General features: G+C 44.9%; 48 protein-coding genes (2 of these 48 cut by a window edge). 3 read left to right on the top strand and 45 right to left on the bottom strand.

Annotated elements, in window-relative coordinates; translation table 11 throughout:
* The 5 genes from L3D05_RS19275 to L3D05_RS19255 all read right to left on the bottom strand — a co-directional run.
* Positions 1–1,660, bottom strand: the 5' portion of a protein-coding gene (locus L3D05_RS19275; protein WP_239617950.1) for a copper amine oxidase N-terminal domain-containing protein. Its footprint begins 80 nt before the window's first position; the window shows 1,660 of its 1,740 coding nt (coding positions 1–1,660); the start codon lies at positions 1,658–1,660; its stop codon lies beyond the left edge, outside the window.
* Positions 1,661–1,831: 171 nt separating this feature from the next.
* Positions 1,832–2,995 carry an XAC2610-related protein gene (locus tag L3D05_RS19270; protein WP_239617949.1) on the bottom strand — a complete coding sequence of 388 codons (1,164 nt, stop codon included), beginning with the start codon at positions 2,993–2,995 and terminating at the stop codon, positions 1,832–1,834.
* On the bottom strand, positions 2,996–4,120 hold the full coding sequence (locus tag L3D05_RS19265; RefSeq protein WP_239617948.1) for a phage tail tip lysozyme: 1,125 nt from the start codon (positions 4,118–4,120) through the stop codon (positions 2,996–2,998). It abuts the gene before it with no gap.
* 165 nt (positions 4,121–4,285) lie between these two features.
* Entirely contained in the window at positions 4,286–4,855 is a 570-nt protein-coding gene (locus L3D05_RS19260; protein WP_239617947.1) for a YdeI/OmpD-associated family protein, read from the bottom strand.
* A 119-nt stretch (positions 4,856–4,974) separates the two neighbouring features.
* The gene (locus tag L3D05_RS19255; protein WP_239617946.1) at positions 4,975–5,439 is read right to left on the bottom strand and encodes a VOC family protein; all 465 of its coding nucleotides are present in this window, start codon (positions 5,437–5,439) and stop codon (positions 4,975–4,977) included.
* Positions 5,440–5,540: 101 nt separating this feature from the next.
* Here L3D05_RS19255 and L3D05_RS19250 point away from each other — a divergent pair, with 101 nt between their 5' ends.
* Positions 5,541–6,452 (top strand): helix-turn-helix transcriptional regulator, encoded by a 912-nt coding sequence (locus L3D05_RS19250; RefSeq protein WP_239617945.1) that lies wholly within the window; start codon positions 5,541–5,543, stop codon positions 6,450–6,452.
* Here the strand turns inward: L3D05_RS19250 and L3D05_RS19245 are convergent.
* The 4 genes from L3D05_RS19245 to L3D05_RS19230 all read right to left on the bottom strand — a co-directional run bounded on the left by L3D05_RS19245 (position 6,436) and on the right by L3D05_RS19230 (position 9,271).
* Positions 6,436–6,840: a VOC family protein gene (locus tag L3D05_RS19245; protein WP_239617944.1), complete on the bottom strand. Its 405-nt coding sequence runs from the start codon at positions 6,838–6,840 to the stop codon at positions 6,436–6,438. The genes L3D05_RS19250 and L3D05_RS19245 overlap by 17 nt on opposite strands.
* Positions 6,841–6,925: 85 nt before the next feature.
* The gene (locus tag L3D05_RS19240; protein WP_239617943.1) at positions 6,926–7,873 is read right to left on the bottom strand and encodes a helix-turn-helix transcriptional regulator; all 948 of its coding nucleotides are present in this window, start codon (positions 7,871–7,873) and stop codon (positions 6,926–6,928) included.
* A gap of 155 nt (positions 7,874–8,028) precedes the next feature.
* Positions 8,029–8,418 carry a DNA-3-methyladenine glycosylase family protein gene (locus tag L3D05_RS19235; RefSeq protein WP_239617962.1) on the bottom strand — a complete coding sequence of 130 codons (390 nt, stop codon included), beginning with the start codon at positions 8,416–8,418 and terminating at the stop codon, positions 8,029–8,031.
* A gap of 259 nt (positions 8,419–8,677) precedes the next feature.
* A complete protein-coding gene (locus L3D05_RS19230; RefSeq protein ID WP_239617942.1) occupies positions 8,678–9,271 on the bottom strand; it encodes a TetR/AcrR family transcriptional regulator in 594 nt (197 codons plus the stop codon).
* 249 nt (positions 9,272–9,520) lie between these two features.
* Here L3D05_RS19230 and L3D05_RS19225 point away from each other — a divergent pair, with 249 nt between their 5' ends.
* On the top strand, positions 9,521–9,994 hold the full coding sequence (locus L3D05_RS19225) for a DinB family protein (RefSeq protein WP_165921128.1): 474 nt from the start codon (positions 9,521–9,523) through the stop codon (positions 9,992–9,994).
* A 119-nt stretch (positions 9,995–10,113) separates the two neighbouring features.
* Here the strand turns inward: L3D05_RS19225 and L3D05_RS19220 are convergent, their stop codons facing one another.
* From L3D05_RS19220 to L3D05_RS19110, 23 genes are all read right to left on the bottom strand, one after another.
* Positions 10,114–16,431, bottom strand: coding sequence for an S-layer homology domain-containing protein (locus tag L3D05_RS19220; protein ID WP_239617941.1), 6,318 nt, complete (start codon positions 16,429–16,431; stop codon positions 10,114–10,116).
* 302 nt (positions 16,432–16,733) lie between these two features.
* Positions 16,734–17,573, bottom strand: a complete 840-nt coding sequence (locus L3D05_RS19215) for a methyl-accepting chemotaxis protein (RefSeq protein ID WP_239617940.1) — start codon at positions 17,571–17,573, stop codon at positions 16,734–16,736.
* Positions 17,574–17,815: 242 nt separating this feature from the next.
* Positions 17,816–21,304 carry a Kelch repeat-containing protein gene (locus L3D05_RS19210; RefSeq protein WP_239617939.1) on the bottom strand — a complete coding sequence of 1,163 codons (3,489 nt, stop codon included), beginning with the start codon at positions 21,302–21,304 and terminating at the stop codon, positions 17,816–17,818.
* Between the two features lie 131 nt (positions 21,305–21,435).
* Complete coding sequence (locus tag L3D05_RS19205; protein ID WP_239617938.1) at positions 21,436–22,530, bottom strand: response regulator; 1,095 nt, start codon at positions 22,528–22,530, stop codon at positions 21,436–21,438.
* Positions 22,531–22,533: 3 nt separating this feature from the next.
* Complete coding sequence (locus L3D05_RS19200) at positions 22,534–25,647, bottom strand: ATP-binding protein (protein ID WP_239617937.1); 3,114 nt, start codon at positions 25,645–25,647, stop codon at positions 22,534–22,536.
* 263 nt (positions 25,648–25,910) lie between these two features.
* A complete protein-coding gene (locus L3D05_RS19195; RefSeq protein WP_239617936.1) occupies positions 25,911–26,978 on the bottom strand; it encodes a sugar ABC transporter substrate-binding protein in 1,068 nt (355 codons plus the stop codon).
* 75 nt (positions 26,979–27,053) lie between these two features.
* Positions 27,054–28,562 (bottom strand): sugar ABC transporter ATP-binding protein, encoded by a 1,509-nt coding sequence (locus L3D05_RS19190; RefSeq protein ID WP_239617935.1) that lies wholly within the window; start codon positions 28,560–28,562, stop codon positions 27,054–27,056.
* Positions 28,563–28,577: 15 nt separating this feature from the next.
* Complete coding sequence (locus L3D05_RS19185; RefSeq protein ID WP_239617934.1) at positions 28,578–29,588, bottom strand: ABC transporter permease; 1,011 nt, start codon at positions 29,586–29,588, stop codon at positions 28,578–28,580.
* Positions 29,589–29,761: 173 nt separating this feature from the next.
* Positions 29,762–30,976: an ABC transporter substrate-binding protein gene (locus tag L3D05_RS19180; RefSeq protein ID WP_239617933.1), complete on the bottom strand. Its 1,215-nt coding sequence runs from the start codon at positions 30,974–30,976 to the stop codon at positions 29,762–29,764.
* A gap of 171 nt (positions 30,977–31,147) precedes the next feature.
* Positions 31,148–32,146, bottom strand: coding sequence for a substrate-binding domain-containing protein (locus L3D05_RS19175; protein ID WP_239617932.1), 999 nt, complete (start codon positions 32,144–32,146; stop codon positions 31,148–31,150).
* A 13-nt stretch (positions 32,147–32,159) separates the two neighbouring features.
* The gene (locus tag L3D05_RS19170; protein WP_239617931.1) at positions 32,160–33,914 is read right to left on the bottom strand and encodes a cache domain-containing sensor histidine kinase; all 1,755 of its coding nucleotides are present in this window, start codon (positions 33,912–33,914) and stop codon (positions 32,160–32,162) included.
* A 24-nt stretch (positions 33,915–33,938) separates the two neighbouring features.
* Entirely contained in the window at positions 33,939–35,549 is a 1,611-nt protein-coding gene (locus L3D05_RS19165) for a response regulator (protein ID WP_239617930.1), read from the bottom strand.
* A gap of 349 nt (positions 35,550–35,898) precedes the next feature.
* Complete coding sequence (locus L3D05_RS19160) at positions 35,899–36,294, bottom strand: hypothetical protein (RefSeq protein WP_239617929.1); 396 nt, start codon at positions 36,292–36,294, stop codon at positions 35,899–35,901.
* A 95-nt stretch (positions 36,295–36,389) separates the two neighbouring features.
* Positions 36,390–36,857: a DUF2691 family protein gene (locus L3D05_RS19155; RefSeq protein ID WP_239617928.1), complete on the bottom strand. Its 468-nt coding sequence runs from the start codon at positions 36,855–36,857 to the stop codon at positions 36,390–36,392.
* Between the two features lie 70 nt (positions 36,858–36,927).
* Positions 36,928–37,251, bottom strand: coding sequence for a hypothetical protein (locus tag L3D05_RS19150; RefSeq protein ID WP_239617927.1), 324 nt, complete (start codon positions 37,249–37,251; stop codon positions 36,928–36,930).
* 458 nt (positions 37,252–37,709) lie between these two features.
* Complete coding sequence (locus tag L3D05_RS19145; RefSeq protein WP_239617926.1) at positions 37,710–37,916, bottom strand: hypothetical protein; 207 nt, start codon at positions 37,914–37,916, stop codon at positions 37,710–37,712.
* 123 nt (positions 37,917–38,039) lie between these two features.
* Positions 38,040–38,480 carry a hypothetical protein gene (locus L3D05_RS19140; RefSeq protein ID WP_239617925.1) on the bottom strand — a complete coding sequence of 147 codons (441 nt, stop codon included), beginning with the start codon at positions 38,478–38,480 and terminating at the stop codon, positions 38,040–38,042.
* A gap of 856 nt (positions 38,481–39,336) precedes the next feature.
* On the bottom strand, positions 39,337–39,510 hold the full coding sequence (locus tag L3D05_RS19135) for a hypothetical protein (RefSeq protein ID WP_239617924.1): 174 nt from the start codon (positions 39,508–39,510) through the stop codon (positions 39,337–39,339).
* Positions 39,511–39,533: 23 nt separating this feature from the next.
* Positions 39,534–39,839, bottom strand: coding sequence for a hypothetical protein (locus L3D05_RS19130; RefSeq protein WP_239617923.1), 306 nt, complete (start codon positions 39,837–39,839; stop codon positions 39,534–39,536).
* A gap of 13 nt (positions 39,840–39,852) precedes the next feature.
* Positions 39,853–40,416, bottom strand: coding sequence for a hypothetical protein (locus tag L3D05_RS19125; RefSeq protein WP_239617922.1), 564 nt, complete (start codon positions 40,414–40,416; stop codon positions 39,853–39,855).
* Positions 40,417–40,448: 32 nt separating this feature from the next.
* The gene (locus L3D05_RS19120; protein WP_239617921.1) at positions 40,449–40,763 is read right to left on the bottom strand and encodes a hypothetical protein; all 315 of its coding nucleotides are present in this window, start codon (positions 40,761–40,763) and stop codon (positions 40,449–40,451) included.
* Positions 40,764–41,468: 705 nt separating this feature from the next.
* On the bottom strand, positions 41,469–41,942 hold the full coding sequence (locus L3D05_RS19115; protein ID WP_239617920.1) for a hypothetical protein: 474 nt from the start codon (positions 41,940–41,942) through the stop codon (positions 41,469–41,471).
* 18 nt (positions 41,943–41,960) lie between these two features.
* Entirely contained in the window at positions 41,961–42,686 is a 726-nt protein-coding gene (locus tag L3D05_RS19110; RefSeq protein WP_239617919.1) for a DUF1266 domain-containing protein, read from the bottom strand.
* 573 nt (positions 42,687–43,259) lie between these two features.
* On the opposite strand from L3D05_RS19110, the gene L3D05_RS19105 reads away from it, so the two are divergent.
* A complete protein-coding gene (locus L3D05_RS19105; RefSeq protein ID WP_239617918.1) occupies positions 43,260–44,090 on the top strand; it encodes a polysaccharide deacetylase family protein in 831 nt (276 codons plus the stop codon).
* Positions 44,091–44,401: 311 nt separating this feature from the next.
* Here L3D05_RS19105 and L3D05_RS19100 read toward each other — a convergent pair whose 3' ends face one another.
* From L3D05_RS19100 to L3D05_RS19040, 13 genes are all read right to left on the bottom strand, one after another.
* Positions 44,402–45,055, bottom strand: coding sequence for a lysozyme inhibitor LprI family protein (locus L3D05_RS19100; RefSeq protein ID WP_239617917.1), 654 nt, complete (start codon positions 45,053–45,055; stop codon positions 44,402–44,404).
* A 106-nt stretch (positions 45,056–45,161) separates the two neighbouring features.
* Positions 45,162–46,145, bottom strand: coding sequence for a tRNA dihydrouridine synthase (locus tag L3D05_RS19095; RefSeq protein WP_239617916.1), 984 nt, complete (start codon positions 46,143–46,145; stop codon positions 45,162–45,164).
* 150 nt (positions 46,146–46,295) lie between these two features.
* Positions 46,296–47,972, bottom strand: coding sequence for a M56 family metallopeptidase (locus L3D05_RS19090; RefSeq protein WP_239617915.1), 1,677 nt, complete (start codon positions 47,970–47,972; stop codon positions 46,296–46,298).
* Positions 47,973–47,981: 9 nt separating this feature from the next.
* A complete protein-coding gene (locus L3D05_RS19085) occupies positions 47,982–48,335 on the bottom strand; it encodes a BlaI/MecI/CopY family transcriptional regulator (RefSeq protein WP_239617914.1) in 354 nt (117 codons plus the stop codon).
* A 356-nt stretch (positions 48,336–48,691) separates the two neighbouring features.
* The gene (locus tag L3D05_RS19080; RefSeq protein WP_239617913.1) at positions 48,692–49,216 is read right to left on the bottom strand and encodes a VOC family protein; all 525 of its coding nucleotides are present in this window, start codon (positions 49,214–49,216) and stop codon (positions 48,692–48,694) included.
* A gap of 51 nt (positions 49,217–49,267) precedes the next feature.
* A complete protein-coding gene (locus L3D05_RS19075; protein ID WP_239617912.1) occupies positions 49,268–49,894 on the bottom strand; it encodes a type 1 glutamine amidotransferase family protein in 627 nt (208 codons plus the stop codon).
* Between the two features lie 113 nt (positions 49,895–50,007).
* Positions 50,008–50,970 (bottom strand): helix-turn-helix transcriptional regulator, encoded by a 963-nt coding sequence (locus L3D05_RS19070; protein ID WP_239617911.1) that lies wholly within the window; start codon positions 50,968–50,970, stop codon positions 50,008–50,010.
* Between the two features lie 282 nt (positions 50,971–51,252).
* Positions 51,253–52,719, bottom strand: coding sequence for a 23S rRNA (uracil(1939)-C(5))-methyltransferase RlmD (gene rlmD / locus L3D05_RS19065; protein WP_239617910.1), 1,467 nt, complete (start codon positions 52,717–52,719; stop codon positions 51,253–51,255).
* A complete protein-coding gene (locus L3D05_RS19060; RefSeq protein ID WP_439647963.1) occupies positions 52,716–53,654 on the bottom strand; it encodes a diacylglycerol kinase in 939 nt (312 codons plus the stop codon). The genes rlmD and L3D05_RS19060 overlap by 4 nt, the downstream gene beginning before the upstream one ends.
* A gap of 48 nt (positions 53,655–53,702) precedes the next feature.
* Positions 53,703–54,491, bottom strand: coding sequence for a sirohydrochlorin chelatase (locus L3D05_RS19055; RefSeq protein WP_239617908.1), 789 nt, complete (start codon positions 54,489–54,491; stop codon positions 53,703–53,705).
* 193 nt (positions 54,492–54,684) lie between these two features.
* A complete protein-coding gene (locus L3D05_RS19050) occupies positions 54,685–56,280 on the bottom strand; it encodes an ABC transporter substrate-binding protein (protein WP_239617907.1) in 1,596 nt (531 codons plus the stop codon).
* 103 nt (positions 56,281–56,383) lie between these two features.
* Positions 56,384–57,322: a carbohydrate ABC transporter permease gene (locus tag L3D05_RS19045; RefSeq protein ID WP_239617906.1), complete on the bottom strand. Its 939-nt coding sequence runs from the start codon at positions 57,320–57,322 to the stop codon at positions 56,384–56,386.
* A gap of 42 nt (positions 57,323–57,364) precedes the next feature.
* Positions 57,365–57,671 carry the final stretch of an ABC transporter permease gene (locus L3D05_RS19040; RefSeq protein ID WP_439647962.1) on the bottom strand. 692 nt of this gene lie beyond the right edge of the window, so only the last 307 of its 999 coding nucleotides appear in the window; its start codon lies beyond the right edge, outside the window — the gene reads right to left on this strand; its stop codon occupies positions 57,365–57,367.

Below are 57,671 nucleotides of genomic sequence, written 5' to 3'. Positions count from 1 at the left end.
TGACAGTGTCGCCTCGAACAAGCGGTGACATATTGCCCGGTGAGCGCACTCCCTCTAGATTTTTCGGATTTTTCAGCAGATTGCCTGTCCCATCGATTACCGCATAGTACAAATTCGTCTTACGATCAGCCGATTCGGTCCACAGCACTACGAATTTATTATCGTTGATTTTCACAAGATGAGTTTCCGTTATCCGCACTTTGGACTTTACCGAATTTTTCGTCAGCCAGACGACTTTCGCATTTGTATCTTCCTTCATAGCCTTCGGAACTACGCCTAGAAATAAATTACTAGCTTCGCTCTTGCCATACTGTTCAGTGAGCGAAACGCTGGAACCGACCAATAAATAGTTATCATTCGCTACTTCCAATCCGCCTAACTTCGCTCCCGTGTAATTGTCCCCAACTTTTCCAGGAAACTTCAATACCTCGATCTCATCTCGCATCTCGCCGTTCTGCTCGACTTGCAACACGATCGCTCGGGGATAAGCATCCCCGTGGTCCGCATAGACGATCCGATCTCCGTCAAAACGAACATAAGTAGCGAAAGAGTGGCTTACGTGATTGATCGGCCATTCTCCCCCCGAGTACAGCAGTTTCATATCCTTCATGTCAATCTGGAAGGTGATATTGGATTGATGGTGCACGCCATCTCCGGATAAATACCTTTCTCTTGCAGAATGAATGACTAGCTTGCCTTCATAACTGTCCATCGTTAAGTTACTTGCATGAAAGGGTTTCGTTACATGCACATCCTGAATGTCCAACTGAGCAACTTTTATCCACTTATTATCGTATTTGACGATCCGATATACCGGCTTACTGTTTGACTCTGCATTATTATTCTGTCCGTATATTACATAATAATATCCGTCTTCCCCAACATGAGCCCCTCCGAAATCCGCGAGCTCAGTGGGGGTGACTTTCTCACCCGTCTTAACAAAGCTTGACGAAAACTGCTGAATTCGCATTTCATCTCCGCTATCTTTCAACAAGCTTATAACCCCGTTATTTTCCAGTAGATACCGATTTGATACTCTAAAGAAATTGGAGTATTCATAATCATCTGTATCACCCGATTGCGACTTGCTAGCTACTGCGATCGACACCTCCGGATTCGTAAAAATCCGCAAAATGTTGCTGCCCGTCTGCCATGCGTATTGCAGATCTATTTGTTTGGAAACAAAGCTAAGCGGAATGTACACATTCCCCCATTTCATCCGAGCGGGTACTTCCATGGTCACGTCTTGACCATCTACAGTTGCTTTAGCGCTGTTCACTTGCACTCGAATAATCTTATCTTTTAATTTGACCGTAGCCACTTTACTCTTGTTATCCCACTTATAAGTAGCATCTACCGCTTCGAACAAAGCCTTCATCGGAACTAACTTAATCCCGCTCTCCGATTCAACCGGAACATCCCGATCGAGCAGCTTATCGTTGACGCAGATGAAGGTCGATTTTTTCTGATCGGGTAGATGGGAATAATCATATGTGATGTTCTTTCCATTCTGATCGATCGCCCCGCTAGGCCTATCACGCCTGGCTTGACTAGCCTCAATAAAGCAGTTGCTATCCACTGAATACGCGGATGTGTTCTGATAAGGCAGAATGCCGCCGAAAATGGCCACAATCATGAATACCGTTAGTATTTTTTTCATCAGGTTAAATCTCCTCATGTCATGTGCTATATAACTTTCAAGGTGTATATCGGTTAGAAAGAGCGATATGTTAACGCGTCTTCCTAATCGAACTTATGGTCAAAAAAAAGAAACAGGACATATCCCGTTTCTTTGCTGTATACGCCAATACATCATCTTCATGCCTAACCTTTATTCCGTTTCATACTCCTCTTCTGACACTTTTATCAAAGTATTCTTATCCCAGACAAGTTTTTGAACAGCCCCGGTATTCGCACTTGCTTTTTGCCAATTTAACAGGTAACCATCATACACTTCGAAATAGGAGAGCATTTCATCACATTTTACTTTAACAAAATGATTGGCATGTTCATCCCAAACATACAGAACATACGAGCTATTCAAAGTACCCTCTTCACCCATAAATTGAATATCGGCGTAACCGTCCATGTTGAGATCTATAAAGCTAACGACTTCGTTAAAGTCATATCCGTGAGGAGTCGACAATGTCAACAAGTTTTCGCCCTTTTCATTTTGCAGAGTAAATTCGTACCCCTCTTCTTGATTGCTTAATTCAGCATGATATTTGGCGCCGCCCTTACCTTGAATGATTTCATATTCTACCTTGTTATCATCATAAGAAATGGTTCGGGCAACAGTCGCAGTAAAAGACTTCGCGCAATCTATTTTTTGAACCTCTACCACATTATACTTTTTAGGGTTCTGTTCGAGGAGATCACGAGCCAACGAGCTTACATTAGATTTTATGAGATAGCAAGCATTACTATAGCAGACTACATAATTCGTCTGACTTTCGCCTTGTACAAGATATAAACTGATGATTCCCGATTTATCGGTTACATGATTATAAATCCGTATTTTCTCATATTCAGGAATCATTTCACTTAAATAGGATGCGATGTCCTCCGTATTGCGATAAATAGGTTTTTTTATCGCTTTGATTTCTATGGTCATCTGAGTATTTCGCGAAGTGTGTCCTTCATCTATCTTCATGATAAATGTTCCATTATGATTGCTGCGCGTTTCAGAGACAATATAATAGTTATCAAAATTAATCGAAAGTTCATCATATTGTAGTAACTTATGGTTCTCGTCTTTATAGGTTTTAACATCGGCGGATGGAATACTGGATGGACTGCTAGATGGACTGCTGGATGGACTGCTAGACGGACTGCTAGACGGACTGCTAAACGGACTACTAGACGGACTGCTGGATGGATCCAGTTGGGTATTGGTTGCTTTATTATAGCAACCAACTAACATAAGAACAGCTATAGTCATGATTCCTAGCGCTATTTTTTGTATATTCCATTCCCCTTTCTCTAGCGATTTCATTTATTTCTTACCCATCATCACATCATATATTTTCTCTGCGTTGTTTCCGCGAATCCCTGCTTGATTCGGATCCTTTGGTTTTTCATATTCTTTACATACCACACTGCCTGCAGCTTTTGCTGCAGCATCGCCATCCTTACTATTCCCATATTTGGATTTCCAATTTGTATAAACATTCTTGTAAGATCCTTTAAGTTCCTGAAGAATAAACATACTCTCTGCTTCAATACATTGCTCCTTGGTGGGAAACCCTTTTTCTCCGCACACTTTAATGTAACAATCAATTAAACCCATCGTTCTTTCGCCTGTCCATTGAACGCAGCCAAGACCAAATTTGCCCTTATAACCTTCGTCTTCAAGCTCATCGAGTAATTCTTTTGTTTTTTCTATTCCAACCTCCGATATGTTCTTTCCGGAATAATCTTTTCGATAATCATGATATTTATCCATATATTTTAGATAATCGGGCTCTTTTTTTGGATTCGATTTATAATTAGAGCTTTCAAACATACCAACGCTTCCCTCGGCTAATATATTGCCTAGAACCCCCGCTACAAATCTTGGATCATAACCTTCTTTGAGTAAAAGTTTAGCCATATAAACCAAGGTATCTTTTTTCTCTTTCGTTAGTTTCAAGCTGGTATCCTTGCTGAGATTGTCAATCATGGCTTGGACCGGATCCTTGGTTTCTGCCGGTTTCTCTTTTGGCTTCTCTTGCTGTTTGGCAGAGGTATTCGAGAGGTTAGCCAATTTCGCGGTTTCTGGCGTTTTCTCTTTTGGCTTCTCGGACTGCTTGGCAGAGGCATTCGAGACGCTAGCCAATTTCGCTCGCATCTGCCCGATATTGCCGGCTTCTTTTGCTAGACTGTTATCCACAGCTTTATATTTATCCATGGCGTTTTGGGCGAAGCCATATACGGCACGTATTCGTTGATCAAGGGTCTCGAGTTCCTTAACGGCATTACTCAACCTGCTTCCAATACCTCTGCGAGCCAAGATCCTACTATCCTGGCTGCTCTTCAGGGAAGAAACCGCGCTCCTCGTATCCGATATACCGCGCAATTTTCTCATGGCATCCGATGATAAACTTATAATAAGATCAGTATCTACATGTATTTTTGGCATTCTAATCATCCTCCCTATACGAAATGCACCCGTGTATCTCCATCACCCGTACTATACCATATAATGGAATTTTTTGTCGAATACCCTCTATAAATGACAGGTCATCCAAGCAGCTGTGTTTAACCCTATTCAACGATCAGTAACGTTCTTTTCTTCTATCCAGGCTTAATAATCTAGTAGACGTCCATTATCGTTCCATTGACCGTACATTTTGTTTTCTCTAGTGTTTGTTATGAATTTGTCTAATCTGCTCCCAAACAATTCTGGCTGATTCTTATTGCTTTGTATCGTGTCGATCCGAACTCTTTTATATAGATCTGGAAATGAAATGAAATTGTCGTATACTTGCTTTTCCTCTTTCAGCCTTCGCTCAATATCTTCATCTATTGTAAAGGAATTTCGATCCATATCAGGAAGAACCCTTCTTCCTTCGTCTCTCATTAACCTCAACTTTTCGAGGCGGCGGACACGCTCTTTATTTAATTCAGTCCATGAACTTTTTTTACTCCTAGGAGACAGCCTCTGAGCCAGCTCCGTTTCAGAAATTTTCTTTTTGACTCCATCGATCCATCCAAAGCACAAAGCTTCCTCGACCGCGTCCAAATATAACAACATATTAGAGGTGGGCGTCATACTAACCAAGACCCAGCAAGACTTTTTAGTCTTACCATTTTCCTGTAGCCACTCCCTTAGATCTTCTCTCGATTTTGCTGGAATCAGATTTTCAATTTCCATAGAGAAAATACGTCCTCCTTTCTAAAGCGATGGTCGCCGCACACTGGTCGTCTAATGAGTATAAGACAAAACACACATTAAAAAATGGCCTTTAATTGCAAGACCATTTTTAGAATGCGTTATTTATTATTGGAAATCACTTTATCAAGGAACTTATCTGCGTCACTGTTAAATTTCCAGGAAACCCCAAACTTATCAACCAGCATTCCAAAGCACGAAGACCAAGGAGTATTGGATAGCGGCATCATAACATTACCGCCAACAGACAAATTATTAAAGTATTGTTCCAGTTTTTGTTTGTCGTCGATGACTAGACTAATCAGTACATTATTTCCTTTCACCAGCTCGCCTGTTACCCTCTTCATTGAAGGCAAAAGATCCGACAGCATTATTTTCCCGCCTGCAAATTCCATTGAAGACTCCATGATCATATTTAATTCATTTTCTGGCAGCGGGTAATTTGGATCTTGTGGCAGATCCTTGAATTTAACTTTTTTTACTTCATTCGCATTTAAAGCCTCCGAATAAAATTCAATCACTTGTTCTGAAATTCCATCAAAGTTTAAGTATGCAATAGCTGACATAAGGTAATACCTCCTTCTTGTGATAAATGTAGTATAATCCATAAAAGGTGACAGCATTATGTCACCATTATTGGATTAAGTAGAGAAAAAGTGGAGGACATATGGACAAGGTTGAGAGACTAATTTCTATAATCATGATATTGCTGAAAAAAGATGTCGTCTCATCAAAGGAATTTGCGCAATTATTTAACGTTTCCAAAAGAACTATTCTTCGCGATATGGAAACACTGAGTTTATCCAATATCCCGATCTATTCTATCAATGGAGTTAATGGCGGCTACGGTATTTTGGATGAATACAAGGTTGATAAACGTCTTTTAAGTAGCTCCGACTTAGAGAATATATTAACTGCGTTGAGCGGATTGGAACAAATTCTAGTTAGCGAAGAAGTTGAAATGACAATAAAAAAAATAGAGGCAATGGTAAGCCCATTGTCTCTAAATCGTTCAATTCAACTGTCATTCTATGAGTGGGAGGGTCGGTCTGAAATTCTTCAAATCTTGAAAACATGTCAAGAATCCATATTAAAGAGAAAGCTCGTTTCATTCGATTATATAGATAAAAATGGCACAATGACGAATAGATTGGTTGAGCCTTATGAGCTTCATTTTAGCGAAACGAGTTGGTACTTGATAGGATTCTGTTTACATCGTCAGGGATATAGAACGTTTAAATTATCTCGGATCGATCATCTTACTCTAGATGAAAGAACGTTTCACCCTAGAGATTATTTGTCAGGAAAAGAACGCGAAGCAAGTTATCAACCGGAACTAGTCGCTATTAAGGCGTTGATTTCGCCTAGCATAAAAGATCAATTCATTGAAAGGTACGGTCGAAAGAGTATCGGAGACTATAGTTCTGAATTTTTCTTAGCAACGATTAATGTCCCTCAAAACAGTACGGGATTTCAATTTTTAGCAAGTTTCGGTACAAATTTAACAATCGTTGAGCCCAAAACATATGCTGAAGACTTTCGCAATTATTTAATTAAAATGATCAACGCCTACCGCTGAACCGTTTGATCGCTTCCTCGGTCACCGGCTCGAAGAGGTTAACGAGGTTGCCGTCGGGATCGCGGAAAAGCACAGAACGGTTCCCCCACGGCATCGTGGTCGGTTCCTTTACCCAATCATCAACAAATAGCTTCAAGCGCGCGTATTCGGCTTCGACATCGTCGACGCGGAACTCGATGATGACAGTGTGATTGTTGGCCGCCACTACGGAACCAGCGCCGAATAGTTGCGCCGTCTGGGAGTGGCCGATTGCCAGGGTGCATGATGGCACAACGAGTTCGGCAAAAACGGGCGCGAGGCGCTCCGCCGAAACACCCATAACTTTCTCATAGAACTCGACGAGACGATCCACGTCGTCGGTAATGATGCGCACAGAAGCGAAATTCACAAGATATCATCCTTCCTATAATAAATGAAACAATACCGTACGTTTACATACCCGATTATAAAACAACGCTACTGACAACGTTATGTCAGTAGCGTTTTAACATTTTTAGGGCTTCCTCGCGAATCCGATTTCGGAATGATTCAGGTTCCAATACTATTACACCCGCTCCCCAGCCAAGCACCCATTGCAGCAATTCATCCAGTTGACGAACGCGTAAGACCACATGCAATCCATCTTGATGCTCTTCCATATCCTCCATGTAATGATAGTTCGATTCCTTCACCTTATCTGCGATGTCATGGTTAAACCGAAGGCGAACTCGCAAGTGGCGATCATCCGGAGGGGTATACTCCCTTAAGTTAAAATGCGCCGGTAGTTCGAATCGTTCTTCCAAATCGATAAGTTCGGTCATTCGGGACAAACGGAAATGGCGAATGTCTTGGCGTAGATCGCATCGAGCCACGAGCATCCAAGATCCTTCAACGAGTACCAGGCCATAGGGAGCGACGGTACGATCACTATGGTGATTCCCCTTGGAATCCCCAATCCCTTTCGAATAATGAAATCTGATCTTTCGTTCATCTAATATTGCTCGACGGATCTTTTCGAAATATTCCCTTTCTTTTGACAGCGCGACCCGTTTACCGGGAGTGAGCAAGCGCAGCGCCTTGCGCACACGAGAGGTCTCATTGCGAACGCTCTCCGATAGAATGGCCTCGATTTTCCTCCGAGCGGCTTGAGCCCTGACACGATACTCATCATCAAATCGTTGCTCGATAAAGTCCGTTCCTATAAGCAAGGTCACGGCTTCTTCTACCGTGAAACTGATCGGCGGCAGGAAATAGCCTTTCATCAAGGAATATCCTGTGCCTGGGGCGCCTATAATCGGCACGCCCGCTTCACTAAGTGCCTGAATGTCACGATAGATGGTCCGCACGCTGGTTTCGAATAGGTCCGCCAAATCTTCGCCCCGTACCACTTCTCTGCTTTGCAGCTCCAGAACGATGGCTAATAAACGGTCTGTTTTGTTCATTGGCTGCCCCCCTTGAAACTTAATGCTGTTCACTAAAAACTTGCCATTACTTGTGGTACGGTTCAGCTTAACGGGGATAACGGCGAAAAAAGCGTAAGGAGTACGTCGCGGCGCAAGATTGCCAATGTTTTATATCTGACTTCGGTTTCTGATCATTAATTGTTCGTAAACGATTTCGTTTGAACCAAACCGATATTGACTGCCTCCCAGAGGTATAGGGATACGATAGTAGAATAAGGCTTCCATTCGACATGTTTACGTTTCAATTGAGATTTGCTGTCGTTCTCTTCGGATGAATAAAGCCATTCCGCAGCACGGTTAAGTCCACTGTCCCCAAATGACAAGACATCCTGTCTTCCTAAATAGAAAATGAGAAACATCTCTGCGGTCCACCGACCAATACCCTTTATTGAGACCAATAAACGAATGACTTCCTCGTCGTCCATGTTTTGAAACGCATGAAAATCGAGAGAGCCTTCTTTCACACATTCGGCGGTGTTCCGGATATAGGCGAACTTGTTCTTAGATAATCCCGCAGAACGCAGACTCTCCTCCGTTGCGGCTAGGATGGTATCTGGCGTTATCGTCTCTCATATCTGTTCAACTCTGCGGAAGATTGTCTCTGCGGCTTTGACCGAAAGCTGTTGGCCGATTAACGATCTTGCCAGATAGTTGAATCCATCCTGCTGATTTGGTATGCAGATATTTCCGATCCGATTTATCAGCTTGTCCAGCAAAGGATCGTTGCTGCATAATTCACGTACACAATGGCTGTATGGGTTAATATCGAAGAGATATCGCAATTTAATCATCCTTTCTTGTTACAGTCCAACTGAACAAGTGGGAATCAACGAGCGTATGAGCCGCTCTTGAGAATATATCGGGGTTAAAATCGGACTTTTTCATGTAAGAAAGCATAATAGCCCCATTACATAACATACGTAATAATTCTGCCATTTCAAATGGACGAGCAGCACCAGCCTCTTCTGCTAATCTTGCGATGCGGTTCCAGTTTTCTTCCGTACCTTTGACCGCCCTTATATGATTCTGATGGGAGGAGTCCGGAAATTCGACTGTTGTATTTACAAAGGGACAACCACGATATCCGGGTGTTGTCATCTTCTCTACAAATCGGTCAATGAGAGCATGCAACTGCATTGCGCTTGAATTCGGATGTTGAAGCTGCACTTCCTCCAAATCTTTCGCATTCAGATCTTCGTGATATTCCAAATAAGCCGCAACCAAATCGTCTTTAGATGCAAAATTCCGATAGAAGCTCGATTTGACAACGCCCGATTCCAGTATAATACGGTCAATTCCGACGGCTCGGATACCCTCTCTGTAAAACAAATCCGATGCCACTTGAAGAATTCGATTTTTCGCTGTCGCTCTTGGCATGAAATCACCCGCCAATTAATTAATTGAATAATGAACAAATTTGATATTAAAAGGTACAGAACAGTCCCTTTTAATAATAGCCACTACACTGAGAATTGTCAATTTTTACGAGTAATATACTGAAATTATGAATTTGACAAAATTTTCAAATAGCTGTATGATCATCGAAAAGGTACAGATCAGTACCGTATATATTCCGGTGCATTACACAGTCTGTCTTTTTTAAATTTAAAAATGGAGGGAATTCAAATGACGACAACAGAGAAACTAGTAAGTACATGGGATGCCTGCTTTGACAAGGAAAGCGGCTGGTTTCCCCCGCTTGAACGCGCACTGCAAGGGTTAACAGCTGTACAGGCATGCTGGAGAATGGATGGGAAAGAGATGAATACGATCAAGGAATTGGTCAACCACATCTTATTCTACAAGTCACAGTTGCTGTCTAGCCTGACAGGTTCGACAGACGCTCCATCAACAGACACAAGTTTTGATGCGGGCACCCGTGTGATTAGAGAGGAAGAGTGGCAGGAAACAGTTGAAAAATTGAAACATATACACACAAGCATTCGTGAGAAGCTTTCAGCATTGAGCGATCAAGATTTGCTGAGCGAATTAGATGGGGTCACGATTGACCAATCGGTATCGAATCTTGTTCTCCACGACATCTACCATACCGGTCAAATCATCTTCATCCGTAGAATGCAAGGTTCATGGTCAGTTTGACCTTCATCGAATTATCCCATAAGCAATCTGAACCTCCATCAGAGTTGGAATGCCATCAAAGACAGCACCAAGCCCCCGGCTGAAGTGCCGGGGGCTTGGCTTTAAGACTGGATGAAAATTTACTTATTGACGAACGTGAGCGCATTAAGCAGAACAACCGCCGCTTCGGCTCTTGTTGCAGTTTGTTTCGGAGCGAATTTGTTGCCGCCGATGCCTTGAACGATGCCGTTCTCCACAATTGCGTCAACTGCCGCTCTCGCCCATGTAGGAATCTCGGCATCATCCGTAAATGCGGTTTTTGCTCTCGAGTTGTTGGCCAAACCAAGCGCATTCGCGATCATCGTCACCATCTCGGCACGGCTGATCTTCGCATTCGGCTTGAAGCTGCCATCCCCGAGACCTTTTACGATTCCAGCTTGCACAGCTTGAGCGATTCCTTGCTTCGCCCACGCGCCGATGCTTGCCTTATCGGTAAACTCAAGCACAGCTCCGTTGCCTTGCAGGTTCAGCATACGAGCCAGCATGACTGTAAACTCGGCGCGGGTAACCTCGCCCTTTGGCTTGAACGTACCACCGGTATAGCCGCCGACAATGCCCTTCGCCGCAGCCAGCTTAATGCTTGCTTCCGCCCAGTGGCCAACAATGTCGCTGAACTTAACTTCGACGTTCTCTTCAGGCTTAGTTTCAGGTTTTTCTTCCACTTTCTTATCTACGGCGAATACCGCGAACTTGGTGAAATGATCGACTTCCGCCGTAATTCGATCGCCACTCGCCTTGCCTCCGATTTCTACCCACACCTTCTTCGCTTCGTCAAAGTAGAAGATAGAAGCGAATTGGTTCGCGCCGACAGATTTCGGATCGAACGATAGGGTGATCGTGATCGGCTTCTTGAAGTTCTCCGTGAAGTTTTTCAAGATCTCGTACACTGGGCTCAAGAGAACTTCTTTGTCGGTTACAAGCTGCGAAGTATCTACAACCTTCTCAACCTTTATAATCAATTCTTTGTCAGTTGCTCCTGCGGGCAGTGTAATCGTAACGGCTTTGTTGGCAAACTGAGCCGTACCGCCTTGACCTGCAGGGAACTTTTGCGTATTGTCGTTAACTGGCGGTGTACCTCCACCGCCTCCGCCGCCGCCACCTGAAGTATCTGTTGGCAAGCTTTCAAACACAGCCGTCAAGGTAACTTGGTTAGCCGGCATCGCAAATGTCAATGGATTGTCGATATAGCTTTCGTTTGCAAGACCTTCCGCTGTCCATTTGACAAAGCGTTTTCCGTTTGGAACAGTTGCAGTCACGATAACAGTCGAGCCTTCCTCGACCTCTGCAGAACTTCCTACTGTAGCTCCGTCTACTTTAATCGCACCGCCATCAACAGTTAGAGCAGAGATCGTCCCTTCATCTTCTTCATCACCGCCAAGATCAAGCACTCGTGGCACGGGTACTTTATTCGTTGCATCCCATTGCCAAATGTCCGTAAAGTCCCATCCCAAGGCCACGTAGGTTGCTTGCTGCGCAAAATCAGCAGCGGGCTTGGATACAAATGCAGGAACAACCGTTGAAGGCAATCCGCTAGTGCTTAACTTCGCGCCGTCATAGTAATTGACTTGATTGGAGTCGGCGATCGGCCTGCTGCTGGACCAATACCCTCCAATTGGACCTGGAGCGGACCCATTAATTGCATTAACTACCGCATTTCCATTTAGGGTTTGGAGCAGATTACCTGAAGAACCGCCCATATCCCCAACCAGGGCACCGGAATATGTGCCAAGCTTATTAAACGTTCCACCCACATAGTTATTCAGAATTACGGTTGGCGAATTCTCATATCGAACGGGAATAGGCGAACCTGCACCATTCCAATTGGTACCGCCAATCAAGCCTCCAACCGTAGTTCCACTCACATCTGCAGATATGAAGGAATTTTTCAGTGTAGCTGCATGGAGCGTTCCTACAATACCGCCAGTATTGCCTCCAGCGGATACTTTACCGCTCACATAGCTGTTTTCAATCGTGCCCATGGAAGTTCCTGCAATGGCACCTGTGCTGTTGCCGCCGGTGATCTCGACATTCACCAGTTTCAGATTTACGACTCTGCCACCAGTTCCGATATAAGCGAAGAAGCCGGTGCTGCTATTGGTGGACGAGATTTTGAGATTGCTTATCGTAAATCTTTTTCCGTTGAATGTGCCTATAAATGGCTTTGAAGTGTCGTTTCCGCCGATCGCGGAAAACTCCACATCCTTCATATCGATATCCGCAGATAGCTCATAAATTCCATCATTCGGATATTCAGGCGTGCCAAATTTCTGTGACAATGCAACCAAATCGCTTGCTGTTTTAATTCTTATTTTTTCTGAGCCGCCACCGCCAAGATCAAGTACGCGCGGCACAGGTACGTTATTCGTCTCATCCCATTTCCAAACGTTTGTAAAGTCCCATCCCAAGGACTCGTAAGTTGCTTGCTGTACAAAATCAGCTGCCGACTTTGCTGCAAAAACAGGGACGATTCCTGAAGGCAGACCGCTTGTATTTAACTTGGTGCTGTCATAGTAGTTCTTTTGATTGGAGTCGACGATCGGCCTACTGCCTGACCAATAGCCTGCGAGCAGCTTCGTAGGATTTCCAACAATTTCAGATGAGACTACATTACCATTTAAGGTTTGGAGCACGCTGCCCGAACCGCCGCCCATATCACCGACAATGCCACCGGTATATTGACTTGTGCCGATCCTTGTAACCGTACCTCTCACGCTGTTGTTCAGAATTACATTTCCAGTTGTTTGTTGATCAAGTGACCAACCGGAACCGTTATAATTCGTGCCTCCAATTAAGCCGCCTACTGTAGTCCCGCTAACATCTGCGTTCATGACATTGTTTTGCAAAGTGCCCGCATAGAGCAGTCCTACTATACCGCCTGTGTAACCGGCGCCGGTTACTTTGCCGTCCACATAACTGTTTTCAATCGTCCCGCTCGATACTCCTGCAATGATCCCAGTTCTATTAATGCCGGTAATGTCTACGTTTTCCAATTTAAGATTTACGACTTTGCCACTAGTACCGATATAGGCAAAGAAGCCGGTGCTAGAATCGGTGGACGATATTTTGAGATTGCGAATGGAATAACCTTTTCCGTTAAATGTTCCAATAAACGGTTTTGGAATTGTGTCTCTGCCGATCGATTCAAATGAAACACCTGTCATATCGATATCAGCCGACAACTCATAATTCCCGTCATTCGGATATTCAGGCGTGCCAAATTTCTGTGACAGTGCAACCAAATCGCTTGCTGTTTTGATTTTTATTTTTGCCGAGCCGCTGCCGGCAAGCGGCGTGACTTTAGCCGTAGCTACGCTTGTTACGACGCCGTTATAAAAACCTGTTCCCGTCGCGATGCTGCGCAAATACGAACCGACATCCGCCGTTTTAATCGTATATTGCGATGCTGTTGCTCCTGCAATAGCCGTCCACGCCAAACCGTCCTTGGAGCTTTCCCACTTGAAGGATGCGGTAGCGCCCGCCGGCGTAATCGAGGCATTCAATGTTTGTCCTTCTTTGGCTATCCCATTAACGGCAATATTCGTGAGCGTAAACTCGTTGGTCTCCTGTGGGACTGCCGGATATTTCCAGCCCTGCAAATCATAAGTGCGAGGCTTGTTGGTAACCAGCACGTCGACATCCCCGGTTTGCAGGTCATCGTTTTTATCGAAACCTTTGCTTGTCACTCTAATTTCATCAGGCGAAATCGAAATATTGGCATATCCCCGTCCGACTTCTCTTATGTCGATGTACGCAATGGCAGGGTTTCCAGGGTTTGGATTATAATTCGATCCGCGGTTGTCTTTATTTGCAGAGTAGTTCGTCAGATAGGTTGTTCCGTCGCCGTAATCCGCAACGACTTTGCCGCTCGCGAAAAGCTTAGTCCGGGCATAAATATGGTCATGTCCCATCAGCACCACATCAATGCCTGCTTCATCAAAAGCGTCCGTCCAGGTGGCTATAGGGGTGGGCATCCGATATCCGAACAGCGTTTTGTGGAACATGCCAACGCGCCATTTTGTCGGATTTTGCTTCACGACGGCCTTCATCCAGTCTTGCTGTGCTTTGATCTGTGCAGGGGTGCTCTGATCCTGATAATCCATAACCAAGAACAGCGTGTCGCCATACACAAAATAGTAGTTGCTGGACTCGAGCTGCAATTTCGTCGTACCTGAAACCATGCGCTCAGTGCCGTCGCCGCCACCGTAGAAGGATGCGCCATTCTTAGGCGGATTGTGGCGGCCTAAAAAGTTCTGCAGCGTGGGGTCCACAGGAGCCCAGCTGTTGTTTGCCCATTTGTTACCCGCTCCATCGAACTCATGATTGCCCGTCGCCATATAGAGCGGCACTCTCGAGAACAAATCCTGGTTGGCCTCGAAGAATGCATCCCATTCCCATGTGTCGAAACCAAAGTTGACCTGGTCGCCCGAGCTCAGGACAAACGCCGCATCCGGAAAATCCGTAAAGGCTTGCGTCAGCGCTTTTTTGCTCATTTGATTATAACTATCGAGCGTTGCTGCATAGCCATTAGTGTCGTTTGCTTGGGCGTCGGAAATCCAGTTGAAGTTAAACGTATCGATATTGCTGGCAGGTGTCTTGAAGCTGGCCGGCGCTGTAACGCTCGTCACATTTTGGGCGCCGTCGCCTACGCTGTACACATATTCCGTATCAGGCTCGAGGACCGCCGTTTCTGCCTTATGGCTTTGAACCGGGTCGACAGAGTATTCCATCCCAGCTCCCGTATACTTCATATTCTCAATGTTTTTCCTCAAGTCTACTGTAAAATTGGTCCCCATCACAAAATCTGTAAAAATGTGGCCGTTATTGTCAAAGTCCGATTTTTTCGCATAAAAGAGCTGCGTTGACTTCGTTGTTACCGGAGTTACCCAGTTAAAGCGGGCAATGTACTTGTCTTTTTCCGGCTTACGTGTTTCTTCATTAAAGTTGTCGAACATAAATGTCACCGAGGTAGGCTCTTGACCGCCGCCTATCGGCTGGGTGATGTTGCCCCCCGATTTGGTAATGGTGAATTCATCGATGACTTTGAACGGTTTGTCAGAGCCTGTCGCTTTATAATACGTTTTATAAATGATCGAATTGCTTGTAACCTCAGCTCTGCTGTATACGCCTGGTGAATAGATGGATCCGCCGCCTGGATTTGTTTTGTTGATTCGAAGATCATAGAAGAAGTCGTTCCACGAAGTGTCTTTGGTGGCGTTCAAGCTGTACGCGTAATTGTACACCGATCCGCCTATGACATAGGTAGGCGCTTCGCCGAACTTCGCTTTTTGAATGCTTCCTGTGCCCGACGCAGTTGAGTTTGTCTTTATTGTTGTTCTGGCATAGGCATGCTCGTGACCGGCGAGAACCAGATCGATTTCAGCATCGGTAAACTTTTTACCGATTACATTGTCCACTGCATAGTGGCTTGAGCCCGGGTCATAAGGCGAAGCATGAAGATTTACGATCTTCCACTTTTTAGTCGATGCTGCCGCTTCATCAGCCAGAAATTGCCATTGTACAGCATCATCGCTGGAATTAAGACCAAAAGAATTAAGGGAGATAAACAAAGCGTCTCCATATTCAAATGAATATACAGTCCCAACAGCTGCCGAAGACAGACCGCTTGGTCTCCGCAAAGATGTATAGTTAAATCTGTTCGTATATTGAATGGAATCTTGGTCATAGATTGAATTGTCATGATTACCTGGGGTAGCCATGATCGGCATTGTGCTAGAAAGGTTTTGAGCTGCATCAAAGAAATACTGCCAGTGGTCCGAAAAACTCGCATCCTCAACTACGTCGCCATTATGTACGAGAAACGCAGCATCCGGATGGTTCGCCTTGATGTAATCGTACAAGTCGGCGGTGTTTTGATACGTGCTTGGAGATGTTCCCTGCGTATCAGGAGTGATCAAAAAAGAAAACGGTTTATTAGCAGCTGGATCTGCGGGAGCGGTAAAGCTGGAAATCGCGGAATAACCGTTGGTTGCGTTTCCTACTTTGTAATAGTACGTGGCTTCAGGTGTCAGATCCTGAACAACTACACGATAGGTAATAACCTCTTTAACGTTAACCAGCTTGTTGTCCGGAACGCTACCCGTCACAGTCGAAGTATTCACTGCGGTGATTGTGGCGCTTTTTGTTGCAGCACCGGTTAGATCAGGAGATGTGCCATAAACGATTTCTGAAACAGTAACCGTCGGATCCGTAACCCAGTTGAAAGCCATAGCCGTCTTACCGGCTTCTGCGCCTCCACCTATAGCCAACGTGATTTGCGACGGTATCGCCGCGGGCGCTGCTGCCCATGCGCTCATAGGCGCTGCGATTGCAGAAACTGCTAGAATTACGACTAACATTGCAGACACGAGTCTAGACATAGATGTTTTTTTTCTGTACACGCCAAAGAAGTCTCCTCTCATAATAAACATCAGACTAATTATGATCTCAGTTTATAAAGTCCATTAGGCCTTAATATAAAGGCTATATTAAATTTATTAATATTTAGACAAACTTATAGACTGTCCCAAAAAGTAAGTAAGTCCTCATCCTTGGCACTTACCTCGGCCGGAATAAGTTCGAATCGCATTCACCAAAAAACAGCACAATAACAAGGAAGAGACGCTCGGGTTAACCCGGCGTCTCTTCGGTTTTTCTGGGCATGGGCTGGGCAATCAATTTACAGCCTCCACATGAACGATACTTAAAAATATCTCGAAGCTTCCAGCAAGCGATTCGACAAGTCATTCAGACTGGCCAGCGTCTCTTCAATTTCCTTGAATGCCGCAGACTGACGCAGCACCGTGGCATCGACCGTGCCGGTCTTGGAGAGAATCGTCTCTACCTTCTCCTTCATGCGACCGATACTCTCTTCGGCTTGCTGTACCGCGTTTACGCTGTCGCCGGCCAGCTTGCGCACTTCGTTGGCTACGATCTGGAACGCTCTGCCTGCGTTGCCCGCACGTGTAGCTTCAATACCAGCATTAAGTCCAAGGATGTTCGACTGCGAGGCGATCCTCTTTACCAAATCGGTAATTTTCGTTGTCTCAAGAACTTCCTTCTTCGTTTGATCCGCTGACTTGCTCATCGATTCCTGCGCTTCCCGAAGTTCTTTGGACGTTTCCAGCAAATTACTCATGCTTGCCGTAATTTGGGTATTGGCCGAGACGAGCAGCTCCGCCAGGTCGGACAGCTTGGACTGTCTAGCCATGCTCACTCCGAACGCAATCGCGCCGACCACCTCATCGTTCTCATCGATTACAGGAATGGCAATCGTACGCGATGGAACGCCGAACATTTCTTTCGGAATCGACTTGATGACCATCTGTCTGGTCGTCATCGCCACTTCGATACCTTGACCTTTCGAGATCGGCGAACCGGGTTTTACATCCAGCGGACTGCTGCGGTCCGGCGAATAAAATATCAATTTCTCTTTGTCGGCTATAGCCAGCGCAATATCTTCCTCCCGGCAAAGCTGGGCAAAAAACGGTGCAGCCTTGAATATGCTTTCCAACACTTCAGAGCGCCTTACTGTGGCTTCCAATCGCTCCTCCTCCTCTGCCCGCATAATAACTTCACTTTATATACTCTAAAATAAATTGTACCTTTTAAATGTTATTTCATTGTTAAGCGCATCATTTTTCGTTTATTAGACGGCTTCCTACGTATCCGGTACCGCCGGTAATTAAGATTTTGTTCATAGATCATTCTCCTTCCACTGGCCACAGTGGGAAAACAAAAAAACGAGGCAGCCTAAGCCGCCCCGTTCTAATGTTGTCCCAAGAATCAAATGAGTTCGGATTTTTGCAGCAGCCTTTGCACGATGACCGCAACTTCCGCTCTGGAAATATAGGCTTTCGGCGCGAGCTCGCTATCGCTTCTTCCAGACACGACTCCGGCCTGCAAACAATCTGCAATGCCTTTTACGGCCCATGACGAGGAGGTGTCACCGTCGGTGAAGGTCCGCAGTAACTCGTTCTCTTCTCGGTTTGGAAGCTTCGATTTCAGCTCCGTTAGCGCCATCGCTCTTGCGACCATCGACATCGCTTGCTCCCGGGTGATTCTGCCCAGCGGGCGGAACGTTCCGTCTTCAAAACCGTTCACCAAGTTATAGGCGTAAGCGGTTTTAATCGCTCCACCGTACCAATCCGATGCGTTCACGTCCGTGAACGGTAGAGAACCGGTCTCCGCCTTCAATCCTAATCCGCGAAGGAGGATCGCTGCAAACTCTGCGCGCGTTATCGATCGATTCGGTTGGAATAGGTCATTGCCGACTCCGTCCACGACCAATCGCGAGCCGAGGTCGTTAATGGAGCTGCCGGCCCAATGATTAGCCGTATCCGCGAAAGCGTAAGGGTGCCAGATAACCGAATAAGTGCCGCCCGTCAAGCTGTTGATCTCCGCATAGTATCTTCCGTCGATCACGATGACCTTGGTCGGAATATGACGCACCGTTCCGTCAGGATCAATGGCAACGCCCGTCGTGATCTTGGTCGGATCTACGCCGTCCGGAATGGCTATCGTTCTTTTCACATAGGCATTAAACTTAGACACCTCAATTGCCTTGCCCTCATAGACGGCTTTTACCGTAAAATCGACGGGCGGCGCCACGACAACATAATGACCTTGAGCTGCGGCGTTCTCGACAAGCTTAACCGTGCTTGCCGAAGACTTGGATACCTCGATCGTTATCTTAACCTCTTGAAGGTCAACGTCTTTTCCTAGTTGCTCGGATAACGCTTGAACATTGATTTGCTGCACAGGCAAGGTGTAACCGGCAAATGGGGTTACGACATCTATGACCGTCTGCTGGAGTTCCATGCTTCTGATCGTTCGGCCGTCAAACTCTACGATGATGACATCGGAATCAACCTTTGCCGGAATCGTCAAGACCGCCCGTGAATCTTCCATTGCGATCATGTCTTGGATTCTCTCGCGATCGATTGCGACCGTCGTCACGGTCCGGTTGTCGACCTTCGTCGTAGTCGCTTTGCCGATCTTCCTTGTCTTGCCATTCACAAGCCCATCCATATCAGCCGATTTGTCCGGCTGAGCGGGCGTCCCGATGGAGCCGCCTGTCGTTGATGCCGCTCTTGGCGTCACCGCATTGGTGACTGCGGAATTCGCGCTTGGTCCCGTGCTGTTGATCGCTCTAACCGTAAAGGTATAAGTCTGCCCATTCGTCAGTCCGCTGACTGTAATAGGACTTGTCGTCCCGGTTGCTACGATGTTGCCCGGCGACGAAATCACCTCGTATCCCGTAATCGGGCTGCTACCCTCGTACGTGGGAGCCTTGAAATAAATCGTTGCCCGACCGTCTCCGGCAGCCGCGGATACATCGGTCGGCACGCCTGGCACATCTCCCATGCGATGAATCTTAATGCGATAAGTGAGATCGTCGCCATTTTGCGCAACGACATGAACTGTCATCTCGTTGTCGCCCAAATCAAGCGCGTATTCCAAGGACGGATCTCCGGAATGGGCGCTATCGCCATTGATATCGAACGATCCGTAGACGTTCTGCATAACGGCCGTCAAACGTACGCCCGTTACGTCATAAGGTACTTGGACTTCATAATCGGTCAAACTGGGATCGAAGGCCGGAGTCAACGCAATCACCGCGCCATTGCCATCCTCGAGAGACAGGCTACCGAGCTTCGAGTTGTCGCTTCGGATGACCGTGATCTGTAGTGGCGAATTCATGTTGGAAGCCGGTTTATAGTTGGCGTCCCCGCTGTATCCGGCATAGTACTGGTGCGTACCGAGATCCAGCCCGGTTAACGAGTAGCTTCCGCCGCCGCCTGCGAGAGCGACCGGAGCGGCGAGCGGCGTTCCATCGATGCTGTAAAATGTTACGGTACCGCTAGGCACGGGACCGCCGGGATCCCCCGACATCGTCGCGCTTATTGTCGTTGACTCGCCATAAGTTACCGCCGTTACCGATGCCGTTAGACGAATCACCGGGGTTCCTTTCAACTGCGGAAGAGAAACGATGGCTCCCGTCGAAGTCCCCATGGGGTTCGTCGCATACGCCCTTGCCTCGTAAGCCGTGTTCGATCCAAGCGAGCTTAGCGTCACTGTATTGACTCCATTTATAACCGAGGAGGCCGCTTGCGACGTCCAATTGGAATCTCCGACTTTACGATACTGGACCCCGACCTCGGTAAGCCGGAGACCTCCGTTATCATACACGCTTGCCGTTACGGACACCGTTCCGGCGTTATCGTCTTTCGATGCGCTAGCCGTAGTTACGCCCGGGAGACTTCCTTCGCCATATCTCCAGGTCCCCTGCGGCAGCCCAACATCCGTAAATCCCCCTATAAGGATCATTCCGTGGCCGTCATACGTAAGTGTCGTATGTCCGCGCTTTTCGGGATTGACATAAGGATTGGCTTTCGTCCACTGATCGTCTTGAGGGTTGAAAATCCAGGTTTCACCCAGCGCCCCGCCCGAATTCGCTCCGCCATACATGACAACGCGTTCCCCGTCGAAGCTCATGCCTCCCGTGGCGCGTGCGGACGGGGCAATCGTCGAATTAATTCGCGTCCAGTTCGAACCATTCCATCTCCAGGTATCTCCTAGTAGGGACACCCCCGATTCTCCCCCGTATAATAAAGCGCCTTTCCCGTCATAGGTCATGCTGCCGAACTGACGTTCCGGAGGGGACATTGCGGGAGTCTTCTTCACCCAGGTCTTCCCGTCTCCGTCCCATATCCAAGTATCGTTTAATGACCCCGACGCGTCCCGTCCACCGAAGAGGACGACATGCGTTCCGTCCCATGCCATCTGCACGGTAGTCCGGGCAGATGGGGGGGCTGCGGTGGGAACCAGGGTCCAATTCGAACCGTTCCACAGCCAAGTGTCGTTACGTAAAAACCCGCCATCCCCACCGAAGAGGACGATATTTTTATGGACCGGATCATAGACCATCCCGGCTCCGCTTCTTATCGGCGGTGTAGTTGCCTGGCTCAGCGTCCACTTCGCCGTATCCCCGTCCCAAATCCACATATCGTTCAGTTTATTTCCATTTGCATTATGCCCGCCGAAAAGCACCACTTGATCACGCTCGGAATCATAGGCGATTGCAGGCGCCGTTCTCCCTGTAAGCATTGGCGTTACGCCTATCGAATGCCACGTCATTCGCGCCTCATCGCGCGTATCCGTCTGCGCGCTGGCGATGTTCCCGTTAAACTCCGGGAACAATTGCACGAGAAGGCAAATGATTAAACCTAAGCCTGTCGCACGTGCTCCTCTGAAATATCTCCTCTTCGCCAATGAAGATTCCCCCTATGCTGTCGATTCTTCTCGCATCATTATAAAGAACAGCAATAAACGCAGAATCAACAAGAACAAAAAAGAGACCTGCTGAATCCCATCGGATTCAGCAAATCTCTCCTCTGCACAAGCTACAGCGTCATATTCATGACATACTCATTCATTCGGGGATCGGGCTTCATGCCCAGCTCCTGATACAGCACTTTCTCAAGTAGCTGGAACTGGCGGAGCGCTTCACTCTTATGGCCCAATTCGATCTGTAAACGTATCACCTCGTGATGGATGTCTTCTCTCAAGGGATCAAGCTTCAGAATGAGGCCGAAATCATGCAAAGAATCAAGCGGCCGGTTGTTCGCCAAGCTGCGTCTGCAGGCCGCCTCCAGTTGCTCGATGTACAGTTTCTCGAGCCGTCGTCTGAGCGGGATGGCCCAATCGAACATTTTACCTTTCAGCAGATCCCCCGTATACAGCGCCTCCGCCTGTTTGAGCAGCTTATCGGCTCGTTCCGGAACTGATCGGATTTCCTTCAACAGCCTTTCGAATTCATACAAGTCGCAATAGAAGCCGTTCTCCTCTATGCGGATTTCCGATCTGCTCGAGTGGATGACCTTGTTGATCTTGTCCGCATCGATCGCTTGGCGAATGTAATAAAGAGTCGAATTCAAGTTTTTTAACGCCTTCTCCGTCTCCAGGTCGCTCCACAGCGTTTCGACGATTTCCTCCCGGCTCACCGTTAGCTTGCATACGAGAAAAGCGAACAGTTCTTCGGTTTTCGGACTTCGTAGCTGAATCGGCGTTTCATTCTGGCCCCGGTCGGATATTTTCAATCCGTTCAGCAGTTGAACGTGCAGGGTAGAAGCGCCATGACGTGATCTGCCGATCTTGTCCAATGTCCGGTTCAATCGCTCCGCCGTCACCGGCTTCATCAGATAATCCAAGGCGCTTATATCGAAGGCTTGAACCGCATAGTCTCCAGAACCGGTCGCGAACACCAGTTGGATCGAATCGTCAAGCTCCCTCAGCTTGCCGGACAAAGTCATTCCATCGATCTTCGGCATGGCAATATCCAGGAAGGCGATATCGATCGATTTCGTTCTCGCGAACTCATAAGCCTCCGACGGATTCTGAAAAGCGTGGCATTCGCCGAACTCTCCGCTCTCGAGCAGGAGCCTCTTCAGTCGTTTCAGCGACAACTCTTCATCGTCCACGATCAACGCCGTTAACATGAATTACCCACCTCCCCTTTCCACCAGATGCGCCGGAATGACGAAAGACACCGTCGTCCCGATCCCTTCCGCGCTATCTATTTGAATGCCTGTATCGTACAAAAGTTTGAGCCGCTTGCCGATATTCCACAATCCGACTCCTTTTTTGTCCGAATTCGAATGCAAGTCCGAGTTCAGCACCTCTTTTATGATGCGCTCACTCATTCCGCATCCGTTATCCGTGACCCTAAATCGAATCCCGCCCGTCTCTTCCTCTTTCACGGATATGATCACTTTTCCCCGGTCAAAAGTAGACAATAACCCGTGTCTGATCGCATTCTCCACCAACGGCTGCAGAATCAACGGAGGAATTCGGATGTTAAGGTCCGCTTCCACGTCATAATCGACCTCAAGCCGGTTCCCGAAGCGCGCCCTTTTAATATGCACGTAAGCTTCCACGAGCTCCATCTCGCTACGCAGCGTCGTTAACGAACTCAATTGCTTGAAATCGAAGCTGCTTCTTAAATATCCCGAAAGATTCAGCGTCAATTCCTCCGCCTTCCGGGGTTCGATTATGCACAACTCTGCAATAGCATTCAAGGCATTATAAAGAAAATGCGGATTGATCTGCGAACGCAGAAATGCGAATTCCGCGTTCGCGGCGTTTTGCACGGAAGCCTTCAATCGGGTCAAGCTTCGGACACGAGCCGTCAATTCCTCCGCCTCGAACGGCTTGCCGACAAAGTCGTTCGCCCCGATCTCCAATGCCGACCCTACGTCGTACGCCCTGCTTCGCGCCGTCAACATCAACACCGGCAACTCGAAGGAGGAGAACCTCTCTCTGATTTTCTTCAGCACTTCGTAGCCGGACATGTCGGGCATCATAATGTCCAGAATGACCAAGGAAAAATCCGCTTTCCGGACAAGCTCATCCAGCGCCATTTGCCCGCGATTGACCGCTACGATAGAATATCCTTCGAGCCGAAGCAGATTGATCATCGCTTGCAGATTGGCGGAATCGTCGTCCGTCACCAAAATTCGCTCGTTGATATCCCCCTGGATATAGATGGGGTATTCCGATTTCGGGATGGCGGCATGCGCATAAGCCGTCACCGGCACTTCCCGATGCTCGTCGGCGACGCCTGGAATCTCATCCGACCGCGGTAGCGTAAACGTAAATACAGAGCCTTGTCCGGGACTGGATTCCAATCCAATTTGTCCTCCGTGAAGCTCCACCAGCTTCTTGGTTATGCTTAAACCGAGGCCGGTTCCCTCATAGTTTCGAGTTTCGGAAGGATCCACCTGTTCGAAGGCGTTAAAGATGCGCTGCCGCATGGACGCCTCGACCCCGATTCCCGTATCGCTTACCCGAATCTCCGCCATATCTCCGATAACGCTGGCACTTACAGCCACCTCGCCCCGGTCGGTGAACTTGATGGCATTGCCGATCAGATTGTGCAAGATTTGAATGAGTCGGTTGCCGTCCGCTTGCACGGCGGGAAAGTCTGCCGGTATACCGTTCAATAACGCAACGGGCTTGCCGTCGAGCAGAAACGAATGGATTCGGATGACCGAATCGACGGCAGCCTTCAATTCGATACGGCTCTTCTGCAACGCGATATCGCCATGCTTCATTTTGGTATAATCGAGCAATTCGTTGACCAGATGGGCGAGCCTCCTGCCGCTACCCAAAATAATCGCTAAATTTTGCGCCTGTCTCTCCGTGACCGGCCCCTCGATCCCTTTGAGCAGGGTATCAGTAATCCCGACGATGGCATTCAGCGGCGTCTTCAGTTCATGAGAAGTATTCGAGAGGAAATCATCTTTGATTTTATCTGCCTGAAGCAACCGGTTTTTCATTTCGTTCACCGTTTGATAGGCTTCGAAAAACCGGAAAACGGTCAGGAAAATGACGACTACGTTAAATACGAGGATATACAACTGCGAAAGCCAGAGATTGTCCTTTAACGACAGGGCAAATAAAATAATGTCCAGGGAGTAAAGATTAATGGCAACAATCGCCATGAACAGCAGCAAAGCTTTGAACCGGCCGTGATGCTCGCTCCTGATGAAGAGGACGGCGGTTTTCCATAGCATCCAAACCAGCATAACTTCATAAAAGACAATGACGTATGCCTGAATGGCCGTATAAAAGCGAATGGGTGTAAATCCCGCTAGGACTAGGAATATTCCCAATACGATCGATATCACTTGAAGCATCTTTAAGGAAATGATGTTTTTTTGCACTTTGTAAAAAAAAGAGGCAATCAAGACCAGAGTGGCAATGGAAGCGATATCCTTCGCTCTGTACATCGTTTCAAACGTAACGTCAGGTAGATACAATAGGAGGGACCGTTCGCCGATCAAGCCGTGATAGACGGCATATAACGTGCAGACGGCCGCGAATACGAGCAGCGAATAATCTTTGTTGCGGTATACGGCCGACACTGCGAAACAAATCAAATAAATAAGCGCCAACGCGCCGAGAATCGCAATCATGCTGAATTCGCTCATCGAATTCTTCATCTCATGCTTAACCATCGCAGCCTGCTCGCCGAAGATGAGGGAGGTGGGGATGCCTCCATTGGTATAATCGTAATTGGCGACCTGGACGATGATTTCCACATCCCCCTTGTCAAGCGAAACAAGCCCGAACTGCGGCGTGTTGCCCGGCCGATATCCCTCCGCTTCCCCGGATGGCGCCCCGTCTTCAAGTAGCTTCTGTCCATTCACGAAGATGACGCTTGAAAAACGGATATTGTTTTTTTTCAACGCAAAAACGCCGCCTGAAGGCACGTTTTTCAACACCATACGATAGGTGGCAGAACCGAATGCAGGCAAGGATTCGCCGTCAACGATCTTGCCATTCCATCGGGAAGGCACCTTCATATAGGTAGCGTTTGCAATTTCATTTTTGTGGAAATCGACAGGGGTTAGCAGCCGGTTCCAATAAAATTCCCATTCGCCGTCCAGTCTGATTCTCGTATCCCACTCTTGATTCCAGGAAGAGAGATCCATGACCCCCATCCGGACTTGCAGGTCGCCGGTTTGATGGCCACGATTCATCATGATCGACAATGGAATCATAGAGAACGAGATGAAACTGAGCAGGACAACGATCAGAGATCTCTTAAGCAATTCGCAATACCTCTTATCATGTAGGAGTCCCGTTCCAAAGAACGGAGTCTGGCTGGTTATGCGTATCGACGAATATCTACTTAATTCGACAAATTATTCGATGTCCCTCCCGAATGACGTTGCGAAATTCAAATTACGCAAGGAATCCGCCTCCAAATATTAAAACCCCGGCCATTTTATGAAATGACCGAGGTTTCTCGTCAAGCTGAGGCTCTATACAGAGCCTATTAATCTCTTATCATTCAGTTAACCAAGCTACTTTATTATTTCTTTTCCAAATAAGTGGCTAACAATGCATTTTTAAGATTATTCGTTTCATTCCTAATATCGCCTTCATACGTATCTACATTGTCTTTCGTCACGACGACAATGCCACCGTCAACCGCGTATGCGTCTTGCTTCGGCGTATATCCGTCAGCCATCAGCTTCAGCAACAGCATGGACAAGTATCCGGCGCCATAAGAGTTCTGTGCAATAGTCGCATCCATCACGCCATCTTTAATGGCTTTAATCACGATAGGATCCGTATCCATGCCGATCGAATGAATCGTCCGATTGCCGCCTTTTTTCTTGTAATCGTCCATAACCTGAGCGATGGCAACGGAAGGTGTAAATCCGGTTGCGATAATGCCGTCTACTTTATCGATATTGGCAGCAATTGCGCTGTCTACTTTCTGAACCGCTTCTTCCGTACTCTTCATGCCAGAAATTTCTTGAATGATATGAACATCCGGATATTTCTTGACGACTTCTTCGACGCCTTCTTTACGTAATTTCGTATTCGAGTCTTCCAGTACTTCAAGCACGTTTACGATATTACCTTTGCCGCCCATCAAGCTGATCAGCTTCTCTGTCGCTTGCATGGCCGCTGCTTTGGCATCCGTTCCCACGAAGAACGATGCAGGAGTTGGCATAACCGTAGAAGCTCCGAAGTTGACGAACTTCACACCGCGCGCAGTCAACTCTTCGTAAAGTCCGTTAGCACCGCTTCCATCCGATGGATAGATTGAGAAATATTTATACCCTTTTGCTGCTAGAGCTTGTACATTATCTGTCTCACTTGGTTGATTCCAGTCCGGCCCGATTTGTTTTTCAACCGGAATGCCGAAGTCATTTTCAAATGCTACTACGCCTTTTTTCACTTCTTCGAAATAGGGATGTGGTGCGGATGCATACCAAGCCAGTTTATAATCAGTTGCTGCTGCCGGCGAAGCATTTGCCGCGCTAGGAGAAGAATTGCTAGAGTTATTAGATCCACAGCCTGCCAATACCGTTCCTAAAAGCAATACTGTACTCATTGAAAGAAGACCCGCTTTGATTACTTTTCTCATCTTAATTCCTCCTCAAAGTTGAAAGCCTTTTCATTTCTATTTAAATTGGAAGCAGGGAGTGCTTCCACTTAAAGCCTAAGCCATGTACTGGCCAATGCGACCGCTTAACTCGTCATACGAGTGGTATTCGTCATTGATATCGTTTAATTCGCCTGCGATTCGATACTCGCTGAAGACTAATATTCTTCTGGCAAGAGTACACAACTCGGGCAAATCGGAGGAGATGACGATAATCGATTTCTTCTCGACTTTCGCCAAATCCCAAATCAATTGATGTATATATTCCTTCGCCCCGACATCAACACCGACAGAAGGCTCATCGATGATAAGAATGTCGCATCCGGCCGCCAACCACTTCGCTATACTTACCTTCTGCTGGTTTCCCCCACTGAGTTTGCCAACAATATCTTCAGCACTGGTTACTTTTATTTTGAGCGCTTCGACCATTCTTCTGGCTTCGGACTTCTCCGATGTCAAATTCAGCTTCCGCGTAAACGGATGAACGATCTTCTTCCAGATCGTAATTCCGATATTCGTCTTTACACTTTCGTCTAGCAGGAGACCTTCTTCTTTGCGATTCTCAGATACATAGCCAAGCCGGTATTTGTACAGACTGTCTGCCATGCTTTCAGGGACGGCTTTCTTGCCGTTTATCCTTACTTCACCGGAGTCTTTCGTATCTTCGCCGATGATGATCTTCGCTAGCTCAGTTCGGCCCGAGCCCACGAGTCCGTAGAAACCTAATATTTCACCTTCGTACAAATCGAAGTTAATATTGCTAAACCTTCCGGCTTGCGATAAATCTTTGACCTCTAGCACTTTACGATCATAGTTGATATCCAATTTTCCCAAGTAACGATCTTGAGTCTCGCGACCGATCATCATCTTGACGATATCTTGTTTGGTCAAATTTTCTCGCACTTTGGTCCCTACGTAATTACCGTCGCGAAGCACGGACACCTTATCGCATATCTCCAATACTTCTTCAAGCTTATGGGAAACGAATATAAGGACAACGCCTTGCTCTCTCAGCTTGGCGACAAGCTTAAACAGATATTCCGCTTCATGCTTGGTCAAGGAAGAAGTAGGTTCATCTAACAACAGTACCTTCGCATTGGAGGATAGCGCCTTAGCGATTTGCACGAGCTGCTTCTGGGCTGCGCTCAATCCGCCAATAATGGTCGTAGGTTCCAACTCCAAACCGACCATCTTCAAATATTTGCCCGCCATCTCATTGATGAGCTTCCAATTTACGATTCCTGCTTTCGCATATTTACCGATCTTATCAATGAAGATGTTCTCCGCGATCGTATACTGGGGAATAACTTGGATTTCTTGGTTCACGATACTGATCTCATGTTCCAAGGCATCCCGGAAGCTTTCGAAGCGCACTTGCTTGCCGTTTAGGAACACTTCGCCTTCGTCCGGCTGGTACATGCCGCATATAATTTTAATCAAAGTGCTTTTGCCGGCTCCATTTTCCCCAAGTAGCCCGTGCACTTCGCCAGGACGAAACGTAATTGATACATTATCGAGCGCTTTGACGCCCGGGAAAATTTTGCTGATACCCCGTAATTCCAGCATATTAACTCTCCTTTCTTAGCGTTTGCGTGATGAATGTAGCTTCATACGGAAGCTCTCGGCTAGAACCGCCAGCATGATAATGACGCCAAGGAAGGATTGTTCGAAATACACATTTGCGCCAAGCATAATTAATCCGTTATTGATTAACGCAATCATCAACGCGGCTGTTCCAAGTCCAATGGCGCTGATCGCCCCCCCGCTAAGAGCTGTGCCCCCAATGACCGCAACCGCGAACGAAATGATCATCCAATCACTTCCGGTTGCCGGCGTAGCTGAGCCCATACGCGATATCCATAACAAGCCTGCGACGGCAGCAAAAACTCCCGATAATACGTTGCCGAGCAGAACAATTCGATCCGTCTTGATGCCAGAATATCTCGCAGCGACGATATTGCCGCCCGTCGCGAGAATTTGTCTGCCAATTACCGTGTACTTGAATACGTACCACAAGACGATTAATGTCACGATCATTAGCCAGAACAAGTAGGGGATCCCCAGGAACCCGTCCCTGCCCATCAAAGTAAACCCTTTTGGAATTCCGGTGTACGGGTACCCTTTCGAAATCCCGAATACGAGGCCCGTGAAGATAAACGAAGTCGCCAGCGTTACAACGAAAGAATTCAGTTTCAAACGAACAATAAAAATACCGTTAATAAATCCCGCTATAGCGCCGACGATGATTGCTAGAATGACACCCATCCACCAAGGCAGCCCCCAGGTGTCCATAGCAACGCCCGCGGTCACGACTGAGAGACCGCCGATCGCGCCCAAGGACAAATTCATCCCGCCAATGACAAGCACGATGGCTTGACCTAAAGCCACGAACATATACAACGAAGTGGTCCTAAACACATTGAATAGATTGTAAGAGGATAAAAAACTTGAAGATCCAATCGCAAATACGATGAATAACACAAGCGTTGCTACGATTACACTTGTTTCGCTTCGCTTAAGGAGGGCTACCACAACGTTACTCTTACCTTTGACTTCTTTGTACTCTGCCGTTAACTCTATACTGTTCTTCATGCACGTGCCCTCCAGCTAAGAATTTCTCTAAATCGTCACAACTCCTATGAAGATAGTACTTTGATTGTCATCTAAAGTTAATGGAGATTTCCACGTTGATGGTCTAGATTTCCACTTTACATAGACAAAGCTGCCTTCCATATAGGAGAGGCAGCTTCTATCTTTCATATGATTCATTCAGGTTGAGCCATCATTCTCGTAATTTCCTTCGCTGCGGCGTCCAGCCCTTGCTTGGGGGAAATGTCCCCGATTATGATTCGCTGGAGATAGGGGTATAAAATATCAGACAAGGGAATCCATTGTTTAATAGGAGGAGGGGTACGAAAGTCCTCCGTTAGCGCCGTATTCAATACTTTGTAAAAATTCCGTTTGCGAGGATCCCCCGTCTTGGCATCGTTTAACACCTTTTCCCAAACGGACAAACGAACGGGGGTAGAACCGAGTTTCGATTCACTCGTCATGTTCTCCGCGCTCGTCAAAAACTTAACAAGTGCTGCAGCCGCTTGTTTATGATTACTTGACTTCATAATCGCGAATCCATGGGCACCGCCCCAACCTGGATGAACGCCGCTGGGTCCAGCCGGAGCGCGAAAAACATCGAACTTCCCCGCTACGGTTGAGCTTGTCGGGTCATCCAACGTGGAATACCATCCAGGCCACTCCGAATACATGGCCACTTTACCGCTTGCAAAGTTATATTCCTCTTCATCCCAGAGGTAATTAAGCATGTCTTTCGGCATTGCCCCCACAGAATACAAATCGCGTAAATATTGGGCAGCTTTCAATCCGCCTATTTCATTCAAAATCACTTTCTTATTCTCGTCGAAAAAGTCGCCACCGAATGCCTGCGTAAGTTCCATGAACCGGCCTGTGATCGCTTCTTCTTTACCGGCAAACTGTATGCCGGATAAGCCGTACTCTATCGTTGAGAAAAAAACCGCGATATCTTTCATTTGATCTAAGGTCTCAGGCGGGGCTAGATCATATTTATAGATGGCTTTGAATTTACTTTTGTTCGCTTCATCATTAAACAGATCCGTGCGATAAAAATACACGCTGATATCCGCCAATCTCGGAATCATAAGCTGATCTCCGTCTATCTTTCCGGCATACAGAATAGACGGGGAGAAGTCTTGGAGTTCATCATCCGTAAACCAAGAATTCAAAGGTTCTAAATCGTCGGCATACTGCAAAAAAAGGCTTGTATGAGTCGATATGACATCATAGTTAATCGAATGCTTGACGACATCTTGATTGATCTTCTTGTCCAACTCGTAATTATTCCCTTTAAAAGCGATCTCCACCTTGGCACCGGTATCCCGCTCGAATTTAGCAATTGATTCGTACAAAGGCTCGTACATTCCGCCGCCGATTAAGGCCGCTCTCAATATTATGCCTTCATAAACCCTTTTACCAGCGGCCAGATTGCTGTCCGCATCTACCCTTGGTTGAACGGAATGGCTTCCCGTTCCAGCCCTATTACTCCAAAGGGAAAGGGATAGAGCGATTAGAAGAATACTACAGAGGAGCACCCGATTCCTATTCAATTGTTCCTCACACTACCTTTCTCCGAACGGGAAAAGAAGCTTTTCATTCTCATCCGTGTACATATTGGCTTGGGTAATAACCTCTGACCCCGTATCGATGTGTGAATCGACGTTCATCTTGTTTAAGACTTTAACGGATGATTTCACAGCCAAATACCCCATATTGAATGGTTTCTGCACAACGATCGCCTGAAGTTCTCCCTCTTCCAGCTGACTAATTCCTTGAATAGAGCTGTCGAATCCGACCAGCTTCACCCCTCGTTGTAATCCCAAATCTTTTACAGCCCGAGCAGCGCCTTGTGTAGCCGTTTCGTTCAGAGTAATGATTCCGTCAACCGGATCATTGCCACTGAGAAGTTTTTTGGTGATTTCATAAGCCTTCTCCTCCTCGCCATTACAGAAGTAAGTGTCCATGATGTGGATTCCGGGAAAGCGTGCAAACGCCTGTCTTACACCGCTTTCCCTTTCATATAACGATGATGACTCTCTATCAGAATTAATAATAGCAACCCGTGACGAAGAGCTGAGTAGCGCAGCTGCCTCGGTCCCCGCTTTGTCTCCTGCTGCGATATTGTCTGTATAGATGGCGCTACTTGATAAACCACCTTTTACGGAGGAATCGATGGTGACAAGCTCAATACCTGCTTTTATTATTTTTTCGATCGTTGGAATCATCTTTTCATAATCAATCGGCGCCAGAATAATGGCATCGGGCAGTGGTCCATAATTAACGATGGTATTTAATAGGTTAATTTGACCCTCTACATCACTTTCCGTACGCGGGCCTACAATTTCAATATCAACCCCGAACTCCTTCGCCGCAACTTTGGTCCCTGCAGCTAATGCCTGCCAGAATTCCACGTTCGGATCGCTTGTCTTGGTAACGATCAAAATCTTAGGTTTTACATCCGATGCTTTTTTCGGAGCGAAATTAAAGAAACCAAATAGGATGATGAACAATGAGCCAGTTAGTAACAAGCCTATCAGCAATACCTTTTTTCTCGTAAACATCGTATCGCCTTCCCTAATCGATAATGGGGATGCAGACCGTTACTTCGGTCCCTGTCCCAAGGACGCTATTATAGCTCAACCCATAACGTTCGCCGAAGGCAAGACGCAATCGTTCGTTGACATTGGTAACGCCTACCCCTTTATCTTCGAAGGGTTGATCCTGTAATAAAATTCGTTCCCGTTGTTCTTCTTGCATCCCTATTCCGTTATCGATCACTTTGAGCAATATACAATCTTGCATAAGTTCGCCCGTAACTTGAATGATTCCTGTGCCGGTTTTGTATTTGATTCCATGATAGATACAATTTTCAACTAGCGGTTGCAAAATCAGCCTCAACGTTTTGAAATTCAAAATTCGATCGTCGACATCAATTTGATAATCCATAGACTTGTACCGTATTTTCTGGATCGTCAAATAATGTTTGATATGCTCCATTTCCGCCTGAATAGGAATGAGCTCGCTGCCTTTGCCAATACTGGCGCGGAACAAGTTGCCTAGCGCCACGGTCATCGTTACGACTTCTTCCATCTTGTTCTTTTCGGCCATCCAAACAATGGAACCCAGCGTGTTATAAAGAAAATGCGGATTGATTTGCGCCTGAAGCGCTTTCAACTCGCTTTTTCGTTTAAACTCTTGTTCCATCATAATGTGATCCATGAGTTCTCTTATTTTACCGATCATCATGTTGAAGCGTAAACTCAATTTACCGATCTCATTGACCGAAAGGATGTCTGATCGGATGTCGAAATTGCCTTTTTCAATTTCCCTCATGCACGACTCAAGCCTTTTCACCGGACTAGACAATCTACGAGAGAGCAGGACCGCCAAAGCCAAGCCAATCACCAGACATACAAAACCCCAGAGGAAAAACGACTGCTGCATCTCCTGTTTATTGCTCACAAGCTCATTCAGATAGGCAACACCGACAATGTTCCAGCCAAAACCTGATTTTTTGATCATATACATCCGGCTATCATTGCCTTCATCGGTTGTAAAGCTTCCTGTATTGGAATTAAGGACTTGGGATATCATTTCCGATTTCAGATTGCTGTAAAGGATTTGCTGCTGAGGATGATAGATGATTTTACCCACTTCATCCACGATAAATAGATAGCCGCTATTTCCTATACGGATATCGTTGCATATTTTGTTAATGACTTCGAAATCCAAATCGATTGAAAATACACCCAGACTTTGTTTGTCATCCGCGCTCCGAATTTCTCGGCTTAACGTGATCACCCAGCGGTATTCTTTTTGATACAGGTTTTGAATATGCGGCGGTGAGACCACAACTAACCCTTGTGCTTCCTTAGCTTTTACGAACCAAGATTGTTTGCTCACATTCAAATTCGGCTTCAAATTAGGATTGTCCCGATCGGATACATAAAGAGAGCCGTTGTCTCCGAATAACATGACCGACGTGATATCTTTATGAGAACTTAACACAGAATGGAAATAATCGCTGATTCTCCGTCTGGTTTCGTTATCGCTAACCAACTTAACATTTCTTGAGGATCGGATAAAGTCTCTAATATCCGCATTATTCAACGCCATCACGGATATATATTCCATACTCGAAATATAGGAATTAATGCTTGTATTGACTTGGTTGATAATCTCATTGGTAGAGTCCTGTGATTTCTTTTTTACTGCATCCGCTGACAAATGATAGGAAATAAAACTCAATATCAAAGTCGTTAATAAGATTAAACAGGAGAAAGCAACCGCGATACTCGATTGAATACGTCTAAACGCGAACAGGCGCAATTGTCAATTCCCCTCCACTTCAGGCTATGGATCGTTCCTGATTTTCCCGCGATATTCCGTAGGTGAAACGCCTGCTTTCTTCTTGAATATTAAGCTGAAATAATGAGGGTCTTTGTAGCCTGTATTGTGAGCGATTTCATAGGTTTTCAGATCGGTGCATTTGAGGAGCTCCATCGCCTTCTCGATCCGGATCCGGGTTACATATTCAATGAACGTTTCTCCCGTATAAGTTTTGAACACCGTACCGAAATAGCTCGGGCTGATCTGCACATGTTGACAAACATCCGACAAAGCTAATGTTTCGTTGGAAAAATGATCTTTGATATATTTCTCGGCCATCATGACTTTCGTCTTCGATAAATTGTTGCTTTGCCCGGATACGGATTCGACAATCTGTTTGCAAATTACAGATAACCATCGTTCTATTTCATCTAGCGTTTTGTATTGATCTATTTCCGCCAATCGCTCTATTGGATCTCCAAAAAGCTCTAATTGTCCGAATTCCTCCATGGTATCCTTGAGGGCCAAGCAAACTTTATGGATATAGAAATAACATTGTTTCATCGGAATGAATGAGTTCTTTAAATTTCGGATATAGTCTTCAATTGCCGTGTTGACTTCATTGCCCGTCCCTGTTCTTACGGCCAGGATCAACTTTTTCTCCCACTCCGGGTACATTGCAATGTGTGTACTTTGGTTGATATCAAGTTCGGGATACGTGATGACTTTATTTTTCCCTAATAAAAACCGGTTATCTAGCGCTGCTAATGCACTTTGATACGCTTGAACGATTCCTTGCAAGGAACTGATGGGATTGCCGATGCCGATCGTTACCGTAAATCTCAAATAACTCTCTACGCTCATCCGCGTCTCTTCCGAAAGAGCTTGAGCCATTCCCTGAACCTTAGATGTATCTTCATCGGATAGGATCACAACGATTCTGTCTTCGCGATTGCGAAAAACAATACTTTGATCTGACCCCATAATTTCTTCGATAATATTGTAGACCGCATAATACATCAACTCCTGTTCCGTCACGGACTGGGACAACTCTCGTTCTCCGAAATCATCCACATCAATAACGATCGCAACGTAACAAGATCCTGAAAGAGGGAGATTAAAAAATGCCAGCTTCTCCGCTATTTCTTTTCCCTTCATAGGCGCCGTGACCAAGCTTTCGAGAAACCGTTCTTTTAATAGAGGCAAGCTTTGATTCAATTGAAGCTTAAGCTTGCGGATGTCTTCTTTCTTTCGATTGTCTTCATCCATTTCGAGTTTGGCTTTATCCAGCACGTTTCGAAGCTGATTGGCCGAGAACGGTTTCAATAAGTAATCATACACCCTCAGCTGAATCGCCTGCTGGGTATACTCAAAGTCATCATAACCGGTCAGCATAATCACCTTGGTCAACGGATACTTATCCGCAATATGGCGAGTCAGCTCAACCCCGTCCATATAGGGCATGCAAATATCTGTCAGCACCAAATCGGGGATCCGATCTTCGAATGCTTTCAACGCTTCATTCCCGTTTTCAAAGCTTCCTATAAATTGAAAACCATGATTCTCCCATTGGATGAGATCTTCAATGCCTTCCCTTATTTCATCTTCGTCGTCAACGATTGCTATGTTGTACATGTTGCCCTCCGTCTGACTTAAGTCCGATTTCGACGTTAACATGGCTTTAGCTTTCAGACTTTTATTATAGGAATGTTCGTTAATACTGTATAGTACATCTTGCTTTTGTCGTTCGCGGCAAGCGGTGTCGCGAATACAAAAATTAATAGAAAAGAGCGTGCATTCGCACGATCTACAGAAGGCTCAAATATTAATTTCCTCATCGCATCTCGTTTGAAAGAACGGATTGATACGGGTATCCAAATGGTAAATCCAGTCATATCAATTGTTAAAGAGTACATTTGAATTCTTGACAAAAGTATAACCCGCCCTTAAAAGGCGACTTTTTGATCTAGTGTTCCTCGATAGCCTAATAAACGTACTTGGAACCAAGCCCCCAATAGTCATAATCATATGTGTTTGGATGTTGTATAAGGTATTTTGAACGTTTGATCCAATCGTTGAGTTTTTCCGATTTTGCTTTCATTTTCACTATATTTAATAACTCAGACAGCCTTCCAATTTCTTCAGCCACCCCAGATCTAACAAGATCTCCTGTAAAAACATAGAGGCTACCAAGAAAAAATAAAGTACGATTGCATTTTTCGTCATCAATTAACGAACAAATCATCGGTATATTTTCAAGACTATTTACAGCCAGTTCCCAATCTTGCTCTGGGATCTTCTCCCCACTGTATGCCCATGCTTTTATTTCTTCTTGTGTAGGATTCCAAGCATGCTGTGCATCTCTGAAAATAATCTTCATCTCCTTTTTTCCATTATCATGCTCCTACTGGCGAAATAATGGCCGCCGCAACGATAGAATTATCGTTCTCCGTTTATTCATCAGAACGTATATGCTTACCAAACAGATAGCCTTGTTCTAAAATCATTTTCGTCGGTAATATACTCAACTTTTTCAAAGCCTTTTCTGATGGCATTCAGATATAAATCATCAAGCATGTTGTTGTCCTTACAATAAACTGTGACATATGAGGAATCGATTACGATCAGCACCAACTGGCATTGGCTTTTTAAGAATTCTTCATAGGTGAGTACGTCCTCAATGATTTCACCTTTTGGATATGCCTTGAAATTTGCAAAAATTATATAATATCTGCTTGATTTAAGAATTTCGCTGAGGTCTTGCCCCTTCATTCCATATATCTCACCTTGGAACAAAGGTTCAAATTTTCCTCCCTCAGTGTCCTGATATGCTTCTTCTCCACCAATGTACCAATCGAAATTACTTATGTTGAAAGGCACCAGTACCTCCCCAAGATGGCTACCCCATTCGTTCGGTATCTCTAACTGGATCCCTCTTTTCATTTTTACCCTCGCTTCGGTTGTCTACTGCCCGTTAACGTTAAACTATCGTAACCGTTAATTCTATCTCTTGTCACTCGCCTACACTTACGTCATGCCGCATCCCTTGACTTCCCAACCAATCGACTAACATTTTCTGAATCCTGAGTCGTTCATCTAAAGGAATACTTTCTATCCTTTGCTCACTAAGAAAGTAACGCTTGTTGAGGTGTTCTGCCTCTCCAAAGACAAGAACGTCATATTCCCTTACTGCTGGCATCTCACCGTATATTATTACTATAGATTGACCTTCCACGAAGTAAATGTTTACACCTCGACCATGACTACGCCAATGAAACCCTGAAATATTAGGATTGATGTTATCTGTCTGAATTTCCACAAAACCACTATCTTTCACTGGGGACCTCCAATCCATAATGCTAACGTACTTCATTAACGCAATGGGCTGTCAGATTAAAAAATGCTTATTCCGCTTCTGATCCATATCTTGAATTGTTTGGAATCATTATTTCAGTTTTCCATTGCTTAAAGGAGTCATAAATATTTGTAACTGGCCAAAACGGTATCTGGTTCTACTGATCCACGCCATGTTAAATGAACCTGAACATATTTCTCTTCATCTATGTATTTAAAGAGATATTCATCCCTATCTCTTCTTCTTGCCACTATCTCAAGATTTCCCCCAAACAACACGTGGCTTTCACACATTTCTTTCTGTAATTCTTGAAAAATTTTATAGATTTTGATGATTGCCAGGGATCAAGAAAAATTTCTGATTGCATATCGACACCTCTTTTTATGGTCATGCAGACTATTCATTAATTGAAGTTATGTTCTCCGTTAGTTAAGTTGCATCTATATAGTTATCCATTCGTCTTCGTTGACGTTATAGCTGAGTTTAGCACTCACTACTGCATCTTCCATCGTATCGAAATCAAAATCTCCAATGACTTCCCAATTCATATCACAAGAAAAAAGATAAAACTTATTACTTTCTTCGTACTGACAAATTGCCATAGCAGTAATGGGATGTTGGTCGATAATTTCTTTGTTGTCATTCAATATCCCTACTATCCCATATTGGTTTGCCATAGAATTTGATGTATGCTAAATTACTTTTGCACCATCCAATTCAGTCGGAATCATCATTATCAGTCCTTCCTAACTTGTCCAACACCATTGCGATTAACGCCTTATTTCACTTACAACAGGTTTAGAGACCGAGACTATATCAATAATGTGATCAAGACAACTAATGCCATAGTGCATAAATGGTCCTGGAAAATCTTCTGACGCAAAAGTTCCAACAGAAATAAAATCAAGATACCTTGATTTCTTATAGATTCTAAATATCTTTCCTTCGAACTCCTCATAGTCATCCCAGGATGTATATGATTCATTTCGGATTGAATAAGCAACGTAAGTCTGAAAGTCAATTTGTATTAATGGGGAATTCTCGTCAACTTTGATTGGGTAAGAGTCTCCAAAGTTTTTTTCACCAATAATAAGGGGTTCAGGGTCTCCTTTTTCACTCTTGCTGAAGTACATTGTTAATGAATTTACTTCTGGCTCTTTTAGACCAAAGAAAAATATATCCTTTTGTTCCATCAAGTCTTTATACTCCAACACACAACCCCCACTTTAATCATTTTTAGTCATGCCCGTTAGTCCTGTGCACCAATCGAAATCGACTATACCCCCTTCTTCACGAATGCATTCGTACATTAAATTTATCCTCTCTGCGAGCTTTGAATAATCTTTAATTGTTAACACCTCTTTAGACTAACGTTCTCGTTTGTTCAATCCGTGATCCTCGTCAATGATCCACGAGAACTCTTTAGCAATATCGACAGCAATGATTGCAATGGCATGTTCTAATATGCCGCTAATGCTACTAGGTAAATCGATTTCAATTAAGTTTACCTATTCAACACTATCTAGTGTATGTATTGCATAGTTACCATCCAGATCGGCAGGAATGCCTCTTAGCCAGATTCGATCTCCATGAAGTTCTTTGCAGAATGTTAAATGCCTGACTTTTTCAAAATCCAGATTACTAGTTAAGTATTGCTCCAAAAGCCCCGACTTCACTTTTTTCGTGTAATCATTTGAATGGATACTTATATAGTCATACATAAACTTCACCTCTCCAATGTATTCTATATTCGTAAATATTCAACTGGATTCCATCTCTCTTATACTGCCCGTTTACTTCAGCGGTCAGCCTTTCCAATGTACAAACCAAGCGTCTGCCACGAAATCATTCCAGTAAAGGTCAAATCTCTTAGCTTCTACTTTCCACTCGCAGAACCCATTATCTGAACCAAACAATTCATATGTTATATATTCGGATTGCTCCTTACGGTCAAATTTCAGAATTTCCAACTCCCTGAAATCAGTACATTCTATTTGATGTTGAGTATTGCCTTCCAAAAATAACGTCGCTTTACTTGATATTGGTTGTGAAAAAACCAATCGGCAGTTATCTGTATTTTGCAACATCAAAAGGGTTAAGCGGATGCTGTGGCAGAATGTTGATTGATTCAATATCAACAATTATTTGATTTTCGGTTACCTCTATTTTTTCTACTACAGCATCATGAAAATCCAGCAAATCAAAGTAATCATCCGTTGTTGTATATTTCCATAGTTCCATCTCTCTCACCGCCATAAAATTGCTCATTTATACTGTAATAAAATAGTCACTTTAGCAATATCCCTTCCCGCCCATAACTTAAAGCTATATCCTGTTTCAAGTAAGTGCCAAGGTGCTTCATCTACAATAAAAGCTACATCAGCATAGGTATTCCACGATTCATCAATGAGTTCTGTAATTCTAACCAAGACAGTCCATGAATCACCATAGATTTTCTTATCAATTATTTCTCCGTATATGACTACAATGTCACGTAGCCATTCATTCATTGGAAATTTGCTTGGGTCTTTATCCCATTCGATAACTGCTTTGCAATGTCTTCTCTCCATTGTTTACCCCTCTTTATGTGAGTAAATGCTCCTCGATTATTGCATCGAGCTTTTCCCGCTCCAATCTTACCAAATCCTCAACTAATAACCTGTAGATCAGTCTTGTAACATTGGCAAATATCGCTTGACTGGAACCTATTTTGGCGTGAGCGCCTACATTGAATAGGAGTTTCCCTATTGGTAATGAATCAATATAATACTTATGTCTTAGTGTCACGTTAGAGACAACTTGCGCGTACTCCAAAGGGATTCCACTTAGAACCTCATCATTGGGCATTGCAATATTATCCAATAAAACCTCACCTGTGTTTGTACTGATAAGTCCTTCTACTTGTAATACGTCATTATTTTCAGGAATAAACAATGCTCCAAGCAATGCATAGTTACTAGCGTTCAGGTTTTTACGCAATTCAACTACAATAGAAATCGAAGAGTAGTCAAGTAAAATAGGATTTTTTGGGCTAATCTTATGTACAAATGTATCGATAGCGTCAATTGTAATTAGTGGAGGAATGTTAATCCAAAGTCTTAATTTATGATTCTTATATTCGTCAAATACATAAACTCCATTATCCATACGGGATTCCCCTCACTACTTCACGGTACATTTCATAATTGGCTAAAGATGTGTTCAAACTCTTGTTCACCCATGAGATATTGAATTACCTCTTCAATTCGCCTACGACTACACTCATCTACAAGCAGCATATCACTGCTCCAAAGATATTTACCGTTCAGACATTCGCCAGTTTGACTATTCTTTTCCGCAAGCGATTGAATATTTCTGTATGTATAGAATGATGCAATCCATCTTGAACCATCTTCAAACGTAACGATTACATCAGTATTATCGTCATTTATATTCCATTGTCCTTCTGCCCACTCTTCAGCTTCAATCCAAATGGTATACGTCGTATTCTTCAAACATTTCATCTCCGACTTTTGGTTTTATTTTAACAGATCGTTAAATGGTGTGAACCATTTTTTACCTTTATCCTGTCTGTGGATGCGCACAAGGCTAATACAGAAATCGTAATGATTAAAATGGTAATAATATTTCCCCTCCCAAAATATAGAAAAAGCCCTTCTCTGAGGAAGAAGAGCAAAACACCGTTACTTCTCGTTATTTTCCGTTCCAAACTAATAGTGAACAGCACTCCACATGTGTTGGTTGCGTAAAATGGACAACCTTTTGATGTGGCTACATTCGCTGAAATAAAAGACGTTTATAGCTTAAAGACTTGAAGCATCTCAAAGTTATTAGGTTTCAATCCAAAATCTTTTTACGACATTGCCGCCTCTCGGAAGCTATGTCTGATATTTACTGCCCCTATGACCCTCTTGTCATCGGATACTAAACAGTATGTTGAACTTGGAACCCAATCTTCAGGGATATACTCTCGATTTTCATTCTCAAGCAGGAATTGAATCCTACCTTCAAAGTCAGATGGGTCTCTGCCGATGAGCAGCACGACGCAATTCTGCACAAGCAGTAAAGGGTCCATCCGGCGGATAGCCTGGCGATCTTATTCTGCGTTTTTGATCTGATAGCTTCCGGTTAATCAACAGGCGTGCCACCAAATCAAAGTTTAGCGCTTTCGGATGCCCAATCCATATATTAAGTAGACTCTAATTACTTAAATATTTTATAAATTTAGAGAGTTCTTGTTCTTGATTGGCACCAAAACAATCTTTGTTTTGATACTTAAAAGATTTTACTACATCTCCTATATGCAATTCGATTTTCTTCTTGTCTTGTGCTACCAACTTATTAGTAATCGCTGAAAAAAGTACATAATCGATACTCTCATCCTCATATCTCTTAATTGATCGCGTGAAAGGATTCGATGTAGACGGGATAAAAAACATTCCGCTGTCGTTGTAAGCAACTACCCAAATATGCTTTGGGTCTATTGTGTCCTCAAGCAAATTAATGACATCCAAATTAGCACTTTGCATATTCGGAAGCTGTTCACGCACATAGTTCTTCATAACATCCTGAGCCACACCGGCAGAACGCCCCCCCTTTTTGTTCAGAAACACCATCACAATCACTCCAACAATCACCAGTACCACTGGTATAGCCAATAATCTTAAATCCATAGTAAATTTCTCCCTTTTTTATGTATTTTGTCGCAACGGGTATTTTAACCAAGGACTGTCATCATCTTCAATCAACTCTTTTGCAATTTCCATAATACCGTGCAGCATCATATTGGATCCGCCCCACATACATCTCCCAATGATATAGCCATCAGCAAGCTCTTTCCAGTCCAAATAGGCGTTCTGACATTCTCTATGGGCTTTACGAATATAATTCCAAGCTTCTTCTTCTGAGAGATATGCCATTTCATAACAGCAACGTGTAATCAAAACCAGTCGGCCCATATCCCAGCCAACAATAGATTGTGTGCTCAAGTCTACCCTTTTGTTGATATGCTTATTTTTAACCAGATCTTCGATTGTGTTGTTTAGATTTTTCATATAATTGTATGTATTTACCTTTTCATCTTCTTCCAAAACCGTCTCGTCAACGGCTGTGGATAGACCTGAAACAAATTGTTTGATGGCCTCAAAATAGATTCTATGCCCCCTGCTACTCAGCCATTCCAAAGTCATTAATGCAGTATCTCTATCAACAATGTCGTAGTAATCAGTAAGATTTCGTCTCATCTCATTTTTGTCAGACCCAGTATGCAAACTATCACAAAAGTACATAGTCTGTTCTGCATTGATTGCTCCGACATTCAAAGCAGCATACTGTTCTACAGTTAAAACAGAGGCATTGGGGTTCTTTCGATACTTTTTCTTGCTCAGTGCACCCACTAATTTTTTTAAAAAACCCATGTTCTCATCCTCGTTTCGTTAAAAAGCTTAAATCACCTTACCTTCAGTAGCTGCATAAACTCCAGCGCACCCAAATTACCAATACTCCTAAAACAAAATCTGAGACAAGTTATAAGCCTTTCAGCGTACACACTCCTAGTTATTAGTATTATATTCCAATTATCGATTATATTCGACAAAAGGAATCATTTTCCTTTTAAGTACAAAACAATTTATCGTGTACTTCCTAGAGAGGGCAAGATTAAAGATGAATTACAACTGACCGTTATTTCAGCAGTAAACCAACGGCAGAGTGAAGACACTTCTTACAATGTTAAAAATTAGTTCCCAATGTCACTCACACGCACACTATTCGACCTTCCAAGGGCGTTCTGTGCAGATTGCGGAGCAGGTAGCTGGTATAACCGGAGTGACCGCCTCGAACCTTGATGAAATATTAGATGAACTTAGTTGGGCCTATCAGGATAGCAGATCCGGTCAAAAAACCTTAATTGGGCATTGTTGCAACGAAAACACCCTCATAGTAATCTAGAATAAGGTGGCTTAAAGCTCTATCTGGAAGGAGCAATTTCGTTGAGTCTGGCGATGATCATTCGAATACTATTGATGCAGGGGGTACTAGCCGTTTTCTTGACAGCGGCGCTCCCGCTTTCGCACGATGCAGCTGCAGGCTCGCTTCCTGTAGCGGATGGGGACAGGCAAGCGCTCATCAAGCGCTATGAGCATGCGAAGCCGAAACAATGGGGAGACAAATTCGCTGGTGTCATGACCCACCTAGACACGAAAGACAAGGTCATCGCCCTGACCTTCGATGCTTGCGGAGGCCCCCGTGGAAACGGCTACGATAAAAAACTGATCGACTTTCTCGTTCAAGAACATATCCCCGCAACATTGTTCGTGAATGCGCGGTGGATCGACGCTAACCCGAAGACGTTTTTGAATCTGGCACAAAATCCTTTGTTCGAAATCGAAAATCACGGATACGAGCATCGTCCGCTTTCGGTCACGGGCAAAACCGCATATGGCATCCGCGGAACTAAAAATGCCTCCCAAGTAACCGACGAAGTAAGCCTAAACGAGGATAAAATTGCGAAATTGACCGGTCGTAAACCGCTGTTTTTCCGCTCCGGAACGGCCTACTATGATGATATAGCCGTGCGCATCGTACACGATCTCGGCTTAAAAGCCGTGAATTACAACGTACTGGGTGACGCCGGCGCAACTTATAATAAAAAACAAGTTTATAAGGCGTTGATGAAAGCGAAGAATGGCTCAATCGTTCTCTGCCATATGAACCATCCTGAAAAAGAAACGGCTGAAGGCGTCATCAAAGCCATACCCGACTTGAAGAAAGCCGGATTCCAGTTCGTCCTTCTGTCCGATTATCCGCTGCTGGCCGATTGATTCGGCTAGTACTTGATGTTTAATCTAAAAATCGAATTCATTTGGCACCATAGGGTGCATATACAAAAAAACACGCCATCTTGGCGTGTTTACTTCGTCTTCCTTTTACCGGGCAATCATGTATTCAAATTCTTACCCTTTGAATATTTCATCGTCCCGGGTTAACCGTCAACGCCTACCGTTGAACCGTTTGATCGCTAGATTATACATCTGACAACCAAGGGGTGGTAGCCCCGCAGCGTGAATACAGTGTTATGCGCCGTTACTGTCTTCGAAGCATCACCTAAAAACCTTTGATCAAGATTCCAACTCTATTTTTTACTTTGGTATAAAAACTCAACTTCACCATCTAGCAAATATCGATATTCAAATAATTGCATTGTTCTTTCCCTAATTCTCTCCCGTATAACCGTGCCTAGGCTTACCGATCCTTGTGATCCAAGGTAACCATTATTAATAAATGTCTTCTCTACAAATTTTGTTTCCCTTAAGTGATACTGTAACCATTCTTTCTGCGATTCAATTAGTGCTTCTCTTGGTTCTCTATCCAACTTAGAAAGAAGCTTTTTATATATTTGATTCAACTCTTTATCCCAAATCTCTGTATATTTGCTTTCCAAAGCCCCCCATCCCAATGTTGTAATAATCTCTTTGGAATTTTGAAATTCATTAAATTCCACTTCATAATCATGATCTATAGGATTTCGAAGCATTTCATCATAAAATTCTCCAGTCAAATCATAGTTCCCAATGTTCATGGATAACACTTCATTGTTAGAAGGATCTGATCGACCTTCAGTTATTTCTTTCGATTCTGTTCCATTACCTGTACTCACTACATCAGGAGGCAGTTCAGAATTCATTATTGATTTAGTTTCGCTGTTCAAAGTAGTCGATTGACTAATATTTTGACAAGATGAAAACATTATCGTAATAAAAAATAATAAGAGTATCTTACCTTTCATAAATTATCTCCTTAAATATTATCTTTAATATTTACCGGTAATGGCGCAAGTAACACTGTACACTCAACATGCTCCGAATGCGGAAACATATCCACCGGTTGAACCTTTACTGTTCCTCCACTCCATCATAAGGCTTGCTGTCGAATGCATCGAGCAAGGCACGCACTTCATCTGTTGACTTTGCGTTCATTAAGTTATTTCTTAATTCGCTCGCCCCTCGGAATCCACGGACATAAATTTTAAAGAAGCGAGGGATGGGCTTGAACGAACGCGGTTCCAGCGTTGAATATTGATCATGAAGATCCAGATGCAACCGCAGCAGGGCAAGCAATTCCTCACTGCTATGATCCCTTGGCTCCTTCTCGAAGGCAAATGGATTATTAAAAATACCACGCCCGATCATAATTCCATCTACACCATATTGTTGCGCGAGCTTTAAGCCGACTTGACGGTCAGGTATATCTCCGTTAATGGTTATCAGCGTATCGGGTGGCACCTCATCGCGAAGCTTCTTAATTTCCGGGATTAGCTCCCAATGAGCGTCTGCTTTGCTCATTTCCTCTCTTGTCCGAAGATGAATGGATAGATTAACGATATCTTGTTTCAAGATATGGGCCAGCCAATCGCGCCATTCGTCTACAGCACTGAACCCAAGCCTTGTTTTCACGCTTACGGGCAGTCCTCCGGCTTTGGCTGCTTGAATGATTTCTGCTGCGACTTCGGGACGACAGATCAGGCCGCTTCCTTTCCCATTTTCCGCTACATTAGATACAGGACAGCCCATATTGATATCTATACCCTTAAATCCTTGTTCCGCCATGCCGATACTCATCTGACGGAAGTATTCCGGCTTATCTCCCCATATGTGCGCTACCATGGGTTGCTCATCTTCCGTATAAGTCAAACGCCCGCGCACGCTCTGGTGCCCATCCGGGTGGCAATAGCTCTCCGTGTTCGTAAACTCTGTAAAGAAAACATCGGGTCTTGCCGCTTCGCTCACGACATGGCGAAAAACAACATCCGTCACATCTTCCATGGGAGCCAGTACAAAAAAAGGCCGCGGCAAATCACGCCAAAAGTTAGTCATCATAACAAAAACCTCACTATCGATATCGGGACTAAATGTCCCTGCTTCATCTACACTTATAGCACGTTTAAGAATCTTTAATCAAATGACGGTAACAAAGGAGCAAGCATTTAGACCGACGCCGATTAGTTCTTCAAAAAACGGTAACCCACCTTATTTCGTCACGATAAAGTTAGGGAGATTTTTTTCAAGATACTTAATTCTTTCCGAATAATCTTGTTTTGCATGAGTTTCCGAAAGTATATTGTTCGACACTAACAAGTCATAAAATGATTTCAGCATCTGGGCTGATATAGCGGAAGTAATCATCATTCTTTGACCGTCGATCAGAACAGAAGATTTTTTTTCAGGCTGTACAAGTTCAATCTGTACGCCGTTCCTGTCGATTATGAAATACATCTCCTTTACATTTTCAAACACTAAATGTTTTACTTCTGCCCCGTTTGCCAAGCGACTCTGAACTTCTTCCATCGAATAGCCCGGAATCGGATCATTTATCAGCAGCCATTTTGCAAATTCTTTTGCATCGACTTCATCTGTATCATATTTTTTCCAAACCGCGCCATTATCTTTGCTTATCTGTATTGTGTTATCCATCATGACACGAAGATATATTTCGTTGTCCATATAAACTGCACGATACTTTGAATCCATAAGGCTGTCTATCAACTTCGGTACATCATATTTCTTGTTGAATGATAAATCGTGCGGCATTAAATCTGTAATGGTGGCACCTTGAGATAATGCGGGCACTATTTCGGTAGTGATGGTACCTTGATATAATGCGGGCACTATTTCGGCTGAAGGTTCGGCTGTAGGATTGTCGACATCCGTAACAGCTTCCGTTTTGTCCCATGCAGAAGTCGCGAAGATGATAACGACACTGGCTACAAGCCCAATAGCGAGCAGCATCGTGACGATAGTGATTTTCTTGGTTTTCATAATCGATATAATCCTTTCTTCGGTTGAGTTTTTGGAAAAGCTACTAATCATCGGCGACAAACCGATTTTCTTCTCTTCCAAACGGACAAGTGCCCTAGCATAAGTAGGTTTCGTGCTTTCCCCAAATTTTCGTATGACTGTTTCATCACAGAATAGTTCGATATCACGGTTGGCAAGAATATACATGACCCATACTAAAGGGTTGAACCAATGGACGCATACGCTAATGGCAAGAATCCATTTTTTTAGTGTGTCGAATCGCTTGATGTGCGTAAATTCGTGGGTCAGGATAAACGCAAGCTGTTTCTCATCGTCATAATCTAAATTTTTCGGCATGAGTACAACAGGCCGAAAAATTCCGTAGGTAAGCGGAGTTGAAATATGATCTAGTTGCCTGATTTGAACATTTCGCCATAACAAATTTGAATGCTGCCATTTTCTTATAAAATCATTTCTAATAGGAACAGCCATTTTGTAGATTTTGCGATGCCTTAAATGCGGAATGATAAAAAATAAAGCACATAACGTAAAACCAACTAACCACACCCATACAATAGGCGATATTTGTGAAGCCGTCTCCAATGGCATAATCGGCGCGGTCAAATGTTCTGTAATTGGTGGCATGATTACCGTAGTTCCATTAACAAATGTTGAACTTTCTGGCGTGGGAATCAATTTTGGCACTGTAAACATTCTGCTTAAATGTTCCACTGCCGTAAAAATGCTAAATTGCGATTGAACTGAAACAGGTACAAGCAATTGAATTAATGCAACACCCCAAAGAAACATAAAGGTCATTTTGGGCAGCTTGTGAATAAGCAAGAAACGTAAGAAAATAACTGCAAGAATAAAGACAGATGCAGAGATACTTATTTGAAGTAACGACATTCCCTCACCTCATTCCATGCTATCGATAAGACGTTTCAAGCGGCTAATTTCTTCTGTCGACAGTCGTTTCTGTCCCAACAATGAAGCAATCAGTCTGTCGGGAGCGCCATCATACATTTTATTTATCAGTTCCGTTGTTTCGTGTTCTTGCGCCTGCTCTCGTGTAACAAGCGCATGGCAAACGAAATTAGGCTCATGCCGCTCTATCGCCCCTTTATCAAGGCATCTCTTGATGATGGTATACGTTGTTGTTTTACTCCAACCTATTTTTTCCTTTGTGATTTCTGCAATCCTCTTTGCAGCTGTATCGCCATCTCTCCACAAGATTTCCATAATATTAAGTTCGCTATCGAATAGCTTCATAACCAAATGAATACACCTCGTTCATTATTATTCTACTGCTGTAGAATCACATATTAACATTCTACTGTAGTAGAATAATTTTGTCGATAGAGTCCTGTCATTTTCTTACACCAGTTCCCCTTCCACATGCAGCCCTTCTTGATTGTCTTTGAATTTTAATATTCAAAACGAAAAAGACGCCGATTATTCGACGTCATTCCATCGTTTCATATCGTCCAGATACGCTGTATCTTTTCTTTCAAGTCTTACTGTAACCTCCACATGCCTTGTGGCGGTGATAATGATCCCGTATGAACGGTAGCCCCTTGGCAACATGGTATATTTCCGAAAAATTGCTTTTTAAACAGTTATTGCATTTATTCTCCGCTAAAGCTTTTGGCCCATTCAGCAACCCTCCGACTACTTTCTTCTTCTGACAAATCCTCAATCCTAGTCATAATAGACCATCTTACTCCAAAAGGATCCAATATACTTCCGAATCGATCACCTGAAACAAAGTTTACAACCGTTTCCCTTACTTTTGCTCCTCTTGCTACCGCATTTTCAATTACCTGATCAACATTAATTACGTAAATTCCTAAAGAATAACACGCATTGTCTTCATCTGGCGGCAAGATCAATTTATATGCCGGATTCGCTGCTCCCAGCTGCAAAAAACCATTTCCAAAATCTAATTCCGCATGAACAATTATTTTATTGCCATTTCCATCAGGATATTCAGTAATATCCTTAACCCTTGCATTGAAAACAGTTTTATAGAACTCTATTGCTTCAGAAGGATTCTTCACTGTTATAAATGGGGTAATAGATGTACAGCCATTGGGTGTTCCATTCTTTGTATATTTACCTGACACTCCCGTATATTTTATGCTTTCACCCATTTTTACTCATCCTTTAAATGATCATAACCTATCAATTTTATGCTTATACCTTCATTGGATTGCATTCATCAACTCATAGAAATATTTGGATTCATGAGTTTTATTAAGACTATACCAGGCATCTAATGTTTTTGAAGAAAACACACCCAGAGCTTTCAAGACGTGTACCGAAAATTCCAACGGAGCTATTCCAGATGCAGTGATCAGTTTTCCATCAGTTACAGCAGGCTCCATCTTGTAATACTTCTCGCCCGTGTAAGTGGGACAGATCATTTTAAGGTATTCCAGATCATTGCTTGTATGCAGGCGTGAATTCAGCAATCCTGACTGGGCAAGTGCCATTGTAGCACCACAAATCGCTGCAACCCATATACCTTCCTCTAAACACCTCTGGGCGATTTTTAAGATGGGTTGGTGAATTGTTTCTGTCCATGTATCTCCACCGGGTAAAATCAATGTATCTGATCTTTCAATGCTGCACTCATCCAGTTTGATGTCAGGCAGTATTTTCAATCCGCCCATTGTAGTTACAGGAGTCTTTTCAATTCCCACGGTAACTATTTTTGATGGGGCCAGCCCCTTTTTATAATATCTTCCCGAGTTCAGTTCGGCAGTTAAGTAACCTATTTCCCAGTCTGCCATTGTGTCAAACACATAAAGATATACCGTATTATTCATTTGCAAGTTCTCCTTATTTTACAATTCATCAAGTGATAACAACCATCCATCGGGAATCAATGATTATCATCATTATAAAATAGCTTCACTGACATCTGCTGTCAGTGAAGCTATTAAAGTTGATAATATTCCATTAACTCCGACGCAACAGCAACAAGTTTTTCCTTCAAACTCTGTGGTTCGATTACTTGAATGGATTTCCCGTAGGATAGGAGAAAATAAGGGACATATGTATGAATTGTTTCTTCCTCAAGTAAAAAGATTGCTTGATTTGATGTCCGCTCTTTCAGATGATGCCCCAAAAACCAATGCAGGCATAAGTCATCCAATGCCTCTGACCTGCCTCCGATAATTAAAGAAATTAACCCGTCCTTGCCCACTAAATCAGGTAACAGATTTTGCATAAAAAATTCACGGGCCGAAAAAGCTTCGGAACGTTTAAATATGATTTGAGTACGCTTGATTTGTAGAATCCGTTCTGCCCGAAAGCTGCGAATCTCATTCCTTAGGTGGCAAAATGCAACTGTGTACCATTTATTGTTCCAATAAACCATTCCATAGGGGTCTATCACCCTATTCATGTGTCGTACTTCACGGCCTGTGCGATAATCAATTTCTACAGAAAATTCGTTTGCTACAGCCTTCTCCAATTCCGCCAATACCGGCTGAAGAGAAGGGTCTCCCATGCGGTTTATAACTTCAAATCCGGCTAAATGATGGCTAAGTATACTTTCCTGCTCCTGATTCGAATACATTTTCAATTTTGATGTCGCATTGCCTAATGCCTCACTCAAAGGGTATCCGGCTTCTTTTGCAAAAACAGCAGCATGAAGGAGTGCCTTTTTTTCTTCAATATCAAATAGCAGAGGTGCTCTGATAAAATTATTCAGCAAGCTATACCCGCCATTATGGCCTGTGTCGGATATTATAGGCACTCCACTGGCACATAGTGCATCAATATACCGATAAACTGTCCTTACATTTATTTCTAACTTTTCGGATATTTGTTTTGCAGTCATTTTTACGCCCGAATTCAACATCCATAGAATTGCAAGCATATTATCGTTTTTTGGCATAACATGTACCCTCATCTTTTCTTAAACCTCAATATTTTATAAATATCTTTTTATCTTCTCAAGGATCGCACTAAATTATTTGCTTTGCGAATCGCCTGCATCCCTTTATTCATCAATCTTTCAGCCTTGCAATCCTCACGCAGCATTACTTCCCTTCCAAATACTTATTCAATTAACGGAGAGCATTAGTGTCATAATCACAGAATTCCGAAAAGCAAATATATAATAAAAAGAGGGGTTCACCGCCCCTCTTTACTTATTTCCGCCAATACATCTCAACTATTAGTTTTTCCTAACCAACAGTGAGCAACACTCAACATGCCCCGTATGAGGGAACATATCCACCGGCTGAACCTCCACCGTCCGATATCCCCCATCTTCGAGCAGCCTGAGATCTCTCGCCAATGTCGAAGGATTGCACGATACATAGACGATGCGCGAAGGCCGGAGCTCAAGCATCGTCGAGATAAGAATTGGATCACAGCCCTTGCGAGGAGGATCGACGACGATGACATCAGGCACGATACCCTCGGATTGCCAGCGGGGCATGACCACTTCCGCCGGACCGACGGCGAACTCGGCATTCTGTATGCCATTAATTCGAGCATTACGGCGAGCATCCTCGATCGCCTCGGGAATAATCTCCACTCCATATACGCGGTCGGCATGGCGAGCGAGGAATAAGGAGATCGTTCCCGCGCCGCAGTAAGCGTCGATGACCGTTTCATCGCCCGTTAATGCCGCATACTCGACCGCTTTGCCATACAGTCGCACCGTTTGCTCCGGGTTCACCTGGAAGAACGATCGCGGAGAGATCGCGAATTGAATGCCATCGATCTCGTCATAGATAACCTCTTCTCCCCACAGCACTCGGGTCTCTTCCCCGAACACAACCGGCGTCACCAACGTATTCACGTTCTGGCACACGCTCACGACGCCCGCGATCTTCTCGCGAATAAGGCCGACTAGCTCCTGAGCGTGCGGGATATCCCGACCATTCGTTACGAGAACGATCATACGTTGCCCAGTCGTACGAGCATGGCGCACGACGACGTGTCGAAGCAAGCCGCGACCGGTGACACGATTGTAAGCCGGAATATCCAATAGCCTCGCTGCTTCCTTAACGGCGCGAACGGTTTCCTCATTCTCTACTTCTTGAATAAGGCAAGCATCCATCTCTACGATGTCATTGCTTCCTTGCTCGTAGAACCCTCCGATCAAGCCGCCAACTCCGTGCCCGATCGGTACTTGAGCCTTATTGCGATAGCGCCACGGGTCATCCATTCCGATCGTCGGGTGAACGATAACGGAGCCTCCGTCATCAGCAACCTTTAGCTTTCCAATCCGAACAAGATTGTCCACCACATGCTGCCTTTTCCAACGAAGCTGCTCCGCATACGCCATGTGCTGCAACTGACATCCGCCGCAGGTGTCGTAGATCGGACACGGCGGGGCTACGCGACTACCCGTACCGCTTTCCAGCAACTCCGTCATCCGAGCCTTACCGAAAGACTTGCCGATGCTCACGACTTCAGCCTGTACCCGTTCGCCCGGAAGCGCATCACGAACAAAAAGGGTATAGCCCTCAAAGCGGCCAACCCCTTCTCCATCATGCGTTAATCCGACGATATGGCATTCGATCCGCTGACCGACAACGACTGGCACTCCGTTAATTGCCTGAGGCGCTCCGCCGCTCGATACTCTGCCCGAACGGTTTCCCGGTTTCCTATTCCCGCTCCGTCCGCTCATAGCTGCAAGGCCCGCCCTGGTCCGTTCTTCCGATAGGAGGACACTCCGTGCTCGTCCACGACAACGTTAAGATGAGCCGGTAGTAAATTAAACGTGCAAGGAAGCGTGCCGCCGAACTCGCCGTCCACATTCAATTGCACGCGTTGATCCGATTCCACGATAATTTTATTGGTCCTGAAATGAATAAAGTGGGAGTCATTTAATACCGGCTCCCCTCGCATGACCAACGTTGCGATTCGCAGAAACTCCGCGAGGTTGCACTTCCGCAAGGCAAGCACGTCGAATACGCCGTCATTCGTACTCGCATCGGGAGCAAGACGGTCGAAACCGCCTACCGAATTGCTATTCGCGATCAGGAACAGCATGAACTCCTCGTGGAATTCCCCTATCCCTTCCGCTTCGATGCGCATAAGAGTCGGGTTCAACCGAGTGATTTTCTCCAAACCCTTCATATAATAAGCAAGCTGTCCGACCATCGTCTTCAACTTGCTAGGAACTTCATAAGTTAGCTCCGTCAGCGAACCGCCTCCGGCTATATTAATGAAATAACGTCCGTTCGCCTGCCCTACGTCAACCGGAGTCGTATAGCGACGGGTCAACAAATCGCAAGCATTCTCCCATTTGCGGGGAATCCCGTGCGCGCGCGCGAAGTCATTTGTCGTTCCTAACGGCAAAATACCTAACGCAGGTCTCTTCTCGTAATTCGATATTCCATTCACGACTTCATTCAGGGTGCCATCTCCCCCTGCAGAGATGATCATGTCGAACCCGCGCTCTACCGCGTTAGAGGCAGCTTTAATGGCATCGCCTTTCGATTCCGTTGCATGGCAAGAGGTTTCGATTCCCCCGCGTTCCAAACGTTGCAAAATAGCAGCTAGCTTACGCTTAACTTCCTCCCGGCCGGAAGTCGGATTATAGATTAACCGGGCACGAATCGTATCCAAAACAGGATCCCCTCTTCATCTCTCGTTCATAGCCAACCTTTAGTTCCATCCTTCTTGCCATTCCCGCACCTGCCGAACGATCCAGCTTATCACTTTAGGATGCGGCATTAAAGAATGGCCCGTATAACGATATCCCAAAGCACGTTCAGAGCTCATTAATCTGCCAGGGACGACTTCCTTAGTGAAATATCCTTCGCTCAGAAACAAGCCTACGACTAATACTTCATCATCCGGATGGCTGATCTGAAGCGAATCTAAGCGCTCAACCACCTGATCGGGCAACAGCAGCGCCGTTGAACACGACCGATAACCGCCTTGCGTCAACACCTGCTCGGCAATCGAGTTAAGCCCTCGCTCCCAAGCCTCTTGGAAACCTTCGATTTCGCTTCCGTGACCGACCAGAAGTATGCTCTCCCGTGGCGGTTGAATGGACATTTCCTTAAGTCTATCCAACACGATATCCACGAGCTCCGGATCGTCATCCATCGGTTTACCGTAAGTCAACTGTAACGAGGAAGTAAAATAACGTTCGAGATCCGTGTCCGTCTTCGGCTCTGGATAGGCTCCGAGCGCCCAGCCGATCTCATCCACATGAGTGCTACCCGCGGATACGAATAATGGCAACGCTAGCACATGAGTCACGCCTGACGCTAACATTCGATCGATACCATCCTGAATGAGTCGCCCTTCCACTAGTTCGAGGAACACGGCTTCAATCGCAAGTGCGTCTCCCAATCGAGCTCGCGCCTCTTCGACCGCCTCGTCGACCAGAGCCACCCAGCCTGCATCCTTCGATCCGTGACTGATCACCAGCAAGCCTGGTTTCATGAAAGAGCTAACCCCTTTCTTTCCCAACTGTTCAACCTTCTTATTCATGCTAGCGAATCGTTAAGCCAATGTCAACGCTGACTGCAACTTGTACATGAATCGCCTTTAATCAAGAAAACCGCCAAGCAACTGGCGCTTGGCGGTGAATGACGATTCCTTCCGCAACCCGAAGGTTGACCTGGTTGGAAGCTTCTTATTTTTTGGAAGCTAAGAACTCATCCAATTGTTTTTGTTTCTCGGCAATAACTTGGTCCAGACCGTTCTTTTTCAGCTTAGCGAGGTAAGCATCAGCTTTAGAAGGATCTACTGCGCCAGTATCAAGACCTGGAGCGAATTCGGTTTGAACGTTTTTCAATGCCGTTACTTGCGCTTTCACTGGCTCGGAGTCGAAAGTGAAGCCGAGTGCAGGAGAGTTAACTGTGCTTTCGTTGAATGCTTTGAATTGAGCCCATTTGTCTGGGGACTCTGTATCCCAAACATAGTTCAGGAATTGGTTACCGAGCATCCATGCAGCGCCGATACTGTAATCTGCTTTTTTAGGACCGTCAGAGATAATTTCTCCGTTACGGATGTAGTGCTCGCCTTCAACGCCGAAGTTGATCAAGTTGTTCAATTCTTTGTCCGTATAGAGCAAGTTGATGAACATCATAGCGCGAGCCGGATCTTTCGAAGTGGAAGAGATCGCAAGCATCGAACCTGTAGTTTCGCCAGTAGACGTTGTGATAGCCGTCATACCGTGTTGTTTCAATTTACCGATCAAGCCAGTGGAAGCAGCCATTTCAGCGTCTTTACCTGGTTTAAGCGGGGATACGACCATGAATACGTTGCCTTTTTTCAATGCGTCTTGCGGAGACAGTTGGGAAGTCGCTGCATCTTGGTTTACTAATTTCTTAGTGAACAATTCGCGAGTGACAGCCAAAGTTTCTTTGTAGATCGGCAATTCCATAGCAGGAACGACTTTCGTATCCGTGCCTGTTTTCATGACTGCGCCTTCTAGTTTCGTATCGCCGAGGTAGTCATATTTTGCGAAATAGTGAGAGTTGAAGTTTTCTCCGTCTTTCAGGTGAAGAGGAATCAATTGAGGTTTTTTCGCTTTTACTTCTTCAAGGATCGGAACCAGGTCAGCAGGCGTTTTAGCCGCTTCGATTTTTTCAGTTAAGCCAAGCTCGTCGGCGATATCGGAACGGTAAAGTATGCCGCCTTCTTCAGCCATTTCTTTTAATGCAGGTACGCCGTAGTTTTTGCCTTTGATTTGAGCGCCGCCCAAGATCGCATCGGATACTACGCTTTTAATGCCTTGGCCGTAAGTTTCGAGCAAGCCGCCTGGCTCGTTCAATGGAAGGTATGCGCCTTTAGCTACGTTAGTAGCATGGCCATTCCAAGCAGCCGTGAAGATGATGTCCATAGCTTCGCGTCCGGATACGGACAATGTCATCTTCTGATCGTATTGACCCCAATCGATCATGCGGATATCAACGGTTGCGTTGATAAGAGGTTTAATATGTTCATTGATTTTAGCTTCGATCTCCTTCTCGTCTTTCGGAGGAGTACCAGGGAAGTAGAGCGAGATTTCATATTCAGGCAAATCGGAAGCTTTCGGAGTTTCGGAAGCTGCAGCCGAAGACTCGGCAGGTGCGGATGGTTCGGACGCTTTAGCTGAAGTCGTAGGAGATGAAGAAGATTCGTTGTTGTTTTTGTTGCCGCCGCAACCTGCAAGTACGATCGATAGCGTCAGTACTGTAGCAAGCATCAGCGTCCAAGATTTGCCTAATTTACTCTTTCTAAGCATTGTGTTGCCTCCCTTTTCTTATTTGAAAAATGTATGCTTAACCGGCCGGTAACCGGTGAAAGCCGAGCTTAGTTCGAGGGATGTCCCTCGTCATGCCATTAAGTTAGCCCTTAACCGCGCCTACTGTCAATCCTTCGACGAAATATCGTTGGAAGAACGGATAAGCGAAGATGACAGGGCCGATCCCTACGACCGCCATTGCCATACGTGCTGTTTCACCCGGCATAGTGAAGTTCGGATCGCTAGCTGCCCTTGCGGAGTATGCAGCCGTATTGGCGCTTAAATATTGAATGTCGAGCATCGTTTTGTACATACGGAACTGGATGCTGACGACGGATTCATTATTGTTAATGAACAACATGCTCAGGAACCAATCGTTCCAGTAATTCAAAGTCGTGAACAAACCTACGGTCGCAAGTACCGGCAACGATAACGGCAACACGATCTGGAGGAAGATGCGCCATTCTCCTGCACCATCTATTTTAGCGGATTCGAACAGCTCTTTCGGAATCGAATTCGCGAAGAACGTACGGATCAGGAGGACGAAAAACCCGCTGATGAACAATGGCATCATCAATACGATTAACGTGTTCTGCAAGTGCATGCCCTGAGTGTAAACCAAGTAGAAAGGCACCAATCCGCCGCTGAACAAAATCGTGAAGAACATGAAGAACGAGAAGAAGTTACGTAATGGATAGTCTCTTCTAGAGATCGGGTAGGCATATAAGGCCATTAACGATACCCCGACTACCGTTCCGCACAAAGTAATAATAATCGAGTACCCGTAAGATTTAACGATAGCTTGCCAATCTTTGAGCAGAAACTCGTAAGCTCCAAAGCTCCACTTCTCGGGCCAAAGGCTATACCCGTTTACGAGAATCGAATTCTCGTCCGTGAACGACGCGATCACGACAATAATGAGAGGAAACACGCACAAGAAGGTATATATCCAGAAGATCGTATTAATCGTAAAATTGGCACCGCCCGACACTTGCTTTACGAGCTTTCCGCCTGAAACGTTAGCAGTAGTACTCTGAGCCATTCTTATTCCCCCTTGCTTCCATAGGCATACATCCATTTAAGACTAGAATAACGCGTCATCCTTGCTGATCCGACGAATGATCAAGTTCGCTCCGAATACAATGACGAACCCGACAACCGATTGGTACAAGCCAGCCGCGGATGACATTCCGATGTCGCCTGCATTAACGAAACCTTGATAAACGTAAGTGTCGATTACCCGAGTCGTATCATAGATAGCGCCCGAGTTGCGCGTGACTTGCCAGAACAATCCGAAGTCTGCCGCGAAAATTCTTCCTACTTGGATCATGACCATGACAATGATGACGGGCTTGATCAGAGGAAGCGTAATTTTAACAATTTGTTTCCAC

The sequence above is a fragment of the Cohnella mopanensis genome, assembly GCF_022352055.1.
Classification (GTDB): domain Bacteria; phylum Bacillota; class Bacilli; order Paenibacillales; family Paenibacillaceae; genus Cohnella; species Cohnella mopanensis.
This window is presented reverse-complemented; position numbering and strand designations above follow the sequence as displayed.

Coding starts and splice junctions, on each gene's coding strand:
- L3D05_RS19195 (WP_239617936.1), bottom strand. CDS start 26,978: ATGAGAAAAGTAATCAAAGCGGGTCTTCTTTCAATGAGTACAGTATTG.
- L3D05_RS19225 (WP_165921128.1), top strand. CDS start 9,521: ATGACGACAACAGAGAAACTAGTAAGTACATGGGATGCCTGCTTTGAC.
- L3D05_RS19075 (WP_239617912.1), bottom strand. CDS start 49,894: ATGAATAATACGGTATATCTTTATGTGTTTGACACAATGGCAGACTGG.
- L3D05_RS19115 (WP_239617920.1), bottom strand. CDS start 41,942: ATGGATTTAAGATTATTGGCTATACCAGTGGTACTGGTGATTGTTGGA.
- L3D05_RS19230 (WP_239617942.1), bottom strand. CDS start 9,271: ATGCCAAGAGCGACAGCGAAAAATCGAATTCTTCAAGTGGCATCGGAT.
- L3D05_RS19270 (WP_239617949.1), bottom strand. CDS start 2,995: ATGAAATCGCTAGAGAAAGGGGAATGGAATATACAAAAAATAGCGCTA.
- L3D05_RS19255 (WP_239617946.1), bottom strand. CDS start 5,439: ATGTCAGCTATTGCATACTTAAACTTTGATGGAATTTCAGAACAAGTG.
- L3D05_RS19045 (WP_239617906.1), bottom strand. CDS start 57,322: ATGGCTCAGAGTACTACTGCTAACGTTTCAGGCGGAAAGCTCGTAAAG.
- rlmD (WP_239617910.1), bottom strand. CDS start 52,719: ATGAGCGGACGGAGCGGGAATAGGAAACCGGGAAACCGTTCGGGCAGA.
- L3D05_RS19165 (WP_239617930.1), bottom strand. CDS start 35,549: ATGTACAACATAGCAATCGTTGACGACGAAGATGAAATAAGGGAAGGC.
- L3D05_RS19070 (WP_239617911.1), bottom strand. CDS start 50,970: ATGCCAAAAAACGATAATATGCTTGCAATTCTATGGATGTTGAATTCG.
- L3D05_RS19240 (WP_239617943.1), bottom strand. CDS start 7,873: ATGAACAAAACAGACCGTTTATTAGCCATCGTTCTGGAGCTGCAAAGC.
- L3D05_RS19190 (WP_239617935.1), bottom strand. CDS start 28,562: ATGCTGGAATTACGGGGTATCAGCAAAATTTTCCCGGGCGTCAAAGCG.
- L3D05_RS19055 (WP_239617908.1), bottom strand. CDS start 54,491: ATGAAACCAGGCTTGCTGGTGATCAGTCACGGATCGAAGGATGCAGGC.
- L3D05_RS19205 (WP_239617938.1), bottom strand. CDS start 22,530: ATGTTAACGGCGTTGATCGTGGACGATGAAGAGTTGTCGCTGAAACGA.
- L3D05_RS19090 (WP_239617915.1), bottom strand. CDS start 47,972: ATGTCGTTACTTCAAATAAGTATCTCTGCATCTGTCTTTATTCTTGCA.
- L3D05_RS19085 (WP_239617914.1), bottom strand. CDS start 48,335: ATGAAGCTATTCGATAGCGAACTTAATATTATGGAAATCTTGTGGAGA.
- L3D05_RS19185 (WP_239617934.1), bottom strand. CDS start 29,588: ATGAAGAACAGTATAGAGTTAACGGCAGAGTACAAAGAAGTCAAAGGT.
- L3D05_RS19250 (WP_239617945.1), top strand. CDS start 5,541: ATGGACAAGGTTGAGAGACTAATTTCTATAATCATGATATTGCTGAAA.
- L3D05_RS19130 (WP_239617923.1), bottom strand. CDS start 39,839: ATGGAGAGAAGACATTGCAAAGCAGTTATCGAATGGGATAAAGACCCA.
- L3D05_RS19265 (WP_239617948.1), bottom strand. CDS start 4,120: ATGCCAAAAATACATGTAGATACTGATCTTATTATAAGTTTATCATCG.
- L3D05_RS19095 (WP_239617916.1), bottom strand. CDS start 46,145: ATGATGACTAACTTTTGGCGTGATTTGCCGCGGCCTTTTTTTGTACTG.
- L3D05_RS19050 (WP_239617907.1), bottom strand. CDS start 56,280: ATGCTTAGAAAGAGTAAATTAGGCAAATCTTGGACGCTGATGCTTGCT.
- L3D05_RS19100 (WP_239617917.1), bottom strand. CDS start 45,055: ATGAAAGGTAAGATACTCTTATTATTTTTTATTACGATAATGTTTTCA.
- L3D05_RS19260 (WP_239617947.1), bottom strand. CDS start 4,855: ATGGAAATTGAAAATCTGATTCCAGCAAAATCGAGAGAAGATCTAAGG.
- L3D05_RS19135 (WP_239617924.1), bottom strand. CDS start 39,510: ATGGAACTATGGAAATATACAACAACGGATGATTACTTTGATTTGCTG.
- L3D05_RS19175 (WP_239617932.1), bottom strand. CDS start 32,146: ATGTTTACGAGAAAAAAGGTATTGCTGATAGGCTTGTTACTAACTGGC.
- L3D05_RS19125 (WP_239617922.1), bottom strand. CDS start 40,416: ATGGATAATGGAGTTTATGTATTTGACGAATATAAGAATCATAAATTA.
- L3D05_RS19155 (WP_239617928.1), bottom strand. CDS start 36,857: ATGAAAAGAGGGATCCAGTTAGAGATACCGAACGAATGGGGTAGCCAT.
- L3D05_RS19110 (WP_239617919.1), bottom strand. CDS start 42,686: ATGGGTTTTTTAAAAAAATTAGTGGGTGCACTGAGCAAGAAAAAGTAT.
- L3D05_RS19080 (WP_239617913.1), bottom strand. CDS start 49,216: ATGGGTGAAAGCATAAAATATACGGGAGTGTCAGGTAAATATACAAAG.
- L3D05_RS19160 (WP_239617929.1), bottom strand. CDS start 36,294: ATGAAGATTATTTTCAGAGATGCACAGCATGCTTGGAATCCTACACAA.